We start from the raw sequence: 51,050 nt of genomic DNA, 5'->3' as shown, positions 1-51,050 counted from the left end.
ATGGCCAAGCTTGCCGGCGGCGTCCACCGTCTCGACGGCCAGCTCATGGTCGTCCTCGACGTCGATCGCGTCCTCGAACTCGCGCCCGAGATGATGGCTGCCTGAGACGACGGTCGGCCCGCCGACCGACCTGCAATTGGAAGTGTCCCGCCGGGGACAGGAAGTAGAGGCTCACATGAGAACTTGTCTCGTCGTTGATGACTCCAGTGTCATCCGCAAGGTTGCGCGCCGCATCCTGGAAGGCCTCGACTTCCAGATTCTCGAAGCCGAGGATGGCGAGAAGGCGCTGGAAGCTTGCAAGCGCGGGCTGCCCGATGCCGTGCTGCTCGACTGGAACATGCCGGTCATGGACGGCTACGAATTCCTCGGCCATCTGCGCCGCATGCCCGGCGGCGACCAGCCCAAGGTGGTGTTCTGCACCACCGAGAACGACGTCGCGCATATCGCGCGCGCGCTGCACGCCGGTGCCAACGAGTACATCATGAAGCCATTCGACAAGGACATCGTGACGGCGAAGTTCCAGGAAGTCGGCCTGATCTGACCGTGCTGCCCGGGGGCTGAACGGATCCTTCGGCGTTTGTTTCAACTGAACCGTTCCAGTCTGCGTTGGTGAGTAATGAGTGTTGCGTTCGCTGGAAATTCGGCCGTCAGTCCGTCGCGGGAAGGGCCACTGCGCGTGATGATCGTCGACGATTCCGTCGTCATCCGCGGTCTGATCTCGCGCTGGATCGGCGCCGAGCACGACATGGAGGTGGCGGCCTCCTTGCGCACCGGACTTGAGGCGGTCAACCAGCTCGAACGCATCAACCCCGATGTCGCCGTGCTCGACATCGAAATGCCCGAACTCGACGGCCTCACGGCGCTGCCGCAGCTTCTGGCCAAGAAGCGCGATCTCGTCATCATCATGGCCTCCACGCTGACCCGCCGTAACGCGGAGATCAGCTTCAAGGCGCTGTCGCTGGGCGCGGCCGACTACATTCCGAAGCCGGAATCGACCCGCGAGGCCTCCGCCGCCGATATATTCCATCACGATCTGATCCAGAAGATCCGTCATCTCGGCGCGCGGCTGCGCAGGAAGGCGGCGGTCGCAAGCCCGTCGCTCGCGCCCGCGAGCCCGGCTCCGCTTGCGCGTGAGCCCGCCGCGCGTCCTGCAGCACCGGCGCCGGCCGCACCGACGGCCTCAGCCGCTTCGCTCGTCAAACGCTCGTTTTCGACGCAGGCCCCGAAGGTGCTGTTGATCGGCTCCTCGACCGGCGGGCCGCAGGCGCTGATGTCGCTGGTGACCGATCTCGGTCCAGTGATCGATCGCTTCCCGGTGCTGATCACCCAGCACATGCCGCCGACCTTCACCACCATTCTCGCCGAGCATCTGGCGCGCTCGAGCCGCAGGCCCGCGCATGAGGCGATCGATGGCGAGGCGGTGAAGCCGGGCCAGATCTATCTCGCGCCGGGCGGCAAGCACATGCGCGTGGTGCGGAGCGGCGCTGAGGCCGCGATCGCGCTCGACGACGGACCTGCGGTGAACTTCTGCAAGCCTGCGGTTGATCCGCTCTTCTCTTCCGCCATCGACCTCTGGCACGGCGGTATTCTGGCGGTGATCCTGACCGGCATGGGCTCGGACGGCATGCGCGGCGGCAAGGACATCGTCGCCGCCGGCGGCAGCGTGATCGCGCAGGACGAAGCCACCAGCGTGGTATGGGGCATGCCGGGTGCGGCCGCGAATGCCGGCATCTGCGCCGCGATCCTGCCGCTCAATCAGATTGCACCGAAGGTCAATCGGCTGTTTTCGGGAGACCGGTCGTGACGCCGATGGATTATGAATACCTGCGCAAGTTCCTGAAGGAACGTTCGGGCCTCGATCTCTCCGCCGACAAGACCTACCTGGTCGAGAGCCGGCTCATGCCGCTCGCGCGCAAGGCAGGCCTCGCCGCCATTCCTGATCTCGTGCAGAAGATCAAGAACGGCGATGCCAGGCTCGCGACCGACGTGGTCGAGGCGATGACCACCAACGAGACCTTCTTCTTCCGCGACAAGATCCCGTTCGATCATCTGCGCGACACCATCCTGCCGGGCCTGATCCAGGCGCGCGCGGCGCGCAAGAGCCTGCGCATCTGGTCGGCGGCATCGTCGACCGGGCAGGAGCCCTATTCGATCGCGATGTGCCTGAAGGAGAAGGGCGCGGCGCTCGCCGGCTGGCGCATCGAGATCGTCGCGACCGATCTGTCGCAGGAGGTGTTGGAGAAATCCAAGGCCGGCGTCTACAGCCAGTTCGAGGTGCAGCGCGGCCTGCCGATCCAGTTGCTGGTGAAATACTTCACCCAGTCCGGCGACATCTGGCAGCTCAATGCCGACGTCCGCTCCATGGTGCAGTTCCGCCAGCTCAACCTGCTCCAGGACTTCTCGCATCTCGGCACGTTCGACGTCATCTTCTGCCGCAACGTGCTGATCTATTTCGACCAAGACACCAAGGCGGTGATCTTCGAACGCATGGCAAAGAGCCTCGAGGCGGATGGCACGTTGCTGCTTGGCGCCGCCGAGTCCGTCGTCGGCATCACCGACGCCTTTCGTCCCGTCGCCGACCGCCGCGGTCTCTACCAGATCAATCCGGCGCGCGGCGCGCGTCCGGCGGGTGCGCCGATGCTCGCAGGCATGAGGATCGCCGCGGCGCGGTGAGGTGCCTTCTTCCCTTCTCCCCTTGTGGGAGAAGGTGGCGCGAAGCGCCGGATGAGGGGTTGCTTCCGCGAACTCAAATGCGAGAGGTCAATCGCGGAGAGAGACCCCTCACCCGCCTTCGCTTCGCGAAGGCACCCTCTCCCGCAAGGGGAGAGGGTAAGAATGCCCGCCTCACAAGATCGCGTGCGGCAAGAATCGCGAGCTGTTGCCGGTGATCGGGCTTTCGTCCTCACGGATCGACAGGCCGCAGGGCTCGTGATTCACGAGCCAGCTTCCGACCACGGGATAGAAGCCGGAGAAATTCGGGAGCGGCGAGAGTGCCTGGCGGACAAAGCCTTCGGCGCCGTAGGGGCCCGTGTGCTCCTCGAGCGGCGCGCCGCCAGAGACCAGCGTGACGTTGGCGCCTTCGCGCGACAGCAACGGCTTGCGCACGTAGGAGCTGCCGAGTTCGGCGGCTCGCGGATCATCCTCGAAGAAGGCCGGCAGCAAATTGGGATGGTTCGGAAACATCTCCCACAGCAGCGGCAGGATGCCCTTGTTGGAGAGCACCGCCTTCCACGGTGGCTCGATCCAGCGTGTCGGCGCCTCCTTCAGCTTGGCGCCGAAGGCGTCGTGGAACATCCATTCCCAGGGGTAGAGCTTGAAGGCGAGCGTGATGTCGCGATCGTCGAGATCGACGAAGCCGCCGCCAGCCTCGCGCCAGCCGATCTCCTCGATGTCGAGCAGCGTCGTCGATAGCCCTGCCTGGCGCGCGGTGTCTTCGAGATAGGCGAGCGTGCCGGCGTCCTCTTCGTTGCCGGTCGTGCCGGTGAGATGCAGATGCTGGCCTGCCGCAATCGCCTTCCAGGCCTCGATCAGCCGCTCATGGATGGAGTTGAACTGGTCGGCGCGCGCCGGGATGATGCGCCGCTCGATCGCCTGTTCGAGCCAGGTCCATTGAAACACCGCGGCCTCGAAGATCGAGGTTGGCGTATCAGCGTTGTATTCGAGCAGCTTGGCCGGCGACGTGCCGTCGAACTTCAGGTCGAGCCGGCCGTAGAGGCTGCGGTCGTCGCGCTCCCAGCTCTCGGAGATCAGGTCCCAGAAGGCCTCCGGGATCTTCAACCGCTCCAGCAGCCGCTCATCGATGATGATGCGGCCGGCGAGCTCGATGCACATCGCGTCGATCTCGCCGGTCGGCGTTTCGACCCCGCGTTCGATCTCGTCGAGCGGGAAGGCGTAATAGGCGCGCTCATCCCAATAGCGCTCACCGTCGATGGTATGGAAATCGAAGCCGCATTGCTGCGCGGTTTGCTTCCAGTCGTCGCGCTCGGGACAGACGATCCGCTGCATGCGCTAGCCGCCACCGTGGCCATGGCCGCCATGGCCGTGCCCGTGGACGACATGCAGCGTGCCGCCGAAGCCGCCATAGGTGGCGGGCCCGCAATAGGGTTGTCCGTCGATGCCGGGAACGGCCGTCATTCCGGGTCCGCAGTCATAGGGCCGCCGCACAAATCCCATCGAGACCGCGCTGACCGCGGCACTCCCCATCAGGGTCAGCACGACCCGTCGCGAACGTTTCATGTTGCTTCCTCCCGACGCCAATCGAGCAGACCGGCCAAAGGCGGTGAATTCAAAACGTGGCTCGGCTCAACCGCCTCCCGAGAAGCCGAAGGCATGCGCGGACGAGCCGAAGCCGCCCCGCGTCACACCGCCGGAGCCGCTGCTGTAGAAGCTCGATCGCGACGACCAATGGCCACCGCCGCCGCCGCCGCTCGACGAGCAGGCCGCCATGCCGGGCTGGTCGCAGTTCTGCCGCGGTATCAGTGTGTAGGCGGCGGTGCCGACAGCGATCGCGCCCATCACCAGCAATGCGACCTCGCCGGAGCGCTTGACCGGCTCCTTCGGCGGCAGCGGCAAGGGCTGAGGATGGCGCTTGCCGAAATCCTTGTTGGGGCGCTTCTCGGCCATGGTCAGTAGATCATGCAGGCGGCGTTGAGCAGGCCTGCGGCGAGCGAGGAAAGGCCGAGCCAGATCGCAGGCGCCATGTCGCCCGCGGCGATCCGCGCCGACAGGTTCGGCACCGGCACCTTCACGACGTAGAACACCACGACCTGGACGATCAGCGCGATGAACGCCCAGATCAGGCAGTCCAGCACGTTGGCCGAATGTGCGATGGCACTGACCAGCGGTGCAACGAAGCCGAGCAGGCTCAGCCCCAGCGCAATCGCGGCGGCCGGATCATTGTCGCGGATGAGCTGGAATTCGTTGTGCGGGGTGATGCGGGTGTAGACGAACAGATAGGCCACGATCGCCACCAGCCCGGTGCAGAAATAGACCAGAAAGGCTGGCAGGCCAGCAAGCGATTGCAGGATCATCGTTCCCCCGGTGTCAGGCCAGTATTCGTCGGCAGGCCGAGGATACCGGTTCAACGGTTAGAGGGGGATGAAGCTCTGTTCGTATCCTCCAAAAACGAAAACCCCGCCATTTGCGGCGGGGTCCAGTCGGGGAGGAGCGAGCCACCTGGGGCTCACGACGGAAGGAAGATCAGGCGGGGATCCGCTCGTCGGCCTCGTGCGGCTCGCGCAGCACGTAGCCGCGGCCCCACACGGTCTCGATGAAGTTGCGGCCTTCGGAGGCGTTGGCGAGTTTCTTGCGGAGCTTGCAGATGAAGACGTCGATGATCTTCAGCTCCGGCTCGTCCATGCCGCCATAGAGGTGGTTGAGGAACATTTCCTTGGTGAGGGTCGTGCCTTTGCGGAGCGAGAGCAGCTCCAGCATCTGGTATTCCTTGCCGGTCAGATGCACGCGCTGGCCGCCGACTTCCACCGTCTTGGTGTCGAGGTTGACGACGAGGTCGCCGGTCTGGATGACCGACTGGGCGTGGCCCTTGGAGCGGCGCACGATCGCGTGGATGCGGGCCACCAGCTCGTCCTTGTGGAAGGGCTTGGTCATGTAGTCGTCGGCGCCGACGCCGAGACCCTTGACCTTGTCCTCGATGCCGGCGAGGCCGGAGAGGATCAGAATCGGTGTCTTGATCTTGGAGACCCGGAGCTGCTTGAGCACGTCGTAGCCGGACATGTCGGGCAGGTTGAGGTCGAGAAGAATAATGTCGTAATCGTATAGCTTACCGAGATCGACGCCCTCTTCCCCCAGGTCGGTCGTATAGACGTTGAAGCTTTCAGACTTCAGCATCAGCTCGATCGACTGCGCGACGGCGCTGTCATCTTCTATCAGCAAAACGCGCATGCCAGTTCCCCATAGTCGCCGCTCCGGGCGTCAGGTCGGCCGCATTCGCGGCACTCAACAAAACGCCTTTGAACAACTGATTCGGATCCTGACGTCACATGGTTAACAAAGTCTGATTCTGGAACGCAAGACCTCACGGTGCAATTTTTGTCGAATCGCCCTAAGATGTTGCGCAGAAGCAGTTTTCGTCACCCGGTTCCGTTCAAGTTCCACTTTAAGAGACGGGCCTAACCGACTCTCGCGACTCCCCTTCTTCTGCCGGGCAGGCGCTCAGTCACAAAGACAGTGACGCAATGATTAATGATGCGGGTAAACACGAAGTTAAGCGCCGTTCAGAAATGTGGCGAAATTTAAGGGTTTCGTCATGAAGGGCATGAAAGCCGGATCATGAAGGCGCTTGCGGAGCAGATCGGGGACATCGACGGCGTCAATATATACGGCCGCGTCGTCGGCGTGCGCGGCCTGATGGTCGAGGTCGCTGGTCCCATTCACGCGATGTCGGTCGGCGCGCGGCTGGTGATCGAGACCGGCGCGAACCGCTTCATTCCCTGCGAAGTGATCGGCTTTTCCGGCAACAACGCTGTCGTGATGCCGTTCGCGGGACTCGAGGGCGTGCGGCGCGGCTGCAAGGCTGTCATCGCGAATGCCGCCAACCAGGTGCGGCCGTCGGCGGCCTGGCTCGGCCGCGTCGTCAATGCGCTGGGCGAGCCGATCGACGGCAAGGGGCCGCTGCTGCAGGGCACCTCGCCGATGCCGTTCCGCAATTCGCCGCCACCTGCGCATTCGAGGAAGCGTGTCGGCGCGCCGCTCGATCTCGGCGTCCGCGCGCTCAACACGTTTCTGACCTGCTGCCGTGGCCAGCGGATGGGCATTTTTGCCGGCTCCGGCGTCGGCAAATCCGTGCTGCTGTCGATGCTCGCGCGCAATGTCGACGCCGATGTCAGCGTCATCGGCCTGATCGGGGAACGCGGCCGCGAGGTGCAGGAGTTCTTGCAGGACGACCTTGGCGAGGAGGGCCTGGCGCGCTCCGTCGTCGTGGTCGCGACATCGGACGAGCCGGCGCTGATGCGGCGGCAGGCGGCGTATCTGACGCTTGCGATCGCCGAATATTTTCGCGACGAGGATCAGGACGTGCTGTGCCTGATGGACTCGGTGACGCGCTTTGCCATGGCCCAGCGCGAGATCGGCCTCTCCGCGGGCGAGCCGCCGACCGCCAAGGGCTATACGCCGACAGTCTTCACGGAGCTGCCGAAGCTCCTGGAGCGCGCAGGTCCCGGCATGGGGGTCGGTGCCATCACCGCGATCTTCACGGTGCTGGTCGACGGCGACGACCATAACGAGCCGATCGCGGACGCCGTCCGCGGCATCCTCGATGGTCACATCGTGATGCAGCGTTCGATCGCCGAGCGCGGGCGCTACCCCGCCATCAACATCCTCAAATCGGTCTCCCGCACGATGCCGAAATCGGCCGACCCGCAGTTCTGGCCGACCATTCAGAAGGCCCGCCAGGTCATGGCGACCTATGCCGACATGGAGGAACTGATCCGGCTTGGCGCCTACCGGGCGGGGTCCAGCCCCGAGGTCGACGAGGCGATCCGGCTCCATGAGCCGCTGGAGGCCTTCCTGCGCCAGCGCAAGGACGAAAGTGCCGGTTTGGCGGACGGCTACCGCCAGTTGGCGCAAATCCTCCAGAATTTGGAAACGGAACGCTAACTTTGTCAGGCCATCATCCGCTCCACAGAGTAGCAGAGCCGGTCGGGGCCCAATTTCGGGATCGGGGAGACCGGTGTTGTCCCACGTGCAGCTAGGGGACTTCTGGGGAGTACGAGTCGATGAAGTCACGTGAAACGCTCATTCGCCTGAAGAAATTTCAGGTCGACGAGAAGCGCCGCAGGGTCACCCAAATCGAGAGCATGATCGCGGACTTCCAGCGCATGTCTGTCGATCTCGAGCGCGAGATCCTGACCGAGCAGGAGCGCGCCGGGATCAACGATCCCTCTCATTTCGCCTATCCGACCTATGCCAAGGCCGCGATCCAGCGCCGCGAGAACCTGACCCGCTCGGCCGACGAGCTGAAGGGCCAGCTCGAAGAGGCCAAGGGCGCGCTGGCCGAGGCTTTTGAGGAATTGAAGAAGGTCGAGCTCCTGGACGAGCGCGACCAGGCGCGCGAGCGCGCCGAGGAGAGCGCCCGCGAGCAGGCCGACCTCGACAGCATCGGCCTGATGCGCGCCCGCATGGGCGCCATCGCCTAAGGCTCTCAAAGCCCCACAGCCAGGGAATTGCGTGAGCCCGGATCCCGAAAGGGTCCGGGTTTTTCGCGTGCGATGTCCACAGTGTGGCGCCCGGCCCCTTGGTGGCGGGCTTTGCTGCGCGCTATGGTGGTGGAGTTTGCAGGGGCCTCGCGGGAAAGCGACGGGGCGGTGCGCGTTGGGGGACTGAATGCTGACGCCAGCAGATCTGGTCTGGCTGATCGCAGCGGTGGCGAAGGGCGACGAGGCGGCTTTCGAGCGCCTCTACGGCGCCACGCGCGCGAAACTCTATGGCGTCGTGCTCCGTATCTTGCGCCGACAGGATCTCGCAGAGGAGGTCATTCAGGAAACCTACGTCAAGATCTGGAACAGTGCGGGCCAGTTCAATCCGGCGCTGTCCTCGCCGATCACGTGGATGGCGTCGATCGCGCGCAACCGCGCCATCGACCTGGTGCGCAAGAAGACCGAAGCCTCGATCGAGGAGGAGCCTCAGGCGATGGAGGTTGCCGCCGACAGCCCCGATCCGCTCGCGCGGCGCGAGATGACGGAGGAGTTGAAGCGGCTCCTGGAATGTGTCGGCCGGCTCGAGCCGGATCGCCAGAAGCTCGTGCTTCTCGCCTATTACAACGGCTGGAGCCGCGAGCAGTTGGCGGAGAAGTTTTCCGCGCCCGTCAACACGGTGAAGACGTGGCTGAGGCGCAGCATGATGGATATCCGGGAGTGCCTTGGATTGTGAGTCTTGGGTTGTAATTGATGGCCTACTCTGAGGACCATATTGCGCTCGCCGCGGAATACACGCTCGGCACACTCGATGCCGACGAGCGCGCGCAGGTCGAGACCATGATGGCGGTGGACAAGGAGTTCGCCGGCCTCGTGCAGGCCTGGCAATTGCGGCTGGGAGTGTTGAACCAGATGGTCGGCTCGGTTGAGCCGCGGCCGATCGTGTGGGAAAACATCAAGGCTGCGATCGGACCGATCCGGGCAACAGAGGAGCCGCAGGCGCCGCCTGAGGCGCCGACCTCTCCACCGCCCGAGGTGCCAGAGCCGCCGGCGGAGCCGGAAGCTGCGTCCGACATCGCTCCGCAATTCGTGCCGCAAGTCCATGCGCCTGATTTCACCGTCTCGCAGGTGCCGATCGTTGACGACACCAACGTCATCTATCTCGAAGGCCGCGTGAAGCGCTGGCGCAGCATCGCTTCCGGCCTCAGTGCGCTTGCCGCTGCGCTCTTTGTGGTGCTGTCGCTTCAGATCCTGCGGCCCGATGCGCTGCCTGGCGCGCTCCGTCCAGCGCCGCAGGTTCAGACCGTCGTTGTGAAGACGCCTGCCGCGCCGCTTGCGCCGTCATCGCAATATGTCGCGCTGTTGCAGGGACAGGGTGGCGGCCCCGCCTTCATCCTCACCATCGACGGCGCGACCAAGAATTTCACGGTGCGTAAAGTGGGCGCCACTCCGGAGCCGGGCAAGAGCTTTGAGCTCTGGCTGATCTCCGACAAGCTGCCGCGCCCGCGCTCGCTCGGCGTGATCAATAATGGCGACTTCACCGCGCGCCCGGTGCTCGCCGGCTACGATGCCGACGTCATCAATGCTGCCACCTACGCCGTCACCGTCGAGCCGGCCGGCGGCTCGCCCAGCGGCCAGCCGACATCCGCGCCGGTGTTTTCTGGCAAGCTGATCGAGACCGTGCCGCCGTCCCAGCCGCAAGCTCCCGCGAAGAAGTAGTTTGCCGCGCATGTAGCCCGGGCGCGCGAAGCGATCCGAGGACATTCGATCCCGCACATTGCTTCGCTCATGCTGGCTACGCGCCGAACTCCGTAGTTCTCCGGTGCGCAATGTCGCCATGGTCCGTCTTGCCGTCGTATTCCGACAAGCTGAGTGGACTCCGACGCCCGATTTGAACCTCCTCCCGTTTCACCGCGTCAAATCCGCGCGATTGGGCAGTCCCGGCGTCGTTCGTGCCGGAGTGAAGGGGCGAGATATCGAGATGGATCCAGCGAAGCCGCCGGGCATCTTCATTCATCAGTATACGGGGCTGCCGAGCGGCCCTGCGTTCGAGCACTGGCGCGAGCGGGCTTTCGGATCGTGCGGGCTCGACGTCGCACCGAGCCGCGGCGACAGCATCGATTGCCGCCTCCAGGTCAGCCTGGTCGGCAACATCGTGCTCGGGATTCCCGAGGGCGCCTCCGCGCAGTTCTCGCGCACGCAGGGCGGCCTCGCCGACGGCTGCGACGATCTCGTGCTGATCTCGGCGCATTCGGGGCTCGTCCGCGTCCAGCAGAGCGGCCACACGCTCGAGCTCGAGCCGTCGCAGATGGTGCTCGCTGATCTCAGCGTCACCGGCGCGGTCGGCCATACTGAGCAGGATGGTTTCACCACCATCCGCATGCCGCGCCGCGCGCTGCTCGAGATCAATCCGCGCGCCGAAGACAAGATCTCGCAGGTCCTTTCGGACGGCGCCGTCGCCGAAACCATCACGCGCTATCATGCGCTCGCCGCCAATCACGCGCCGCATCTCGATGCGGTCGGCCAGCGCCTCACCGCGCAGCACATGGTCGATCTCGTCGGTCTCATGCTCGGCACCGATGCCGAGCACGCCGCGCTTGCCCGCGGCCGCGGCCACGCTGCCGCGCGTCTCGATCTGATGCGCGCTGACGTTATGTCGGCGCTCGGCCGCAATGATCTCAGCCTGTCGGAAGTCGCCGGACGCTCGGGGCTCAGCCCGCGCCAGGCGCAGCGCCTGTTCGAGCAGGCCGGTACCACCTTCACCGAATTCGTGCTCGAGCAGCGCCTGCTGCTTGCGCGAAAGCTGCTGCAGGATCCGCGATCGCGCGCACGCAAGATCAGCGACATCGCGCATTCCTCGGGCTTTGCGGATCTGTCCTATTTCAACCGCGCCTTCCGCAAGCGGTTCGGGTCGACTCCATCGGAGCTGCGCGAGGTGTGATCCTGTGCGACGGCGCCTGTGGCGGCGGCTGCTTCACTCGATCACCTCGTCGGCGCGGGCGAGTAGGGCTTGCGGCATCGCGACCCCGAGCGCCTTCGCGGTCTTGAGATTGGCCGCGAGCCAAAAGCCGGTGGGGAATTCGATCGGGAGATCGCCGGCGCGGGCGCCTTTCAGAATCTTGTCAATGAAGTATGACGCCCGGCGATAGCACCAGCGCAGATCGACGCCGTAGCTGACGAGGCCGCCGAGCGCGACGTGATCGCGATATCCGAACACCGTCGGTAGCCGCTTTTCCAGTGCGATGGCAGCGATGCGTTCGCTTGACGCCAGCAACAGGTTGGTCTGGAGCACCACGACGACGTCGGCTTTCTGGTCGACCAGCGCCGCGAGTGCCTGCGGGATTTCTACGGACGAGTTCGCGTCGGCCTCCGAGAGACTGAGCCCGAGGGTTTGGCAGGCCGCCTTGAGGTCGCCGATCTGGGGCGGCCCCTTCGGGTCTTTCATGTTCGTCAGCAGTCCGATGCGCTGTGCGCCGGGGACGATCTCGCGGGCAAGTTCGATCTGCTTGGTCGGCAGTCCGGCAACGTATGGCTCGATACCCGTGACGTTGCCGCCGGGATGAGCTTCGCTGGCGATCAGGCCGAGATGGACTGCATCCGCAAGTGCGGGACAAACGATCGGTATCGTTGATGTCGCCTTTCGGGCCGCAACCGCTTCCAGTGTCGCCGGCGCAACGAGGACGTCCGGCTTGAAACGCTCGATGACCTCCTCCACGCTCGCAACGTGGTCTGAAAAAACGTCAAGCCGTCTGACGATGTCGATGTCGCGGCCTTGCACATAGCCGATGTCCGTCATCCCCTGAACGAAATTGCCGTACGCCAGGGCGATCACGAACTGAGGGGGTGCGGGCATCCCGGCCGCCGGCGCGCCCACCCATGCGATCATGCGGCGCTTTGCTCCGGATTGGGCGCTTGCCCGTTGGCCGCGCAGGAGGGAGGTGGCCGCGCCAGCGCAGAGTATGCCGAGGCCTTTGATGAAATGGCGCCGTTTCATTCAATCACCCCGGCAGCAGGAAGGCGGTACATTTGTGCGCGATGGGGCGCCATGCGCTCGAACGCGCAGCTACACCATACGAGAAGGCTTCCCTTCCTCATGGTTCTGCCCCTTTTGAGCGAACCCCATCATCTGTAAGAGCTAGGGTAGTCCCAACATTCCGCTCCTGCAATCATGTCGTGAGCTTGCCGCCGGCGCACGCCGCGCGTGAAATTGAGACGTTTTGTCGCCGTCAAAAGCGGCAAAGCGCTTCATTGCGAAGCTGCTTTCACGCGCCCGCGAAACACGCCTGAAACATTCACCTCGCATCATCACCAGATTGACGAGAGCCGCGGCGGCGCTTTTCGCGCGCGATTGTGCCGAGCGCCGGCGAGCTTTGCCAGTGTTCGAAGCATGTTTTTGAAGAAGTCATTTTGAAGGTCACACTGACGTGACCGGGAGGGTCTCATGGGCGGGTTCATTGACCGGCCGTTTGCCCTGCTTGCATTGCTGATGTCTGGTCTTTCGGCGCCGCTTGCGTCGGCGCAAACCATTGAGCAGGCTCCGACCAGCCTGGCATTGGCGAGCACTGATGCGGCGATCCTGGACATGCGCCTGTCAAAGCCGCTCTCGCGCGGCGAGGAAGCGGCGCTCAGGCCGAAGGATCGCTTCAGGGAATGCGCGCATTGCCCCGAGATGGTGGTCGTCCCCGACGGCACCTTCATGATGGGTGCGAGCGCAGGCGAGATGGGCAGCACCGAGGACGAGCGGCCGCAGCACCGGGTGACGGTGCAGCGCTTCGCCGTGGGAAGCTGGCCCGTCAGCGTCGACGAATGGAGCGCCTGCGTGGCGGCCAAGGCGTGCAGTCCGCATCCGACCGAGCCGGAGCACGTGCGCGATCCGGTGACCGGGATCCTCTGGCAGGAGGCCAGCCACTATGTGCAGTGGCTGTCGCGTTTGACGGGCCGCCCGTACCGGCTCCTGAGCGAAGCCGAGCGCGAATACGTCGCACGCGCCGGCACGACCACCGCGTTCTGGTGGGGCGATGGCGCCGATCCGCATCTTGCCGACATCGCGGCGGCCAATCTGGTCGCCGATGTCGGCATCGTGACGATCGCGACCACGGCATTCACGCCGCCCCCGGCCAATCCCTTTGGCCTCTTCGAGGTCCATGGCGGCGTCTACGACTGGGTCGAGGACTGCTGGCACGACAACTACGTCGGCGCGCCGAATGACGGCTCGGCGTGGATCGCGGATGACTGCAAAGGCCACGTCCTGCGCGGCGGCGCCTTCAGCCGCGCGCTCCAGACCCGCCGCTCCGCTGCGCGCCTCTGGTTTGGCCCGCCGAACCGGATGAGCTATATGAGTGTGCGCGTGGCGCGGACGCTGGGGCCGTAGGCGGCGCGGACAGGACTTGCGCAGCAGGACTTGGAATGGCGCGTATCGTCGTGCTCGGTGCTGGGTTCGCGGGCCTGTGGGCCGCCATCGGCGCTGCCCGCAAGCGCGACGAGATCGGTGCGGCCGGCAGCGACATCGAAATCCTCGTCGTCGACCGCAATCCCTATCACAACATTCGCGTGCGCAACTACGAAGTGGATCTGAGCGAGGTCGCGCTTCCGCTGTCGCAGCTGCTCGATCTCGTCGGTGTTGATCAGAGGCTCGGTGACGTCGAAGCCATCGACGTCGCAAGAGGCAACGTCACCATCGCGGTGAACGGCGCGCGCGACGTGGTTGTCTATGATCGGCTGGTGCTGGCGCTCGGCAGCGGGGTGCCGCGGCCGGACATTCCCGGTCTCGCCGCGAATGCGTTCGATGTTGACACTTATGCCGCTGCCGCCAAGCTCGAGGCCCATCTCGCCGCGCTTGGCCGCAGCGCGCCGGCGCCGGGACGAACGACGGTCGTGGTGGTCGGCGCCGGCTTCACCGGCATCGAGGTCGCCGCCGAGATGCCGGACCGGCTCGCGCGCGCCGGCATCGCCGGCGGCCGCATCATCCTGGTCGATCCGAACCCGGTGGTCGGCGCGACCATCGGCGAGCGCGCCCGTCCCGTCATCAGCGAGGCACTCGCAGCGCTCAATGTCGAGACCCGTCTCGGCGTGCGGGTCGAGGCGATGGATGCGGCCGGCGTCCGCTTGAGCTCCGGCGAAGTCATTCGGACGCAGACGGTGATCTGGTGCGCCGGCATGCGTGCAAGCCCGCTCGCCGCGACGCTGCCGGTCGAACGGGACCGTCTGGGGCGTATTCTGGTCGATCCCTTCATGCGGGTTGCCGATCTCGCCCACGTCTTTGCGGCCGGTGACGTTGCGTCCAGTTTGGTCGACGGGCTGCATGCGACCGTGATGTCCTGCCAGTTCGCGCGCCCCATGGGCCGCTTCGCCGGCCACAATGTGATCGCCGATCTCGTCGGCCAGCCGCTGCTGCCGCTGCGGATCGACTGGTACGTGACCGTGCTCGATCTCGGTGGCTGGGGCGCGCTTTATACGGAAGGCTGGGACCGCGAGGTGCGCACGACCGGGGCCGCGGCGAAAGCGACGAAGCAGACCATCAATCACCAGCGCATCTACCCGCCGCTCACCGGCAGGAAAGAAGACTTGTTCGCCGCAGCTGCGCCAACGGTGCAGGTGCCGCCGGCGAGGAAGTAACCGCGCCCGGCGTGGACAGGCGCGCTGCATTTTCGGTGTCATCGTCCGCGAAAGCGGACGATCCAGTATTCCAGAGACAGCGCGAGGATACGGAGAAGCCGCGGCGTACTGGATTCCCCGCTTTCGCGGGGAATGACAAGCGATGGGTGGGGACAAGCGATGGGTGGGGAGATGTGGTGTGCTGTCTCGGCGGCGAACATCACCCGCAGAGAAATCGTCCCCCCAGAAATGAGAAAGCGCCCGTGGGGGGCGGGCGCTTTCTGTAGTCGACTTGGGGTTGGGGTCGTCTACATATCCACATGGCGACTTTGGGGGGCTGGTAAAGAGCCACGTGAATTCCTGAATTCCGTCAAATCTCCTCAGCGAACCAGTGAAGCGTTCGAACTGGTGATCACAACCGGCTTCCCGGCCTTGATGACGCGGGCGGTCTGGGTCATGCCGTCGTCGGAACCCGATCGCGCCGTAATGCTCAGGCCCGCCACTGCGACGCCAGCAACGAGGGCGACGACCACGATCTTAAGATGGGTCGATCGATCCGCGCTGTAGATCGAGTGGTTCATGGAAGCCTCCTGCCGCCATCTACCGAAGTAGTCGCCGGCTTCATCGGCGAGGTTCATGCCTTCGGTACCCAACAACCTAGTATTGCGGGGATTCGTTCCCAAGAGGCGATCACAAGGGCGTGAAAAGACGTGAACGGTCGCGATCGAAAGATCGTAACCGTGAATATTTATTCAGGTAACTCAGTCTGTTAGCTGGCTGTCGCGAGTTCCTGAGCCAAATCAGCGAGTTGCCCCAAAACTACAAAAACCATTTGCCTGTGGCGAAAAAACACAGACGAAATTCGGGCAAATCAGAAGCAAATCAGATGCTTCCAACCGTTTTCAGTCGTGCCCGCGGATGGATTTCCGCCTGCGACAGCACGGTGGTTTGGGCGCGGAACCGCTCCACCAGGGAACGCACGAAGGGACGAATTGCCGCAGAGGTGACCAGCACCGGCGCCTCTCCCTCGCGTGCCGCACGCTCGAACGCCTCGCGCACAGCGGTCATGAACTCGGAGAGTTTCGAGGGCTGCATCGCAAGGCTGCGCTCCTCGCCCTGGCCGATGATGGATTCGGCAAAGGCCTGCTCCCATCTCGCCGACAGCGCGATCAGCGGTAGGTAGCCGTTGTAGGAGGTGTTCTGCGCGCAGATCTGCCGGGCGAGGCGGGCGCGGACATGCTCGACCATGGTCGAGGGATTGCGCGAGAAGGCGAGCGAGTCGGCGATGCCTTCCAGAATGGTCGAGAGATCGCGGATCGAGATGCGCTCGGCGAGCAGGAGTTGCAGCACGCGCTGGATGCCGGAGATGGTGACCTGGCCCGGCACGATGTCCTTGACCAGCTCGCTCTGCTCCTTCGGCAGCTCCTTGAGCAGCTTCTGCACCTCACCATAGGACAGTAGATCAGACATATTCGTCTTGAGCAGTTCGGTGAGGTGGGTGGAGAGCACGGTTGCGGCGTCGACGACGGTGTAGCCCTTCAACGACGCCTCCTCCTTGAGGCTGGCATCGATCCAGGTCGCGGGCAGGCCGAACGTCGGTTCGGTGGTGTGGATGCCCGGCACCTGCACCTGGTTGCCCGCGGGGTCCATCACCATGAACTGGTTAGGCCAGATCTTGCCGGTGCCGGCGTCGACCTCCTTGATCTTGATGATGTAGGTGTTGGCCTCGAGCTGGACGTTGTCGAGGATGCGGACGGCCGGCATCACAAAGCCCATCTCGATGGCGAGCGAGCGGCGCAGCGCCTTGATCTGCTCGGTGAGGCGGTCGGTGCCGTCGGGTCCGTTGACGAGCGGCAGCAGCGCGTAGCCGAGCTCGATCTTGAGATCGTCGATCTTGAGCGCTGCGGAGATGGGCTCCTCCGCCGCTGCGGCGCCAGGCGCGCCAGGCGTTCCCTGGGCGGGCGCGGCCTTGGCGGCTTCCTCGGCCCTGGCCGTAGTCCGCTTGTGGTTGCGCGCCGACCAGGCGAGCGCGCCGGCGCCGGCGCCAAGCGCAAGGAAGGGGATGGTCGGGATGCCCGGCAGGATCGCCAGCACGATCATCACCGCCGACGACATCGCGAGCGCCTGCGGATAGCCAGAGAACTGTTTCATCAGCGCCTTGTCGGCGGCACCGGAGACGCCGGCCTTGGAGACGAGCAGGCCCGCCGCGGTCGAGACGATCAGCGCCGGCACCTGCGTGACGAGGCCGTCGCCGACCGTCAGCAGCGTGTAGCTGCGCCCGGCGTCGGCGAAGGAGAGGCCCTGCTGCGCGACGCCGATGATCATGCCGCCGACGACGTTGATGAAGACGATCAAAAGGCCGGCAATGGCGTCGCCGCGGACGAATTTCGAGGCACCGTCCATGGCGCCGAAGAAGCCGCTCTCGTCCTCAAGCGCCTTGCGTCGCTCCTTGGCGACCTTCTCGTCGATCAGTCCGGCGGAGAGATCAGCGTCGATCGCCATCTGCTTGCCGGGCATGGCGTCGAGGTGGAAGCGCGCCGCGACCTCGGCGATGCGGCCCGAACCCTTGGTGATGACGACGAAGTTGACGATGATCAGGATGGCAAAGACGATGATGCCGATGACGAAATTGCCGCCCATCACGAAGCTGCCGAAAGCTTCGATGACGTGGCCTGCGGCGTCCGTGCCCTCGTGTCCGTGCGACAGGATCAGGCGGGTGGAGGCCATGTTGAGCGACAGCCTGAGCATCGTCGAGATCAGCAGGATGGTCGGGAAGGCCGAAAATTCCAGCGGCGCCTGAATGAACAGCGACGTCATCAGGATCAGGATCGAGAGCGTGATCGAGATCGCCAGGAAGAGGTCCAGCACGATCGAGGGCAGCGGCAGGATCAGCACCACCAGGATGGTGAGGATGCCGAGCGCGAGCGCGATGTCGCCGCGCTTGAGGATGTTGCCGATCTCGGTGAGCGAGGGCAGACCGGGCTTGGGGGCGCCTACACCTTGACCCGCGGTGACGTCGACCATGGTTGCTGCCTCCCCCCGCGATTGGCGCCCACGCGCGCCAAACGTCTGCGCGGCGGCCGATGGGCCGCCGTTTCGAAAGTGAGGCACCGCACTGGCGTCCACGGGAGCTCCCGTTTTACGCGGCCGACGACACTCGACTTCACCCGGCAATTTTTGCCCGGTGTATGGTTAGCAAAGGGTTAACGAGGAGGGTGGGAGAGACGCGAAATGGGGCCTTACGGCCGTCATTCCGGGGCGATGCGAAGCATCGAACCCGGAATCTCGCGATTCCGGGTTCGGCTCTTCGAGCCGCCCCGGAATGACGGTGGCGGAGGGTGTGCCTACTTCGCCTTCTGCATCTTCGTCACCGTATACCCCGACGCCGCCTCCTCGGCCTCGAAGGTGACCCTGTCGCCGACCTTGACCTGTCTCAGCACCGCCGAGTCCTTGACGCGGTAGACCATGGTCATCGGCTCATCCATGCCGAGGCTTTTCGCTGGTCCGTGCTTGAGCGTGATCTTGCCCGCGCTCTCGTCGATCTTCTTGACCTCGCCGCTGATCGCGGCGCCCTCGGCCGCGAGGGCGCCGCGAGACAGGCCGATGCTCAGCGCCAGCGCAGCGGCGATGCGGATGATGCGGTTCATGGGAGTCTCCATAGCTCACTTCACGGTGACGTGGCCGACCATGCCGTAGTCGCGGTGGTCGGGGATCAGGCAGGAAAATTCGAACGTGCCGGCCTTGGTGAATTTCCAGACGATCTCGGTCGTCTTGCCCGGCGCGAGCCGCACGCCGTTGGGGTCGTCGTGCTCCATGTGCGGATGCATCTTCATCACCTCGGCATGCGCGAGATTCTCTCTGGTGGTGGCGAGCAGGAATTCATGGTCCTCCTTGCCGACGTTGCGCAGCACGAAGCGGATCTGCTCGCCGCGCTTGACGGTGATGCGCGAGGGCTCGTAGGCCATCTCGCTCAGCGCGATCTCGATGATGCGCGCCGGCTTGTTGGGATCGCCCGGTTCGCCGGCGGAAAAGGTCTCATGGGCGTGATGCTCGTGTGCGAGTGCAGGCGCGGCGAAAAGCGAAAGTGCCGCAAGTAGGATCATCGTCGTCTTCTTCATCTTGTTCTCCAGTTGGTGGTCGTCAAAACATTCGTTCACATCTTCATTTTCTTCATCGGTGCGTTTTGCTGCCGTGCCGGCTCCGCGGCAGGTGAGGCGACCTCATAGGCGACGGTGCCTTGCGGGAATTGATAGGGGCCGGGGTCGCTGTAATCGTCGCGCGCGAGGTTCTCGCGGATCTTCATCACCGTGAACATGCCGCCCATCTCGATCGGTCCGAACTGGCCTGAGCCCGTCATCATCGGCAGCGTGTTGTCGGGCGCGGGCATCTCCATGTTGCCCATCGCCATGCCCGACTGGCCCATCACCATGGCGTCGGGCGCGAGCTTGCCGACCGCACGCGCGAGATCCTTCTTCGAGACGCCGATGAGATTGCGCATGTCGTGGCCCATCGCATTCATGGTGTGATGCGACTTGTGGCAGTGGAACGCCCAGTCGCCGGGATTGTCGGCGAGAACGTCGAACACGCGCACCGCGCCGACCGGAACGTCGGTCGTCGTCTCCGGATATTGCGCGCTCTCGGGAATCCAGCCGCCGTCGGTGCAGGTCACCGCAAAGCTGTGTCCGTGCAGATGGATCGGATGGTTGGTCATGCTGAGATTGCCGATGCGCACGCGCACCTTGTCGCCGAGCCGCACCGGCAAGGGATCGATGCCGGGAAACGCCCGCGAATTCCAGGTCCACATGTTGAAATCGGTCATCTCGTTGACCTTCGGCAGGTAGGTGCCGGGGTCGACGCGATAGGTGCTCATCACGAAGACGAAGTCGCGGTCGACCGGACGGAAATCCTGATCGCGCGGATGCACGACGACCATGCCCATCATGCCCATCGCCATCTGCACCATCTCGTCGGAATGCGGGTGGTACATGAAGGTCCCGCTCTTCTTCATCTCGAACTCGTAGACGAAGGTCTTGCCGGGTGGGATGTGCGGCTGATTGAGCCCACCGACGCCGTCCATGCCGCTCGGCACGATCATGCCGTGCCAGTGCACGGTGGTGTATTCGGGCAATTTGTTGGTGACGAAGATGCGGACCTTGTCACCCTCGACCGCCTCGATCGTCGGCCCCGGCGACTGGCCGTTGTAGCCCCAGAGGTTGACCTTCATGCCTTCGGCGAATTCGCGCACGACGGGCTCGGCGACGAGATGGAATTCCTTCCAGTCGCCGTTCATGCGGAACGGCAATGTCCAGCCGTTCAGCGTGACGACGGGGCGATAATCCGGCCCACTGCTCGGATGCAGCGGCGGCTGCATCACCACCTTGTCCATATGCGGGGCTTCCGGAATCGATGCGGCCTGGACGCGGCCGCTGATTGCTGACGCGCTTGCGAGCGCGGCGGTGCTCAAAAATCCTCGGCGGGAAAACATGTCGGCCTCCATCTCAGTGCACGCCGTCGGCAGGCGCCGCCGCGGCGATGGTCGTCGAATTATCCGTGCCGCCCGCAGGCAGACCGCCGCCGTTGACGGCGGTCTGCAACTCGGACTGCGCGAGGAAGAATTTCTGCTTCGCGTCGATCGCCCCGCGCAGCGAGGCGAGGCGCTGGCGCGCCTCGGTCAGCAGCGCGAAGATGTCGACCTGCATGCTGGAGAAGCGGAGCTGCATCTCCTCGGTGATGATCTCGCGCAGGGGCAGGATCTCGCGCTGGTAGTGGCTGGCGATGTCGTAGGTCGAGCGATAGGCACGGTAGGCGTCGCGCGCCTCCGATCGCACATTGACCGCCCGCTCCGTGAGCCGATTGAAGGCGAGATTGTAGGTTTCGGTCACCTGCAGCACGCGCACCTCGCCGCCGTCGAAGATCGGGATCTGGAACTGCACGTCGAAGCCGCGCTCGCGGAACGGCGCGCCTTCCGGATCCTGGGTGCGGCGGGAGATGCCGGCGAGATCGAGCAGCGTGACGAAGCGCGTCGCTTCGGTGAGATTGAGCGACTTTGCCAGCGCCGTGAGCTCGAGCCGCGCGATCTGCAGGTCGATGCGATGGGCGACCGCATCGGTCTCGATCGAGGGCAGTGCGAGCGGCCGGCGCGGCAGCGGCAGCAACGCGTTGGGCAGGCGGAAGTCGAGCCCGTCGTCCCACAGACCCATCAGCCGCGCGAGCCGCTCCCGCGCACTCGTTGCGGCCTGGCGGGCGGTGGCGAGATCGGCGGTGGTCTCGGCATAAAACACCTGCTCGCGGGCCTGATCGAGCTTGTTGATCGATCCGGTCTCGCCCAGCTTCACGGCGAGCTGCGCGGTGGACTCGGCCGTCGACTTCGCATCGATCAGCAGCGCCACCATCTCGTTGGCGGCAACGGCGCGAACATAGGCGCGCCGCACGTCAGTTGCGAGCCGCAGCGTTGCCAGTGCCGCGCGCAGCTGCGCCTGGCGGAAACGGTCGCGGGCGACCTCGGAGCGGAACGGCAGCGTCGCGAGCGCCAGGATATCGCCGACGACCTGGCGCTCGACTTCGCTGGCGCCATTGCCTGAAATCCGCAAGACCGAAAAGACCGGATTGGGCGGCAGGCTTTGCTCGACGAGATCGGTCTCGGCCAGCGCCAGCTCGTTATAGGCAGCTTGCAGCCCCTTGTTGTTGAGCAGCGCGATCTGCACGGCGGCATCCGCGCTCAACGTCCGCGACAGCAGGCGGCGAACGCCCTCGTTGACCGCGTCGGCGCCTTCGACCGTCCGCACGAAGGCGACATCCTTGTTGATGGTCCGGCTGGTCAGGTCCGCAACAGCTATCATGCCGCTGTCCGGCGAGAACGCAGCGCAGCCGGAAAGGCCAAGCGCTGCGAATGCGAGCAGGCCGCGCGCGAATGGGTGTGCCATGGCCGCTCCTACTGGTCCGATTTCGCTGGAGGCGCGACGCTGTCGTTGCGCTCGCGCCATGGTGCCGGCATCGCCGGTCGCAGGCTGCTGTAGGGCGCGACCGTCGAGCGATAGCCGACGTGCGCGACCCTGGCCGCGGGATCCGCAGGATCGGCGCTCGCCAGCGGCGCGGTGGTCGCGGGCATGCAGCCGGACAACGCGAGCGCCGTTACGGCCAGGATCGGCCAGATGAATCCTAAGTGCCGTTCGCGCGCCGCAGATGCGGCGGCAAACTTCGCTCCGAGAAGCGTAACCATGGGTATTCCCTGAACTGTCTGATGACCACGAGTCCGCGCGCGCAAAAATGCGCGAGGCCTCAAATCGTGACGTCAGGTCAGGCGATGGGAGGACGGTAGAGCAGGGGTGGCGCCTCGCTGTGCAAGCTCACCGCGATCTCGGGCGCACAGGCGGAGATCGGCTGCACCGGCTTGGCGACGTCGGGCAGGGCGGCCGGCAGCGCGCTCGCGCACATCATCGCGCAGCAGGGGCCGGGTGTGCCCTTGCCGTCATGATGATGTTGTGTAGGTGCATCCTGCGCAGCGGTCTGGTGATGCGCATGCCCACCCGCGTAATCATGGCCGCCGTCGGCGTGCATCTGGCTCGCACCGTGATGGTGCTCCGGCGCGAGCACGACCGTCTGCAAGTCATCGCCAAGGCACGGTGCGGGACCGCTGCCCCAGGCAAGGGCTGCTGCCGGCGCGAGGACGCAGAACAGATAGGCGAGAGCGACGAACCGCCCCACCTTGATCCGCATTGATCGCGTCAATTGCAACAACATCCCGTCGACATGCCCATTGCGCGGCAACGATGCACACGCAGATTGCAAACTAATGGCAAAGCGCGGTTCCGCCAAGCTCTTCTTACCGCAGTGCACCGCGCATGCCCAATATCGCAGCATGATGCTTGACCGCAAGGCGGCCAGCGAAGAAGGTCGCGCCGTGCACGCGCCAAATCACCCGCAGCGACCGGCCGGCTTCACCCCTGATTCGCGTCAGGCCTGGGTGCGGCTCGTGCTCGCGCTCGTGATCGGATCGATCGGCGCGGTCGGCATGTGGGCGGTCGTGGTCGTGATTCCCGTGGTGCAGGCCGAATTCGCAGCCACGCGCGGCGCGGTGTCGTTGGCCTTCACGCTCATGATGTTCGGCTTCGGCCTTGGCGGCGTGATCGCGGGCAAGATCACAGATCGCTTCGGCATCGTGCCGGCGATGGCGATCAGCATCGCCTTTCTCGGCGTCGCCAACGTGCTGGCCGGGCTGTCGACCCAGCTCTGGCAGTTCGTAGCGGTGTATTTCCTGATCGGGCTCGGCACGTCCGCGACCTTCGCGCCGCTGATGGCGGAAGCCTCGCACTGGTTCGAACGCTATCGCGGGCTCGCCGTGACGATCGTGGCAAGCGGCAATTATGTCGCGGGCGCGATGTGGCCGCCGATCGTGAATTGGGGCGTGCAGACCGTCGGCTGGCGCATGACTCACATTGGAATTGGCATCGTCTGCGCGAGCACGATGACGATGCTGGTAATGGTCCTGCGCGCCCGGATCGGCGACGACAAGGTTCGCAATCACGCCAACGCGCCGCCGCCGCGCGTCGATCTCGGGCTGTCGACCAATACGCTGACGGTGCTGCTGTCGATCGCCTCGATCTCCTGCTGCGTGGCGATGGCGATGCCGCAGGTCCATATCGTGGCCTATTGCGGCGACCTCGGCTACGGCGTGGCGCGCGGCGCGGAGATGCTCTCGCTGATGATGGGCTGCGGCATCGTCAGCCGGATCGGCTCCGGCTACCTCGCCGACAAGATTGGCGGCGTCCGCACGCTCCTGATCGGCTCGCTCGCGCAGGCCTTTGCGCTCGTGTTCTATTTGTTCTTCGACAGCCTCTCCTCGCTCTATCTGATCTCCGCGATGTTCGGTCTGTTCCAGGGCGGCATCGTGCCGAGCTACGCCATCATCGTGCGCGAGGCGATGCCGGCGAGCGAAGCGGCGACCCGCGTCGGCATCGTGATCTTCGCCTCTGTGTTCGGTATGTCCTTCGGCGGCTGGGTGTCGGGCCTGATCTTCGATGCCACCGGCTCCTATGCTGCCGCCTTCGCCAATGGCGTGGCGTGGAACGCGGTCAACATCGCGATCGTGGCGACGCTCCTGATCCGCTCGCGGATGAATGCGGCGAAGGCCGGGCCTGGGTTTGCCACTTGACGCCGGGAGCAATCTCGACGGCGCTCGCCAATAGAAACTCGAAAAACAACCCCATGCAAAGTAGAGGCGGCCGTCAGAGAGGATTGCTGATTTACAGAAATTAGCTTGACGCGTCGGGCAAATCAGGGGTTAAAAAAGGATCATCGCGCAATCTGCAAAACGACGGAAGGGGCACGGCTGACGCCTATCAGCGCGCATGGCTTCAGCCGTCATTTCAAGGCGGGAGCCCGTTGGCGAATGTGATCGGCTCGATATCCACCACCGTTGACGCGTGAGCGTCGGCTTTTTGAGGCCAAGCAGAAGTTTTTCGCTCAACTCTATCGGCCATCGATCGTTCGCAGGAGCTGGTAAGTGACCGTTACCGTCCGTCTAATGACTCTGCAAGAAACTGCGCAGATCATTGAGTATTTCCACTCTGCCACACCGGAGCATTTGGAAATGCTCGGGGTTGATCCGACGCGCCTGCCTCCGGCATCACAATGGTGCCGGCTCTATGAGCAGATGTTCGACCAGCCTGTCGAGCAAAGAAGCAGCCTTTTGGTGAGTTGGTTTCACGACGTTCAGTTCGTGGGATTCTCAACCGCTGACAAAATCAGCATTGGCCAGCACGCAAATATGCACCTCCACATCGCGGTTCCCTCACTGCGTAAGCGGGGGATCGGCGCGGAATGCGTTAGACAGAGCGCCGAACTCTATTTTCAGTTTCTAAGGCTAAAGCAGCTCTTCTGTGAGCCCAATGCGTTCAATGTAGCGCCGAACCGCACCCTTCAAAGGGCAGGCTTCAAGTACGTCAAGACGCACATGACCGTTCCAGGTCCTCTTAATTTTCACCAAGCGGTAAATCGATGGGTGCTGGACAGGAGTTGAAGGGAGGTTTGGCGTAAAGGTGCAGGGGCGGCTACTTTCGATTCCCTGTGCCGGTCACGCAGTCATGCTCAAGTGCGCCGAATTCCGCTGGTGGCCCTTCTCGGACCTCATGCAATGGCGGCATCTGCGACGTTGTGAGGGCTAAACGGACATCGCAGACACGAGAGTCCACGCCCTAAACCGCCTGTCCCGCCTTCAACAGCGAACACCCCGTGATCTTGTAGCTGCCGTCGCTCTGCTGCTCCAGCGTATAAAGCGCGTCCCAAGCTTCGTTATTGGCATCGATGATGTCGACGTGCTGGCCGATCCAGTCGCCATCGACCTTGGTCTCGCCGAACTCAAAACTCTTGTGCCTATAGATCGGTGCGTAGGCATTCTCCACCATCGCCATGAAGATGTCGGCAGCCGGGAAGATCTTCTTGATCTCGGGTGCGGCATAGGAATAGGCGGCCGCGGCATCGTTGCGGGCAAAAGCCTGCTCCTGGGCGCGGATCACACTCTTGGCTGCTGCGATGTCGTCGGCCTGCGCGGCCGTAAAACTCAGGAGGAACGTGATCAGCAACACCGCAATGCGCATCACTGGCTCCGTATTATCGTTTTCGTTTCGCCGCCGGTTTCGTCGTCTTGACGGTCGCGCGCGGTGATGGTTTGGGCTGCACGCGAAGCCCGTCGACGAACACGTCGAGCAGCCTGAGCGCGGTCGATTGCCAGCCGGGCTGGTCGTGCATGTAGCACATGCCGAAGAATGCACGCAGCAGGTCCTCGGGACTGATGTCGGCCCGCATCTGGCCGGCTGCAACTGCGCGATCGAGCAGTGAGCCGATGGCTTTGGTCAGGCGCTCGAACGAAAAGGCATGCAGCTCGGAGCCGCTCTGCACCGCGAGCGCCAACGCTGCCGACATGCCTTTCTTGGTCGCGACGAATTCGACGTTGGAGCGCAACCAGCGCCGCAAGGCGTCGACCGGATCCTTGGCGCTTCTGAGTTGCTCGGCAAGCTCGCCGAGCTGCTCGACCTCGCGGCGATACACTGCCTCGAACAGCGCCTCGCGCGTCGGAAAATGACGATAGAGCGTGCCGATGCCGACACCGGCGCGTTTTGCAACGGCTTCCAGGCTCGCCTCCGGCCCGCCCGCGCTGAACACGGCTTTCGCGGCCTCCAGCACGCGCTCGCGATTGCGCACGGCGTCGGCGCGGGGTTTTCGGATGTTGTCGACCTGGTCGTCCATGCCGACCAATCTAGATCACGATCTGGTTAGATTGAACCCTTTGCGCGAGGCATCGCGTTGTTTGCGCACGGGGTTTTGACCAATTCCAAATATTTTTCGGCTGCTCTTGTTAAACGGAGGGTGCCTCCGTATCTTCGCTGACACGTCGGCTCGGATCATGTGCGAGCGGCGCGGTATCGACGGCGGCCACGGCGGTGGCGCGCTGAGCGATCACTGATGTCCATATCTGATCGGAGCCCTGTATGACCCACTCCATCAGCCTCACCGTGAACGGTGCGCGGCGCGATTTCCAACTCGACGATCCCAGAGTCACGCTGCTCGATCTCTTGCGTGAGCGTCTGCAACTGACCGGAACCAAGAAGGGATGCGACCGCGGCCAGTGCGGCGCCTGCACCATCCTGGTCGACGGCAAGCGGATCAACTCCTGTCTCGCGCTCGCCATCAGCCATGACGGCGCCGACATCCTCACTATCGAGGGCGTCGCGCGCGGCGACCAGCTTCATCCCGTGCAGGCCGCCTTCATCGCCTATGACGGCTTTCAATGCGGCTTCTGCACGCCCGGCCAGATCATGAGCGCGATCGGGATGATGCGGGAAGCGCAGGCGGGCGATGATCCCGAACGTATCAGGGAATGCATGAGCGGCAATCTCTGCCGCTGCGGCGCCTATGCCGGCATCGTCGATGCGGTGCTCGAGGTGCAGACCAGTGAAGCCAACCAGAGGCGCTCCGCATGAAGCCGTTCGACTACGTCAGGCCCGCGACCATCGCCGAGGCCGTCACTGCTGCCGCGCAGCCCGGCGCGAGCTATCTTGCCGCCGGCACCAATCTGCTCGACCTGATGAAGGGCGGCGTCAGCCGCCCGGATCGTCTGGTCGATGTCACGCATCTTCAGGGGCTCGATAAGATCGAGCACCTCGCCGACGGCAGCATGCGCATCGGAACGCTGGTGCGCAATGCCGATCTCGCGCATGACGCGGCCTTCGCAAAGGCCTGTCCGGCGATCGCCGAAGCGCTGCTGTCGGGCGCCTCCGCGCAGCTCCGCAATGCCGCGACCGTTGGCGGCAATCTCCTGCAACGGACGCGCTGTGCGTATTTCTATGACCCTTCCAGCCGCTGCAACCGGCGCGAGGCCGGCAGCGGCTGCGACGCGCGCGGCGGTGAGAACCGGCTGCATGCCGTGCTCGGCTGGAGCGAGAACTGCATCGCGACCCATCCCTCCGATTTCTGTGTGCCGTTGGTTGCGCTCGACGCCATCGTCGAGATCGAAGGCAAAAGCGGCCGGCGCGAGCTGCCGCTCGATGAACTGCATCGCCTGCCGGGTGCTGCGCCCGAGCGCGAGACCGCGCTCGAGCCGGGTGATCTGATCGTGGCGGTGCGCTTGCCGGCTACGGCGCGCGATTTCGCAGGCCATGCGCGCTATCTCAAGGTTCGCGAGCGCACGTCGTATGCTTTTGCCGTGGTGTCCGCCGCGGCAGCGCTAAGGATCGAGAATGGCAAGATCCGCGAGGCCCGGCTTGCGCTCGGCGGTGTCGCGGCAAAGCCCTGGCGTGCCCGCGCTGCGGAAGCGGTGCTGAAAGGTGCCGCGCCTGAGCCGTCCGTTTTCAGCGAAGCCGCGCAAGCCGCGCTCGCCGATGCAAAGCCGTCCGGCGACAACGCCTTCAAGCTCGAGCTCGCGCGCCGCATTGTCGTGCGCGCGCTGACCCTTGCCGCCGCCGGGACGCCCGCGCGCATTCCGGCGCTGCCGGCCTCTCCCTTTGCTTCCGGAGCCCTGCATGCCTGAGATCAGCCTCACCTCCGCACCCGCTCACATCCGCCACGGCTCGAACATGGGCCAGCCGCTGACCCGCCGTGACGGCGTTCTGAAGGTCAAGGGGCAGGCCGCCTACGCCGCGGACCACCATCCGCCGGGCATGCTGTTTGCCGTGATCGCAGTGTCGAGCATCGCGCGCGGCCGCGTGGCGGCACTGGATGTGGCGGCGGCCAAGGGCCACAAGGGCGTGGTCGACGTCATGACGTCGAAGCACAAGCCTGAGCTCGCGATCGACCCCGACATCAAGACCAACCCGTTCGTGTTCCGGATGGAGGTCCTGCAGAGCGACGAGATCCGCTACGCCAATCAGCCGATCGCCGTCGTGATCGCCGAGACGCTGGAGGCGGCGACCGAAGGCGCGGCGCTGCTCGCGCCGCGTTATGACGCGCTTGCACCGCGGGTCGGTCTCGATGCCGGCGAAACCTTTGCGCCGCCCGTCGTCGGCGTCGGCAATCCTGCGCAAGTGCAGCATGGCGATATCGATGCCGGGCTCACTGCTGCCGCAAAGCGGATCGAAGCGACCTACGAGACGCCGCCGCAATATCACAACGCCATGGAGCCGCACGCGATCGTCGCTAGCTGGGACGGCGACACGCTCTCGATCGATACGCCGAGCCAGGCCATGGTGATGGCGCGCGCCCGCGTCGCCGAGCTGTTCGGCCTGGTGCCGGAAAAGATCAGGATTTGCAGCCCCTTCCTCGGCGGCGGTTTTGGTTCGAAAGGATTTTTGACGGGACCGCAGATCCTCGGCGTCATGGCGGCGAAGCTGGTCGGCAAGCCGGTGAAGCTCGTGCTGCGCCGTGAGCAAATGTATGGCCCGGTTGGCCATCGCGCGCCGACGCGGCAGCGCTTGCGGATGGGCATCGACGCGGAAGGGCGCTTCACCGCGATCGATCACCATGCGAAGACCGTGTCGAGCAGCTACGACGATTTCTACGAGCCCGCCGCGGACGCTTCGCATACGCTCTACGCGAGCCCCGCGATCAGGAGCTCGCACGAGGCGGCGCGCGTCGACACGGGCACGCCACTGTTCATGCGCGCGCCCGGTGAGGCAACCGGATCGATTGCGCTCGAAAGTGCGATCGACGAGATGGCGCTCGCCTGCGGCATGGACCCGCTGGCGTTTCGCCTGACAAACTATGCCGAGGTCGAGCCGACCACCGGCAAGCCATTTTCGTCCAAGGCACTGCGTGCCTGCTACGAGCAGGGCGCGGCGCGCTTCGGCTGGGCGAAGCGGCCGCTTGCGCCGCGGCAGATGCGTGATGATTCCGGCCTCCTTGTCGGCTGGGGCATGGGCACCGCGACCTTCCCGGCGCTGATGTTCCAGGCGGAGGCGCGCGCGGCGATCCGGCGCGATGGTACCGGCGTGATGGAGATCGGCGCGCATGACATGGGGCAGGGCGCCTGGACCGCGCTTGCCCAGATCGCCGCCGATGGCCTTGGCCTCGACGTCGATCGCGTCGCGTTTCGCTCCGGCACCTCGGACCTGCCCGATGGCGGCATTGCCGGCGGCTCGGCTCACACCGCGACCGCGGGCAATGCGATCCACAACGCCGGCGCTGCGGTGATCGCCAAGCTCGCTGATCTAGCGACCCGCGACGAGCGTTCGCCGCTGTTCGGCGCCGGCAATGCCGGCGTGGTTGCGCGCGACGGAAAGCTGTTCCGGCGCGACGACGAGAGCCGTGGCGAAAGCTATGCCGATATCCTCGCGCGGGCCGGCCTAGCCGAGATCGATGCGCGCGGCACCGGCGCACCGAACCCGACGGCGCAAACCGACTATGCCATGCATGCGCATGGCGCCGTGTTTGCCGAGGTGAAGGTCGATCCCGAGCTCGGCCAGATCCGGGTCTCGCGCATGGTCGGCGCATTCGCCGCGGGCCGCATCATCAATCCGCATCTGGTGCGCAGCCAGCTCCTCGGCGGCATGATCTGGGGCCTGTCCTTTGCGCTGCACGAGGAAGCCATCACCGACCGGCGAACGGGGCGGATCATGAATGCTGATCTCGGCGAGTACCACATCCCCGTGAATGCCGACGTGCCGCCGATGGACGTGCTGACGGTCGAGGAGCACGATCCGCACGTCAACTCGCTCGGCATCAAGGGCGTCGGCGAGATCGGCATCACCGGCAGCGCCGGCGCGGTGGCGAATGCCGTTTGGCATGCGACGGGCGTGCGCGTGCGCCGTTTCCCGATCCGGATCGAGGAGCTGCTGACGCCGCTCTAGAGCCGTTTCCGTTCCGATTGAATCGGAACGGAGCTCTAGATTCTTGTTTTGACGCGTTTTCTTCATGCGAACCGGTGTCCACTTCGCTGGAAAACGCTCCGAGGCGGCGGGCGGGCAGGAATAGTTTCGGCCCGCTCAACGGATCTCGCCCGGCATATTGTCGATGTCTGGGGAGGACAGGGCAGGAAACAGCCGTGCGGTCGAGGAGATGTCGAGCCGCCGCTTGCATTTCTGTTCGTCGGTGTCGTTCGCTCCGGTGCGCTTTCTTGCAAAATCGTCGTCGAGCCGGTTGACGATCAGCATGGCGTGGTCGCGCTCCAGCGTGTCCGGATTTTTGCGCTTCTCATCCGACCGGAATGTCCCGTCACTGACGGCGCCGCTCATCTCATAGTCGCAGCCGGCTTTCCAGTCGCCCTGGTCCCATTTCCAGCCTTTGGCCTTCAACTGGCCGTCTTTGTCGACGGTGACCTTGATGACCGCATTGTAGGCGAGCCAGACGCCGGCAAGACCCGTGCGCTTGTCGTCAAAGCCTTCGAGCAGCGCGATCCGCTCGCGTTGCAGGGCGTCGACATGATCGCGCGCGTTCGCCGTGAAATGCATCTCCGAGGTCTGCTTCTCCCAGGCGGGGTGCAGGAATTCAGGATATTCTTCGGCCTGGGCGTGCACCCAATTGCGCTGGTCGTCCGTCAGTGCATGCCGTGTCGCGTCGTCGAGCCGCGGCAGCAACGCCTTCCAGGCCCGGTTCAGTCGCTGGTCGTTCTCGGCGAGATCCGGATCGGAGCAGATCTCCTCCTCCGTCGCGGTGTCCGGGCGCGTGCAGTCGAACGTCGGGACGACGAATGACGTATCGATCTTGTCTGTCGTGCCTGATTTGCCACTCGCGAAATAAGTGCCGGTAATCTGCCAGAGGCTGCCGTCGCCATTCACCGCGCCGCACAGCACGATTCCCGTGGGCACGCTGCTGCTGGCGCGGAGATAGTCGTCAATCGCCTGGCAGGTGGCCGGGGCAAGCGAAACCATCGCGGCGAAGAGGGCGAAACGGAAGGGCGCGGGCATGGGGTGCGGCTCTTGGGTCCAAAGGGGATCATACCTGTCCCGTTGGTCGCCAGCCTTGTGTGACGGGTTCAGCCTCAGAACGTCGGCGGCGTGCAGGCCGAGATCACCTCGCACGGCTTGCCGCCTACGCAGCGGAAGCGGTGCGGCCTGCGGCTTTCGAAATAATAGGCATCGCCGGGATTGAGGATGCGCCGCTCGTCCTCGACGGTGACCTCGAGCTTGCCGGAGATCACCACGCCGCCCTCCTCGCCGTCATGCACGAGCGGCACGCGGCCGGTGTCGCTGCCGGGCTCGTAGCGTTCTTTCAGGATCTGCAAGCTCCGGCCGAACAGATTGTCGCCTACCTGGCGGTAGGAGATCGGCTTCTTGCCGACCTCGGTCAGCTCCTCCGTGCGGTAGAAGATCTTGCGCCGCTTTTCCGGCTCCAGCGCGAAGAACTCGGCGAGCCCCATCGGAATGCCGTCGAGGATGCGCTTGAGCGCGCCGACGGAGGGGTTCATCTGGTTGGATTCGATCAGCGAGATCGTCGAGTTGGTGACGCCGGAGCGTTTGGCGAGCTCGCGCTGCGACAGCTTGTGGCGGGCCCGGATGAATCGCAGCCGTCCACCGATGTCGACGCTCATGGTGCAAATCCCTGTTGCAGGTGTTGCGGATCGCGCAAATATGGACCGGCAGCCCCAGCTAGATCAATGGGTTGCTGGCGCACAGAAAAGGACTTGTTGCGCTTTTAAAGCCGTGGCTCTGCTAGAGGGTCAGCAGAGGAGCGGCCCGTGACCCTTCACCAGATTCCGAACACCATCAAGACCGATTCGCACTGGATGCCGTTCACGGCCAACCGGCAGTTCAAGAAGGCGCCGCGCCTGTTCTCCTCGGCTGAGGGCATGCATTACACCAGCGTCGACGGCCGCAAGGTGATCGACGGTTCGGCGGGCCTGTGGTGCGTCAACGCCGGCCACGGCCGCAAGCAGATTGCGGCTGCGGTCGAGAAGCAGCTCATGACGCTCGACTTCGCGCCGTCATTCAATATGGGTCATCCGCTTTCGTTCGACTTCGCCGAGCGGCTCGCGGAGATCGCGCCTAAGGGCCTCGATCGTATCTTCTTCACCAATTCCGGCTCCGAGTCGGTCGACACTGCGCTCAAGATCGCGCTCGCCTATCATCGCGCTACCGGCCAGTCGAGCCGCACCCGTCTGATCGGTCGCGAGCGCGGCTATCACGGCGTCGGCTTCGGCGGCATGTCGGTCGGCGGCATGGTGGCGAACCGCCGCGCCTTTGCAACGCATCTGCCCGGCGTAGATCACATCCGCCACACCCATGATCTTGCCCGCAACGCCTTTGCCAAGGACCAGCCGGCGCATGGCGCCGAGCTCGCCGACGATCTCGAGCGCCTCGTCGCGCTGCACGGCGCCGAGACGATCGCCGCCGTGATCGTCGAGCCGGTGCCGGGCTCGACCGCGGTGCTGCCGCCGCCGGTAGGTTATCTCAAGCGCCTGCGCGAGATCTGCGACAAGCACGGCATTCTCCTGATCTTCGACGAGGTCATCACCGGCTTCGGTCGCCTCGGTACGCCGTTCGCCGCCAATTTCTTCGGCGTCACGCCGGACCTGATGACGACGGCCAAGGGCATCACCAACGGCACCGTGCCCTGCGGCGCCGTGTTCGCGAGCCGCAAGGTTCACGATGGTCTGATGATCGGCCCGGAGGGCCAGATCGAGCTGTTCCACGGCTACACCTATTCGGCACATCCTGTCGCCTGCGCCGCCGGCATCGCGACGCTCGACATCTACAAGGATGAGGGCCTGCTCACCCGCGGCGCTGACATCGCCGACTACTGGCGCGATGCGCTGCATTCGCTCAAAGGCCTGCCGAACGTCGTCGACATCCGCAATTGCGGCCTGATGGGCGCGGTCGAGGTCTCGCCCCGTGATGGTGCGGTTGGTGCGCGCGGCTATGACATCATGGTCGACTGCTTCAACACTGGCCTCTATCTGCGCATGAGCGGCGACTCCTTCGCGATGTCGCCGCCCCTGATCGTCGAGAAGAGCCACATCGACCAGATGGTCTCGATTCTCGGCGACGCCATCAAGCGCGTGGCCTGATAATTGCTCTCGCGGATCTCGACCCCTTGTTCTTGCTAGCGGCGCGACAAACGCCGCGGGAGTGGTGCGAAACGTGAAAGTCCTGATCCTCGGCAGCGGTGTCATCGGTGTCACCTCTGCCTACTACCTCGCGCGGGCCGGCCATGAGGTGACGGTCGTCGACCGTCAGGGCGAGCCGGCGCTCGAGACGTCCTTTGCCAATGCCGGCGAGGTCTCGCCCGGCTATTCCTCGCCCTGGGCCGGCCCCGGCGTGCCGGTGAAGGCGATCAAATGGCTCTTGATGAAGCACGGCCCTCTGGTGATCCGGCCGAAGATCGATCCCGTGATGTGGGTCTGGCTGCTCAAGATGCTGCGCAACTGCACGTCCGCGCGCTACGCCGTCAACAAGAGCCGGATGATCCCGATCGCGGAATATAGCCGCGATTGCCTGCGCGCTTTGCGCAAGGACATCGGCATTCAATATGACGAGCGCTCCAAGGGCACGCTCCAGCTCTTCCGCTACCAGGCGCAGCTCGACGGCACGGCTGAGGACATCGCCGTGCTGAAGCAGTATGGCGTGCCCTATGAAGTGCTCAATCGCGAGGGCTGCATCGCGGCCGAGCCGGCGCTCGCCGGCGTGAAGGAAAAGATCGTCGGCGGCCTGCGGCTGCCGGAGGACGAGACCGGCGACTGCCACATGTTCACGCAGGCGCTGGCCGCGGAGGCCGAAAAGCTCGGCGTCCGCTTCATGTTCAACACGTCCATCGACGGCATCGTCACGGACGCCTCGCGCGTCACCTGCGTTGCGACCGGCGCCGGCCTGTTGCAGGCGGATGCCTACGTCGTCGCGCTCGGGAGCTGGTCGTCGCGGCTCGTTGCTCCCCTCGGGATTTCGCTGCCGGTCTTTCCGGTGAAGGGCTATTCGATCACGGTGCCGATCAAGGACGCCTCCGGCGCGCCGGAATCGACCGTGATGGACGAGAGCTACAAGGTCGCGATCACGCGGCTGGGCAATCGCATTCGCGTCGGCGGCACCGCGGAAATCTCCGGCTATTCCGACAAGCTCTATGCCGCGCGCCGCGCCACGCTCGATCACTCGGTGACGGATCTCTTCCCGCGCGGTGGTGATCTCTCCAGGGCGACCTTCTGGAGCGGTCTGCGGCCAATGACTCCGGACGGCCCGCCCGTGATCGGCGCGACGCGCTATCCGAATCTTCATCTCAACACCGGCCACGGCACGCTTGGCTGGACCATGTCCTGTGGCTCCGGCCGCGTCCTCGCGGACATGCTCTCGGGCAAGAAGCCGGAGATCGACACCAGCGAGCTGACGGTGGATCGCTACGCGCACCGGTTTGGGTGATTTGCACTGTCATTCCGGGGCGCCTCGAAGAGGCGATCCCGGAATCTCGAGATTCCGGGTTCGATGCTTCGCATCGCCCCGGAATGACTCAGATTAACTCGCTCCCGTCACGCAGTTCACCCACAGCACGACTGCCTTCGCATCATCAGCCGGATTGGAAAACCGGTGCGGCCTGCGGCTCGCAAAGCGAAAACTGTCGCCCGTCTTCAGCGACCACGTCTCCGTGTCCACCGTGAGCATCATTTCGCCTTCGAGCACGAGGCCGGCCTCTTCGCCATCATGGGTGTAGAGTTCATCGCCGGTCGAGCCGCCGGGCTCGAGATGCACCAGGAACAGGTTGAGCCGGTTCTCGGCGCCTGCGGCGCTGAGGAGCTGTTTTGATATGCCGGTGCGCCAGAGCTTCAGCTCCGGCCGTTGCATTCCGCGCGTCACCACGGAATCGGATGCGCCGTCCGTGCTCGGACTCGCGCCGAACAGCGCGGCGATGCCGACGCCGAGCACGTCGGCAAGTGTCGCGAGCACGCGCAGCGATGGCGAGGACAGGCCGCGCTCAATCTGGCTGAGGAAGCCGATCGACAGCGACGTGCGCTCGGCGACCGTTTCGAGCGAGAGTTGCCGCGTGCGCCTGAGATCGCGGATGCGGCGTCCGACCGCGACGTCCATCGCCGGCTCGACCGGCTTGGCGGCCGGTTTGGCGACGGCCTTTGCCTTCTTCACCGCCTTGGCGGCGGCCGGTTTGCGCATTCTTTTGCCACCGCTCACGTCAAACCGCTTCCTTCATGTGCATGAAAACCGCTTGCATCGTCCGCGAAAGTGTGACCAAATTTTCATATTGGTGAAAATAAGCCGAAACGGCTCGACCCGCAATATCCGTCACAAGCGGGCGCGCCGTCATCGGCCGAACCCAACAGGGGGATTGCGATGAAGCGTTTCGTTCAAGCCGCGGTCGCGGCGCTCGCCCTTGCAGCCAGCGTGCCGGCATCCGCGCAGCAGGTGCTGAAGGTTGGCTCGACCCCGACTGGTATCCCCTTCACTTTCCTCGACACCAAGACCAACACCATCCAGGGCGTCATGGTCGATCTCATCACCGAGGTCGGCAAGGACGCCGGCCTCAACGTCCAGATCGAGCCGATGCAGTTCTCGGCGCTGATCCCCTCGCTGACCTCGAACAAGATCGACATCATTGCCGCCGCGATGTTCATCACCGCGCCGCGCAAGGAGGTGATCGATTTCTCCGATCCGATCTATACCTATGGCGAAGGTCTCGTGGTGCCGAAGAGCGATACCAAGGCCTATGCGTCGCAGGAAGATCTGAAGGGTGAGGTGGTCGGCGCCCAGGTCGGCACCGCCTTCGTCGATGCGCTGAACAAATCGGGCCTGTTCAGTGACGTGAAGGCCTATGACACCATTCCCGACATTTTGCGCGACGTGAACGCCGCCCGTCTCAAGGCCGGCTTCGCCGACTATCCGATCCTCGCCTACAACCTCAAGCAGGGCGGCTTCCCCGAGGTGCGCCTCGTTACGAGCTACAAGCCCGTGACCGTCGGCTCGGTCGGGATCGGCGTGCGCAAGACCGACACCGAGCTGCTCGGGAAGATCAACGCCTCGCTCGGCCGGCTGAAGGCCAACGGCACCGTGGACAAGATCCTGGACAAATGGGGCCTGAAGGGCTGACCGCCGATGCAGGGCTTTTGGCGCGACACCATTGAGTTCTTCCCGATCCTCCTGAACGGCGTCGCGCTTACGATCGTCGTTACCATCGGCTCGCTGATCCTGTCGACGCTGCTCGGGCTGGTCTGGGCCCTGATGCGGGTCTCCGGCATCGGCTTTCTGTCCGGCCTGAGCGCCAGCGTGATCAACGTGATCCGCGGCATCCCGATCATCGTGCTCTTGTTCTATCTCTACTTCGTGATGCCCGATCTCGGCGTCACGCTCACGGCTTTGCAGGCCGCGATCCTCGGCCTCGGCATCGCCTATTCGGCCTATCAGGCGGAAAACTTCCGCGCCGGCATCGAGGCGATCGACAAGGGGCAGATCGAGGCGGCGCAGACCATCGGCATGGGCTGGTGGCTCACCATGCGCCGCGTGGTGCTGCCGCAGGCGGTGCGCATCGTGCTGCCGCCCTACGGCAACGTCATGATCATGATGCTGAAGGATTCGTCGCAGGCCTCAACCATCACGGTCGCCGAACTCGCGCTCCAGGGCAAGTTGATCGCGTCCTCGACCTTCAAGAACACCAGCGTGTTCACGCTCGTGGCGCTGATGTATCTCACCATGAGCATCCCGCTGATCCTGCTCGTCCGTCATTTCGAGAAGCGGGCCGGCAAGCGATGATAGAGCTCGACGACGTCCACAAGAGCTTTGGCAAGGTCGAGGTGCTCAAGGGCATCACGGCGTCCGTCGAGAAGGGCGAGGTGGTCTGCATCATCGGCCCGTCCGGCTCCGGCAAGTCGACCATCCTGCGCTGTATCAACGGGCTCGAAAGCTACGACCGCGGCGACATCAGCGTCGAGGGCACGCGCGTCGATCGCAATGCATCGTCGATCGTCTCGATCCGCACACAGGTGTCGATGGTGTTCCAGCGCTTCAACCTGTTCCCGCATCGCACGGCGCTGGAGAACGTCGTTGAAGGACCACTCTATGTGAAGAAAGAGCCGCGCGCCGCGGCGCTGGAGCGTGGCCGCGCGCTGCTCGCACAGGTGGGGCTGGCCGAAAAGGCCGACATGCATCCGCCGCAGCTCTCCGGTGGCCAGCAGCAGCGCGTCGCGATCGCGCGCGCGCTCGCGATGCAGCCCAAGGCGATCCTGTTCGACGAGCCGACCTCGGCGCTCGATCCCGAGCTCGTCGGCGAGGTGCTTTCCGTGATGCGCAAGCTCGCCGATGACGGCATGACGATGGTCGTCGTCACCCACGAGATGGGCTTTGCCCGCGACGTCGCGGACCGTGTGCTGTTCATCGACGGCGGCGTCATCGTCGAGCAGGGGCCGGCGAAAACGGTGCTCAATCAACCGCAGCATGCGCGGACGCAGGATTTCCTGCGCCGCGTGCTGCATCCGCTCTGATCCGGTATCCGACATGACCGCGCCCGTGCGCCTGCCTCTGCCGCCCTCGCTCTATGCCGACACCGCCGTTGCGACAGTGGCCACGCCGCCGCTCGATGCGGACAAGAGTGTCTCTGTCGCGATCGTCGGCGGCGGCTACACCGGCCTGTCCACTGCGCTGCATCTGGCCGAGCAGGGTGTCGAGGCACTGGTGCTGGAGGCGCAGGAGCCGGGCTGGGGCGCGTCCGGTAACAATGGCGGCCACACCAATCCGGGGCTGAAGCTCGATCCCGATCAGATCGAGGCCGATTTCGGCGCCGATCTCGGCCGCCGCATGATCGAATTTTCCTACGGCACAACGAATTTTACCCACGACCTGATCCGTCGTTACCAGATTCCCTGCGAGGCGCGGCAGAACGGCACGCTGCGCGCGGCCTATAACGAAGCAAGCGCTGCGGCGATCGAAAGCACGGCAAAGCAGTGCATTCGCCGCGGCATGCCGGTGACGCTGCTTAATCGCGAGCAATTGCGCGAGATCACTGGCACCGATCGCTACCTGTGCGCGATGCTGGATGCACGCGGCGGCGATTTGCATCCGCTGAGCTACGCCCGTGGCCTGGCACGCGCCGCGATCTCGGCCGGTGCGAGTGTGCACGGCGAAACCCCGGCGCTCGCCTTGCGCCGCGAGGGCACGCATTGGCGCATCGAGACGCCGCGCGCGGTCGTGCGCGCCGAAAAGGTGCTGCTCGCCACCAACGGGTTTACGGATGATCTCTGGCCTTCGCTTCGCCGCACCATCGTGCCGGTGTTTTCGTCGATCGCTGCGACCGCGCCGCTGTCGGACGAGGTCGCCCGCTCGATCATGCCGACACGCTCCGTGCTCTACGAAAGCGGACACATCACGGTCTACTACCGCATCGATCAGCAGAACCGCCTGCTGATGGGCGGCCGCGGCCCGATGCGCTGGATCAGCTCGCCGTCCGATGTGACCTATCTCATGCGCTATGCCGAGCGGCTATGGCCGCAGCTCAGGGGCGTCGCCTGGACCCATGGCTGGAACAGCCGCCTTGCCATCACCAAGGATCATTATCCGCATGTGCACGAGCCGGCGGACGACATCCTGATCTCGCTCGGCTGCAACGGCCGCGGCGTGGCGCTCTCCACCGCAATGGGCGCGCAGCTCGCACGCCGCCTGATCGGTGGCAGGAGCGCGGAGATCGACATGCCCATCACCGGCATCAAGCCGATCCCGCTGCATGCGTTCTGGCCGGTCGGGGTGACGAGCGCAGTGATTGCCGGTCGCGTGCGGGACAGGTTGGGGATCTAGAAAAGCGCCGCCCGATGTCGAGCGGCGCCTGGCAGGTTGTCTGCGATTTCAGCAGCGGCCCTGCTTCCACAGGCCGGGCGGGCAGCCCATGCCGCGCCAGCCGACTTTGCGCCCGTGATACCAGCCCGGCGGCGTGCCATGGTGATGTCCATGGAATCCGCCGTGGCCGTGTCCATGGCCATGACCGCCTTTGGCGGATGCCGCGTTTGGCATGGCGAAGCCAGCCGCGATGATCAATGTTGCGGCGAGCGCAAGCTTCCTCATTAGAATGGTCTCCTCTTGGACGTACGCTTCTGTCCGTTCGATGAACTGACATCGGACTGGAAGTCGCCTGCAAATGTGGAGGAGTCGTGACGCTCAGCTCTCTGCTACCGCATCGGCCCAGGGCTGGAAGATATCGACCGCGCCGGAGTTGGTGTCGCCCTCGCGCATCACCATGCTCGGGCAGGCGAACTTCATCGGCACGGACTGCACCTGCGTCTCCTCATAGTCGAAGCGCGCCGCGAGCGCCCTGCGTGCGTCCGCGGGCAACCGGCGGTCGCCGGTCACGACGGCGCCTTCGCTGGCGTCGATGCGCGGCTGGTGGATTGCGGCATCGAGGTCCATGCCATAGTCCATCGCGAAGGAGAGGAGCTGCGTCACTGCGGGCAGGATGCGGCGGCCACCGGAGGCGCCGACTGCGAGGCGCTTGCCGTCTCTGGTTTCTGCGATAACCGGCGTGATGTTGGTGAGGCAGCGTTTGCCGGGCGCCAGCGAGTTGGTCGTGCCGGGTGTCGGATCAAACCACATGATGCCGTTGTTCATGGGAATGCCGGAATGCGGCGTCACGTATTTCGAGCCGAAGGTCGACAGCAGCGTCTGCGTCACCGCGGCCATGTTGCCGTGGCGGTCAACCACGGAGAAATGCGTGGTGCAGCCGGGCGCGAGATATTCGGCGCCGAGCGACCGGTTGCCGTCGGCATCGCCCATGTCCCTGAGACGCTCGCGATAGGCCGCTTGCAGGGCAGCGGCGTATTCAGCGTAGGCCGTTGCATCGGGCGCGCCGTCCGGCCTCAGGTTCTGCTGCAAGAGGCGCAGCGTATGCGCAAGCGTAGGGCCGGCGGTGAGCTCGGGCGTCGCAAACACCTTGCCGCCGCGATAGGGAATTTTCAGCGGCTCGCGAAGATGCGCACGGAAGGCGGCGAGGTCCTCGACCGAGAGGGCGCCGCCGTCGGCCCGGATGTCGGAGGCGATGCTTTTGGCGAGATCGCCCTGATAGAAATCGCGTGGGCCGGCCGCGGCGAGGTGCGCCAGCGTTGCCTGCAATTTCCGCTGCGGCAGCCGCATCTCTGCCTTGATGCCCCACGGTGCATTCGGCGGCAGGCCGTCGACAAGATACGCCTCGGCGCTGGCGGGATAGCGCCGCAGGTCGAGCGCGCTGCTCGCGATCATAAGCGTCGTCCACCAGTCGACGAGCAGGCCTTCGCCGGCGAGTTTCGCGCTTGGTGCGAGAAGGTCCTTCCAGGGCAGTTTGGCGTGGCGGCGATGAGCTTCCTCCATGCCGGCAACGACGCCGGGCACAGCGATCGCGCCGGGGCCGTGGATATTGCGGTCGTCCTTCACTCGCGCCCAGGGGAAGAGATCGGAGGCAGCCCCCTGGCCCGTGATCGGATAATCCTCGACCCGCAGGCTTTGCGGCGCACGCATGTTGTAGTCGATCACTTCGTAACGGTCTTCGCTCGCGCGGTAGAGCACCATGATGCCGCCGCCGCCGATGCCGCTCATCCAGGGCTCCAGCACGTTGAGCGCGAAGGTTGTAGCGACCACCGCGTCAACGCAGTCACCGCCCGCGGCCAGCACCTCCGCCCCGATCTCGGCCGCCCGGCGCGACTGCGCCGCGACGATGCCGCCCTTGGCGTGGCGGGCGGGTTTGCGGGGCTGCTGGGCATAGCTGAACTGGTGAGACATGGGCCGATCTTGTTGCGTGGGATGGAATTGCGCCGGAGTGGCACGGGAGCCAACAATGGCAGATCGCGGCCGACGATCCAGACCGAAGCGCAACATGGCAGGTGTGAAGCAGGCGCGGGATCGTCCTTGTTCATTCTCCCCTTGCGGGAGAAGGTGGCGCGAAGCGCCGGATGAGAGGTTGTATCCGCGAACACAACCATCAGAGCGACTCGCGGAGAGAGACCCTTCACCTGTCTCGCAAGGGGAGAGGGGACGCCAGCGCGCTATCCCCCAATCCTCGCAAACACCTCCTCGAGCGGCACCGGGGGCTCGACGTTGAACGTCTCATCCAGCACCAGCCCCAGCTCGTCGGCGCTGTCGATCGTGCGCTCGCCTTTCACCTCGCCGTCGCGTCCTTCGATGGTCAGCCGGCGGTTGGCCAGCTTGTAGCGCGTATCGGCTGCGACGCGCTCCATGATCAGGGTGCTGGTGAAGGGTGGGATGGAGCTCGTCGAGGTGAAATAGTTGCCGAGCTCGTAGTCGGATTGAAGCTGCGGGACCTGGTCGAAGACGTACATGGTCCGCCAACCGCTGGGCTGTTTCGCGCTGATTGAGAACAGGCCATTGGTCTCGTCGATCCGATAAGTTCCCATCGCGGTGCGCTGCTCGATCTCCGTCCGGAACTGCAAGGGGCTATCCATCACGCAGGCGCCGAATCCGACATCGGCGATGTAGAGACCCTCGGGCAGGTCGACCTTGAGCAGCATATGGACCTTCGGCCCGAGCGGGCTGTCGGGTGCGGCCATCCACCGCACGCGCGCGCCAAGGCCCGTCACGGTGAAGCCGATGCGCTCGAGCGCCGCCGTGAACAGCGCGTTCTGCTCGAAGCAATAACCACCGCGCCGGGAGTCGACGAGCTTGGCCTGCACGGACGGCAGATCGAGGTGGACCGGCCGGCGCAACAGCGGATTGAGCCCCTCGAACGGGATCGCGTCGACGTGAGCGCTGTGAAGCGCGGTGAGCGTGGCCAGATCCGGCTTCACCGCCGCGCCATGACCGATGCGCGTCAGGTAGTTGTCCAAATGGAATTCATTCGGCATGAAATGGCCCCTGCTGCCTGAAAGGGCGGCAAGGTAGACAAGGCTGTTCCCTGATGAAAGGCTTAAATCGGCGTCGTGGTGATGGGGAGGATTGTGCGTTTCGGCCCGGCGAGGTCGCGCTCAGAGCCGGCCATCCCTGCGGCGGTTGCCGTGCTTGGCGTGCCATTTCGGCCCCGGGCCGCGCATGTAGTGCAGCTCGGGGCGGTAGGGATTGCCCGCGAGCTTCACCAGCGTCTGCCATCGCGTGGCGATCGCGGAGACGTGGTGGCGAAGCAGCGTGAGCGAAGCGATCAGCATGGCAATGTCCTCAGTGCGGCTTGCCGAGCACGGAGCTGAACGGCACGTCGAAGATCTCCTCGCCGTCGTCGTCGCTGACGTGCAGGATCCAGTCGCGCCAGTCTTCGTCGCCGGGCACCATGATCATCGAGTGCATGATTTGCGCGGCACGGTCGCGGGCCTCGGTCAGGTTCGACACGGCGGTGCCGTGCCGGTCGATCAACATGCCGTCAGTATTCGAACAATGAAAATAAACTTGGACCATAGCCGTCTCCTCCAGGGAGCGAATCGGACGCAATCAACCCATAACACTCTGACGTTGTCGGAAATATTCGGGTTCAACCCGGTAAGGGAATTTACGGATGTTCCGATTCACGGGACGGTGAGCGCGTTACTGATTCTTAACCTTCGGCTGGACGGCGCGGCGGAGGCATGGAACTCTCGATTTTGCCGGGGGCGAGGGGAGGGGGAAACTTGCAATTCACCAGAGAAACCTGGGGCCGGCCGGGGACGTTCGCATGCATTCTGCTGGCCGCGGGGCTTGGCCTTGCGCCGCCGGCGTCGTCCGACCCGATCCGGAGAAGCGGCTATGCGATCGGCACGGATACCTGCGGCAGCGGCGATCTCGCCTTCCCGAGGCTCAAGATCGACCTCCGCCAAGGGTTTTGCGCAGGTCTCGTCGCCAGCGAAGAGGATCATCTCAAATTCCCGCGATCGATCATCCAGATTCCCGGCCACGAGCTGTTCGTGGTGACCGACATGGGCGGCTGGGGCCACACCGATGGCCGGCTGCTGCTGCTCGATCCCCGTGCAGCCGAGGGCAAGCGGATCAAGGAGCTGCTCACGGGGATCGAATATCCCTTTGGTCTGGTGATAGGTCCCGACAAAAAACTCTATGCGTCCACCGACGAGACGATTTTCCGCGTCGATCCGCTTGCCGACAATCCGCACAGCACGGTCGAGACCATCCTTCATCATCTGCCGGGCCGCCGGCTCACCTTGCCTGACGGCACCAAGGTCGAGGAGAGCGCGCATCCGCTCAAGCAGTTCGCGTTCGACCGCACCGGGCGGCTGTTCGTCAATGTCGGCTCGCATAGCGATGACTGCATCACCCAGCCGCCGATCACGCGGCCATGCGCGCCGGCGGAAGGCGCCTCGGCGCTCGCCGCGATCTGGATGTTCACGCCGCCTTCAGGCGGCGTCTTCCCTGCATTGAAGCCCAGCGATCCCAATCCGCCGCACGAGGTCTATGCGCGCGGCCTGCGCAACTCGATGGCGCTGGCGCTGCACCGGCAATTTCCCGATCCCGGCTACGCCTTCCTGCAGGGCGAGAACGGCCGCGACCTGCCCGACATCTTCAAGCCGAACGAGGAGATCAACGCGATCGAGCAGGGCAAGCACTACGGCTGGCCCTATTGCTACGACCTCTCGACGGCGAGTCCGGAATTCAGGCTGGTGCTTCAATCGGGGCCTTACAAGAACCTCTGCGCCGGCAATGCCCTCTACAAGCAGCCGTTTTCGCTGCTGCCCCCGCACGGCGCGCCGCTCGGCATGCTCTACTATCACGGCGCAAAATTTCCGGAGCTGGAGGGCAAGCTGCTGATCGCCCTCCACGGCTATCGCCCGACCGGCAGCCGCCTCCTGGTCTACGATGTCGACGATCACGGCTTCCCCAAAATCAGTCCGCCGCCGGTCCGCTACCATGTAAGCTGCGCCGCCGAGCCGACGCGCAGCTTCCAGACCGACGCGGGCGAGGTCGCCGCGGCGCCTTTCGAGGAACTGGTCTCCGGCTGGCACCGCGTGAACGGCGCGCGGCCGCAGGGCGCGCCCGTCGGCATCACCGTTGCGGAGGATGGCGCGATCTGGCTGGTGGAGGACAAGAACCAGACCGTGATCCGGATCGATCGCACTGATGGCACTGGTCCGGAGCCGCTCCCCTGCGACATGCGAAGCCCTGCGCAGATCGACCAGCTCGCCGCCTTCGTTGCCAAGGACGCACAGAACAGGGACCGGCTCTCTGCACTGCGCAAGGGGGTCGTGGAGAAGCACTGCGTCGGCTGCCATTCTGATTTCGGACTGAAGCAGGGCCAGTCCGAAACCGAGAAGGACCAGACCGTGCTGCGCTTCATGCTGACACAGGACGGCTGGATCTATCCCGGTGATCCCGGGTCCGGAAAGCTGCGCACGCGCCTGCGCGGGATCGGCGCCGAGAAGCTGATGCCGCCGGGCGGCGAAGCGCTGGCGAAGACCGAGCCCGGCTACGCCCGCTTGCTCGACTATGCGGACTCGCTGGTTGCAAACACGGTTCCGGGAACACGCATGCGCATCAAGCCCGGCCCGCCGACGCGCAAATTCGTCGCGCGCAGCGGCAAGGAATGCGGCGAAATCCCGGCCGCCAAGGTCGTCGTCGTGACACAAAGGACCGCTGTAGACAAAGCCGGCTTCAGCCGGTTCTACCGGCCGGCCGATCCCTATCTCAACGGCGAATGCACCGACGACGATGGCTACTACATCCAGCAGAACGATCTGGTGCCTTTGCAGTAGCATTCTCATCATGTTGGCGACGCAGCCGGCCGGCGCGCAGACCAAGCTGTTCGAAAGCGCGCAGGTGACGCCGGCTGGCGAGTACACCTTCGGCATCGAAGGGCCGGCCGTCGATCTCGACGGCAACCTGTTCGTGGTCAATCTCGGCAAGCCCGGCACGATCGGCAGGTTGCCGGCGGGAGGTGCGGCCTCCGAGACTTTTGCGGAGCTTCCGCAAGGCAGCGTCGGCAACTCCATCCGCTTCGATCGCGACGGCACCATGTTCGTCGCCGACTACAAGGGCCACAACATCTTTGCGCTTCCCAAGGGCAATGCGGAGCCGCGACTCTGGTTTCACTCCGACGAGATGAAGCAGCCCAATGACATGACGATGGCGCGCGACGGCACCATCTATGCGAGCGATCCGAACTGGAAGGGGCGCGAGGGCCACGTCTGGCGCATCGCCAAGGCCGCTGGCGGATCGGTGCAGGGCCAGGTCATGACGGCGCCGCGCGCGATGGGCACCACCAACGGCATCGATCTCAGCCCCGACGGCAAGACGCTTTATGTCGGCGAATCCAACAGCGGCGAGATCTGGTCTTACACCATCCACGGCACAGAGCTCACTGACGCCAAGCTGATCAAGACGTTCCAGCCCGACACCATCGACGGTCTGCGCACCGACGTCAGCGGCAGGCTCTATGTTGCGCGCATTCTCAAGGGTACGATCGCGGTCATGAAGCCCAATGGCGCGATCCAGCGCGAGGTCGCCCTGAAAGGCAAGGAGCCGACTAACCTCGCGTTCGGCGGCGACGACGGCAAGACCGTCTTCGTTACGCAGCGCCAAGGCGGCTTCATCGAGGCCTTCCGCACCGATCAGCAGGGCCGCGAGCATTGCCTGCAACGCGGTCGTTGCTGAGCCGCGATCCGCGCTCCACGTAGGGCACGCAAGATGCGGCACTGTTCTTGCTTGCATCGTAGCGCCGCCGGGATCAAGACGTCATCCGATCCCAAGGCAATGGAGCCGCCCACGTGAAAGCCGTCTATACCGAACTGCATCGCAGCCACGATCCGCAATTCTTCCTGGTGCGCGGGGTCGTCAAGCGCACGACCGAGCAGCCCGAGCGCGCGGACCGGCTGCTCAGGGGTTTGAAGGACGGCAAGCATCAACTGGTCGAGCCGACCACATTCGGGCAGGGACCGCGGGCTCGGATTCACAGTCCGGAATATCTTGCTTTTCTCTCTGAGGCCTGGGACGCCTGGAGCGCGCTCGGCGATTCCGGACCGGAGATGATCGGCAACATCCATCCCGTGCGCCATGCCGCGACCTATCCGACGCATATCGTCGGCAAGCTAGGCTGGCACACCGCCGATACCGCCGCGCCGATCGGGCCTGGCACCTGGGCGGCGGCCTGCGCGGCGACGGATGTTGCGACCACCGCGGCGCAGCTCGTGATGGACGGAGATGATGCGACCTACGCGCTCTGCCGTCCGCCCGGCCATCACGCCTATCGCGACATGGCCGGCGGCTTCTGCTTCCTCAACAACAGCGCCGTCGCGGCCGCGCATCTGCGGCTCAGGCATGAGCGCGTCGTGATCCTCGACGTCGACGTGCATCACGGCAACGGCACGCAAGGCATCTTCTATGCGCGGCCCGACGTCTACACCATCTCGATCCATGCCGATCCGGTCGCGTACTATCCGTTCGTGTGGGGCTATGCGCATGAGCGCGGCGAGGGCGAGGGGCTTGGCACCAATCTCAACATCCCGCTGCCGATCGGCACGGGCGATGACGGTTACATGCAGGCGCTCGCGCACGCCAGGACCGCGATCGAAGCATTCGCGCCCGGCGCGCTCGTCGTGGCGCTTGGTCTGGACGCCTCCGAGCACGATCCGCTGAGAGGGCTTGCCGTCACCACGCCCGGCTTCCGCCGCATCGGCCAGGCGATCGCGCGCATGGGACTGCCGACCGTGTTCGTGCAGGAGGGCGGTTATCTCTCCGATATCCTCGGCGCGAACCTGACGTCGGTGCTGGCGGGCTTTCAAGAGGTGCGGTGATCCGGCGTCGCCTCTCCCGCGCGTGGGGAGAGGCCGGATTTTGCGAGAGCAGAGTCCGAGTGAGTGACGCCGTGCCTTTTCGATCCAGTTGAGCTATTATTCAAAAAACTGTGAAACGCGTCCGGTCCGAGATGGAGTTTTGGCTCTCAAACTTTGTGGTTGAGGGCATATTCTCCTGGATGGAGTGTGCAGTCGAACGGAAGCAGCATGCTGGAGCCGGGCGCGGCGACGGAAACGGATTTGAAAGGCTGGCTTGAGGGCGCGGGGCTCGGCCAATACACCGAACTTTTTACACAGCATCGCCTCGGCCTCGACGTCATGCCCGACCTGACCGAGGCCGATCTCGCAGAACTCGGCCTGCCGCTCGGTGATCGCAAGCGGCTGCGCCGGGCGATGGCGACGCTGCTTTCGCCCGAACCGGCCCAGCCGCCACCCGCCCCGCAGACTACGGCGCGCGCGGAGGTCGGCGCCGAGCGGCGGCAGCTCACCACCATGTTCTGCGACATGGTGGATTCGACCCCGCTCTCGACCCAGTTCGACCCCGAAGACGTGCGCGACATGATCGCGAGCTTTCGCGAGACCTGCGTCCGCGTGGTCAAGCATTATGAGGGTTTTGCTGCCCGCTTCGTCGGCGACGGCATCCTGGTCTATTTCGGCTATCCGACCGCGCATGAGGACGACGCCGAGCGCGCGGTGCGCGCCGGGCTCGAGATCGTGCGGGTGCTGTCGACGGCACGCGCGGTCGAGCCGCGCGGCGCGCCGAGCCATGCACCGGCGGTCCGCATCGGCATCGCCACCGGTCTTGTCGTGGTCGGCGATCTCGTCGGCCAGGGCACCGAGGAGCGCGATTCCGCGGTCGGCGAAACCGTCAATCTCGCCGCGCGGCTCCAGGGACTGGCGCCGCCGAACGGCGTGGTCATCTCCGCCTCCACCCAGTCGCTGCTGAAGGGCAAGTTCGACTACCGCAATCTCGGCCTCCAGGCGCTCAAGGGTCTTTCCGGGAAGGTCCAGGCCTGGCACGTGGTGCGGCCCTCGCGCGTAGAGACTCGCTTCGCCGCGGCCATGGGCACGCGGCTGACGCCGCGCGTCAATCGCGAGGAGGAGGTCTCGCTGCTGACGGGGCGCTGGCAGCAGGCGAGGCGGGGCGACGGACAGGTCGTGGTGCTGTTCGGCGAGCCCGGGATCGGCAAGTCCCGCATCGTCCAGGAGATATTCGCGGCCATCGCGGGTGAGCGGCACGGGCAGATCTCGTTGCAGTGCTCTCCGTACTACACCTCGACCGCGTTCTATCCGTTCAGCGCGCAGCTCAAATTCGCGCTCGGGCTCGATCGCGAGGATGCGAGCGCGATGTCGCTCTCCAATCTCGAGGCCGCCGTGGCGGCTACGGGAAACGACGTCGCGCAGGTGACCCCGCTGTTCGCTGCGCTGCTGTCGATCCCGACGGGCGACCGCTACCCGCCGCTCGACCTGTCGCCGCAGCAGCAGAAGGACGCGACGGTGTCGGCCATCGTCAACCATCTGCTCGGGCTTGCGCGCGAGCAGCCGCTGGTGATTGCCTTCGAGGACCTGCACTGGATCGATCCGACCTCGCGCGAGGTCATCGATCTCCTGGTCGACAAGGTGCAGGGCCAGCCGATCCTCGTCGTCATCACCGCGCGGTCGGAGTTTCAGCCGAGCTGGAATGCGCATTCGCACATCACGACGCTGGTCTTGAACCGGTTGAGCCGGCAATTGCGCACGACTCTGGTCGAGCGCGTTGCCGGGCGGGAGCTGCCCAAGGAGGTCGTCGAGGAGATCATCGTCAAGACCGACGGGGTGCCGCTGTTCCTGGAGGAATTGACCAAGACCGTCCTCGAATCCAACCTCTTGACCGAACGGCACGGCCGCTACGTGCTGTCCGGCGAGTGGCGGCAGCTCGCGATCCCGGCGACGCTGACGGACTCGCTGATGGCGCGCCTCGACCGCATGGGCCCGTTCAAGAAGATCGCGCAGATCGGCGCCACCATCGGCCGCGAGTTCTCCTACGAGACGCTTCACGCCGTCGCCAACACGCCCGCCGACCAGATCGAGGCGGCTCTCGATCATCTGGAGGAGGCCGGCCTGATCGTGCGCGGCGGCCATCCGCCGGATGCGCTCTACGCGTTCAAGCACGTGATGATCCAGAACGCGGCACATGCCAGCCTGTTGCACAGCGAGCGGCGCAAGCTGCATTCGCGGATCGCCCAGGTGCTCGCCGAGATGTATCCGGAGAAGACGGCGCGCGAGCCCGAGCTTCTCGCACATCATCTGACCGAATCCGGCCAGAGCGAAGGCGCCGCGAGCTTCTGGCTCAAGGCCGGCAAGCAGGCCGCGAAGACCGGCGGCAATCTGGAGGCGATCGGGCACTTGCGTCGGGGTTTGAGCGTCGTCCAGGCCAATGCCCGTATGCAGGGCGCGGGCGAAATGGAGCTCGAGCTGCGAATTGCGCTGGGCAACGCGTTGATCGCCGCCAAGGGCTATGCGGTGCATGAGGTCGAGGAAAACTATATCCGCGCCCTCGAACTCGGCCATGAGCTCGACGACGAGGAGAAGACGTTCGCGGCGACGCGCGGGCTCTGGGTCTGCCATTTCATCCGCGCGGATCTGACGCGCGCGCACGATCTCAGCGTCGAACTGTTGAAGTTTGCCAAGCGCGTGCGGCAGAGCGAGCGGGCGCGGCCCGCGCAGCAGACCGGCTATCTCATGGAGGCCCATCGCGCCATCGCGATGACCATGCTCTATCGCGGGCGTTTTTCGGCTGCCCAGCATCATCTGCACCGTTGCATCAATCTCTATAGCGCGGATCTGCACGCCGACCTGATGGTGCGGCACGGCACCGATCCCGGCGTCGTGTCGCTGTCCTATCTCGGCTATCTCCTGTGGTTCCTCGGCCGCTCCGATGCGGCACGCCAGCATAGCGAACAGGCGATCGCGAACGCCGAGAAGATCCGCCATCCCTTCACGCTTGCCTTCGCGCTGGTGTTCGGCGCCTATCTCTGCCAGCACCTGCGCGACGTCGAAGGCACCCGCGATCATGCCAACCGCGCGATGATCCTCGCCACCGAGCACAACTTCCTGCACTGGAAGCAGCAGGCTGCGATCCTGCGCGGCTGGGCGCTGACGCAGCTCGGCGACGTCGACGATGGATTGAGCCAGATGCGCGTCGGCCTCGACGAGTACGAGGCGATGGACTCCTGGCTCGCGGGCTGCTGGTTCAGATGCCTGTTGGCCGAGGCCTATGCGAAGGCCGGCTTCCGCGAGGCAGCCTTGCGCGCGCTCGATGGCGCACTCGCGACCGCACGGCGCACCGGCGATCACTCCTACCTCGCCGAAGTCTATCGGTTGCAGGGCGAGATCACGCTCGCCGAGGGCGGGCCGAGTTCGGCCCATGACGCCGAAGATCTCTATGAGCTCTCGCTCGACGTCGCCCGCAAGCAGGGTGCACAGTCCTGGGAGCTCAGGACAGCGATCAGCCTTGCGCGGCTCTGGCAGGACGCGGGCAAGGCCGGGCAGGCCGAACGGCTGCTCGGCCCCATCATCGGCAAGTTCAGCGAAGGCTTCCTGACGCCGGACCTGACGCAGGCGGCGCAACTGCTGAAGCAGCTCGGCAGGCAGCAGGTCGACGTGGAGCGGTAAGCGTCGCCCTTGGCTGGGAACGCGCCTCCGCGCTCGCGCTGCTAAAGCGGGATGGGGTTAGGTTGAATCGATTTGGGATTCCCAAATCAGGCTGTTTCTGATTCACCATGCTGGCTGGGCGGAGGCCAGCATGGATGGGCAAGCCTTATTCTCTGGATCTTCGCAAGCGTGTCGTGGCCGCGATCGAGGGCGGGATGTCCCGCAATCAGGCAGCCAAGCAGTTTGGGGTCGCGATCAGCACGGCAATTGGCTGGATGAAGCGGGTCGATGAGACCGGCAGCGTTGCTCCGGGCCAGATGGGCGGTCACAAGCCGAAGGCGGTTTCGGGAGACCACGCGGTCTGGCTGTCGCAACGGATCAAGGACGGCGATTTCACCATACGCGGGCTCGTTGCCGAGCTTGCCGGACGCGGTCTGAAGATCGACTACCACTCGGTGTGGGACTTCGTGCATGCCGAGAAGCTCAGCTTCAAAAAAAAGCGTGGCGGCTGGCGAACGCGATCGTCCCGAGGTCGCGCGGCGGCGAGCCCAGTGGGCAAAGTATCAAGGTCGCGTCGAAGCTGAGCGGCTGGTCTTTATCGACGAGACCTGGACCAGGACCGACATGGCTCCGCTGCGGGGATGGGCCCC

General features: G+C 64.9%; 49 protein-coding genes and 2 pseudogenes. 27 read left to right on the top strand and 24 right to left on the bottom strand.

Features of this window, described 5'->3' with window-relative positions:
• From Q2941_RS31285 to Q2941_RS31270, 4 genes and pseudogenes are all read left to right on the top strand, one after another.
• Positions 1 to 105 (top strand): annotated as a pseudogene (locus Q2941_RS31285) (chemotaxis protein CheW); the annotation flags it as partial.
• 70 nt (positions 106 to 175) lie between these two features.
• The gene (locus Q2941_RS31280; RefSeq protein ID WP_007600538.1) at positions 176 to 541 is read left to right on the top strand and encodes a response regulator; all 366 of its coding nucleotides are present in this window, start codon (positions 176 to 178) and stop codon (positions 539 to 541) included.
• A gap of 75 nt (positions 542 to 616) precedes the next feature.
• On the top strand, positions 617 to 1,804 hold the full coding sequence (locus Q2941_RS31275) for a protein-glutamate methylesterase/protein-glutamine glutaminase (protein WP_458194811.1): 1,188 nt from the start codon (positions 617 to 619) through the stop codon (positions 1,802 to 1,804).
• A complete protein-coding gene (locus tag Q2941_RS31270; RefSeq protein ID WP_027527625.1) occupies positions 1,801 to 2,673 on the top strand; it encodes a CheR family methyltransferase in 873 nt (290 codons plus the stop codon). The genes Q2941_RS31275 and Q2941_RS31270 overlap by 4 nt, the downstream gene beginning before the upstream one ends.
• Before the next feature lie 171 nt (positions 2,674 to 2,844).
• Here Q2941_RS31270 and Q2941_RS31265 read toward each other — a convergent pair whose 3' ends face one another.
• From Q2941_RS31265 to ctrA, 5 genes are all read right to left on the bottom strand, one after another.
• Positions 2,845 to 4,005 carry a glutathionylspermidine synthase family protein gene (locus Q2941_RS31265; protein ID WP_458194810.1) on the bottom strand — a complete coding sequence of 387 codons (1,161 nt, stop codon included), beginning with the start codon at positions 4,003 to 4,005 and terminating at the stop codon, positions 2,845 to 2,847.
• A gap of 3 nt (positions 4,006 to 4,008) precedes the next feature.
• On the bottom strand, positions 4,009 to 4,236 hold the full coding sequence (locus tag Q2941_RS31260) for a hypothetical protein (RefSeq protein ID WP_254108276.1): 228 nt from the start codon (positions 4,234 to 4,236) through the stop codon (positions 4,009 to 4,011).
• A gap of 66 nt (positions 4,237 to 4,302) precedes the next feature.
• Positions 4,303 to 4,623 (bottom strand): hypothetical protein, encoded by a 321-nt coding sequence (locus Q2941_RS31255; protein WP_027527628.1) that lies wholly within the window; start codon positions 4,621 to 4,623, stop codon positions 4,303 to 4,305.
• 2 nt (positions 4,624 to 4,625) lie between these two features.
• On the bottom strand, positions 4,626 to 5,030 hold the full coding sequence (locus Q2941_RS31250; RefSeq protein WP_027527629.1) for a DUF350 domain-containing protein: 405 nt from the start codon (positions 5,028 to 5,030) through the stop codon (positions 4,626 to 4,628).
• Between the two features lie 169 nt (positions 5,031 to 5,199).
• Entirely contained in the window at positions 5,200 to 5,901 is a 702-nt protein-coding gene (ctrA, locus tag Q2941_RS31245; protein ID WP_016848562.1) for a response regulator transcription factor CtrA, read from the bottom strand.
• 387 nt (positions 5,902 to 6,288) lie between these two features.
• Here ctrA and fliI point away from each other — a divergent pair, with 387 nt between their 5' ends.
• From fliI to Q2941_RS31220, 5 genes are all read left to right on the top strand, one after another.
• Positions 6,289 to 7,614 (top strand): flagellar protein export ATPase FliI, encoded by a 1,326-nt coding sequence (gene fliI, locus Q2941_RS31240; RefSeq protein WP_027527630.1) that lies wholly within the window; start codon positions 6,289 to 6,291, stop codon positions 7,612 to 7,614.
• A gap of 119 nt (positions 7,615 to 7,733) precedes the next feature.
• Positions 7,734 to 8,153: a flagellar export protein FliJ gene (gene fliJ / locus Q2941_RS31235; protein WP_027527631.1), complete on the top strand. Its 420-nt coding sequence runs from the start codon at positions 7,734 to 7,736 to the stop codon at positions 8,151 to 8,153.
• A gap of 187 nt (positions 8,154 to 8,340) precedes the next feature.
• Positions 8,341 to 8,886, top strand: coding sequence for a sigma-70 family RNA polymerase sigma factor (locus Q2941_RS31230; protein WP_027527632.1), 546 nt, complete (start codon positions 8,341 to 8,343; stop codon positions 8,884 to 8,886).
• Positions 8,887 to 8,903: 17 nt separating this feature from the next.
• A complete protein-coding gene (locus Q2941_RS31225) occupies positions 8,904 to 9,869 on the top strand; it encodes an anti-sigma factor (RefSeq protein WP_458194809.1) in 966 nt (321 codons plus the stop codon).
• A 262-nt stretch (positions 9,870 to 10,131) separates the two neighbouring features.
• On the top strand, positions 10,132 to 11,091 hold the full coding sequence (locus Q2941_RS31220) for a helix-turn-helix transcriptional regulator (protein ID WP_458194808.1): 960 nt from the start codon (positions 10,132 to 10,134) through the stop codon (positions 11,089 to 11,091).
• Positions 11,092 to 11,124: 33 nt separating this feature from the next.
• Here Q2941_RS31220 and Q2941_RS31215 read toward each other — a convergent pair whose 3' ends face one another.
• Positions 11,125 to 12,036 (bottom strand): ABC transporter substrate-binding protein, encoded by a 912-nt coding sequence (locus Q2941_RS31215; RefSeq protein WP_458194807.1) that lies wholly within the window; start codon positions 12,034 to 12,036, stop codon positions 11,125 to 11,127.
• Positions 12,037 to 12,591: 555 nt separating this feature from the next.
• On the opposite strand from Q2941_RS31215, the gene Q2941_RS31210 reads away from it, so the two are divergent.
• Together Q2941_RS31210 and Q2941_RS31205 are read left to right on the top strand one after the other, a co-directional pair.
• On the top strand, positions 12,592 to 13,521 hold the full coding sequence (locus tag Q2941_RS31210) for a formylglycine-generating enzyme family protein (RefSeq protein ID WP_458194806.1): 930 nt from the start codon (positions 12,592 to 12,594) through the stop codon (positions 13,519 to 13,521).
• A 35-nt stretch (positions 13,522 to 13,556) separates the two neighbouring features.
• Positions 13,557 to 14,765 (top strand): NAD(P)/FAD-dependent oxidoreductase, encoded by a 1,209-nt coding sequence (locus Q2941_RS31205; protein ID WP_458194805.1) that lies wholly within the window; start codon positions 13,557 to 13,559, stop codon positions 14,763 to 14,765.
• 359 nt (positions 14,766 to 15,124) lie between these two features.
• On the opposite strand, the gene Q2941_RS31200 is transcribed toward Q2941_RS31205, so the two are convergent.
• The 8 genes from Q2941_RS31200 to Q2941_RS31165 all read right to left on the bottom strand — a co-directional run bounded on the left by Q2941_RS31200 (position 15,125) and on the right by Q2941_RS31165 (position 22,460).
• Entirely contained in the window at positions 15,125 to 15,325 is a 201-nt protein-coding gene (locus Q2941_RS31200; protein WP_027527637.1) for a hypothetical protein, read from the bottom strand.
• Between the two features lie 301 nt (positions 15,326 to 15,626).
• On the bottom strand, positions 15,627 to 17,768 hold the full coding sequence (gene flhA / locus Q2941_RS31195) for a flagellar biosynthesis protein FlhA (protein ID WP_027527638.1): 2,142 nt from the start codon (positions 17,766 to 17,768) through the stop codon (positions 15,627 to 15,629).
• Positions 17,769 to 18,088: 320 nt separating this feature from the next.
• The gene (locus Q2941_RS31190) at positions 18,089 to 18,391 is read right to left on the bottom strand and encodes a copper-binding protein (RefSeq protein ID WP_458194804.1); all 303 of its coding nucleotides are present in this window, start codon (positions 18,389 to 18,391) and stop codon (positions 18,089 to 18,091) included.
• Between the two features lie 15 nt (positions 18,392 to 18,406).
• A complete protein-coding gene (locus Q2941_RS31185; RefSeq protein WP_458194803.1) occupies positions 18,407 to 18,862 on the bottom strand; it encodes a cupredoxin domain-containing protein in 456 nt (151 codons plus the stop codon).
• Positions 18,863 to 18,897: 35 nt separating this feature from the next.
• Positions 18,898 to 20,229 (bottom strand): copper oxidase, encoded by a 1,332-nt coding sequence (locus Q2941_RS31180; protein WP_458194802.1) that lies wholly within the window; start codon positions 20,227 to 20,229, stop codon positions 18,898 to 18,900.
• A 13-nt stretch (positions 20,230 to 20,242) separates the two neighbouring features.
• Positions 20,243 to 21,667, bottom strand: coding sequence for a TolC family protein (locus tag Q2941_RS31175; protein WP_458194801.1), 1,425 nt, complete (start codon positions 21,665 to 21,667; stop codon positions 20,243 to 20,245).
• 8 nt (positions 21,668 to 21,675) lie between these two features.
• On the bottom strand, positions 21,676 to 21,963 hold the full coding sequence (locus tag Q2941_RS31170; protein ID WP_254108268.1) for a hypothetical protein: 288 nt from the start codon (positions 21,961 to 21,963) through the stop codon (positions 21,676 to 21,678).
• A 77-nt stretch (positions 21,964 to 22,040) separates the two neighbouring features.
• Positions 22,041 to 22,460, bottom strand: coding sequence for a hypothetical protein (locus Q2941_RS31165; RefSeq protein ID WP_458194800.1), 420 nt, complete (start codon positions 22,458 to 22,460; stop codon positions 22,041 to 22,043).
• 247 nt (positions 22,461 to 22,707) lie between these two features.
• Here Q2941_RS31165 and Q2941_RS31160 point away from each other — a divergent pair, with 247 nt between their 5' ends.
• Positions 22,708 to 23,895 (top strand): MFS transporter, encoded by a 1,188-nt coding sequence (locus Q2941_RS31160; protein ID WP_254113367.1) that lies wholly within the window; start codon positions 22,708 to 22,710, stop codon positions 23,893 to 23,895.
• A gap of 351 nt (positions 23,896 to 24,246) precedes the next feature.
• A complete protein-coding gene (locus Q2941_RS31155; RefSeq protein ID WP_458194799.1) occupies positions 24,247 to 24,762 on the top strand; it encodes a GNAT family N-acetyltransferase in 516 nt (171 codons plus the stop codon).
• Between the two features lie 175 nt (positions 24,763 to 24,937).
• On the opposite strand, the gene Q2941_RS31150 is transcribed toward Q2941_RS31155, so the two are convergent.
• On the bottom strand, positions 24,938 to 25,339 hold the full coding sequence (locus Q2941_RS31150; protein ID WP_027526205.1) for a DUF4864 domain-containing protein: 402 nt from the start codon (positions 25,337 to 25,339) through the stop codon (positions 24,938 to 24,940).
• 13 nt (positions 25,340 to 25,352) lie between these two features.
• Complete coding sequence (locus Q2941_RS31145; protein WP_458194798.1) at positions 25,353 to 25,988, bottom strand: TetR/AcrR family transcriptional regulator; 636 nt, start codon at positions 25,986 to 25,988, stop codon at positions 25,353 to 25,355.
• A gap of 242 nt (positions 25,989 to 26,230) precedes the next feature.
• On the opposite strand from Q2941_RS31145, the gene Q2941_RS31140 reads away from it, so the two are divergent.
• Genes Q2941_RS31140 through Q2941_RS31130 form a run of 3 tightly spaced genes read left to right on the top strand, consistent with a single transcriptional unit; the run spans position 26,231 to position 30,022 of the window.
• On the top strand, positions 26,231 to 26,722 hold the full coding sequence (locus tag Q2941_RS31140; RefSeq protein ID WP_458194797.1) for a (2Fe-2S)-binding protein: 492 nt from the start codon (positions 26,231 to 26,233) through the stop codon (positions 26,720 to 26,722).
• Positions 26,719 to 27,768 (top strand): FAD binding domain-containing protein, encoded by a 1,050-nt coding sequence (locus tag Q2941_RS31135; protein WP_458194796.1) that lies wholly within the window; start codon positions 26,719 to 26,721, stop codon positions 27,766 to 27,768. The genes Q2941_RS31140 and Q2941_RS31135 overlap by 4 nt, the downstream gene beginning before the upstream one ends.
• Entirely contained in the window at positions 27,761 to 30,022 is a 2,262-nt protein-coding gene (locus Q2941_RS31130) for a xanthine dehydrogenase family protein molybdopterin-binding subunit (RefSeq protein WP_458194795.1), read from the top strand. The genes Q2941_RS31135 and Q2941_RS31130 overlap by 8 nt, the downstream gene beginning before the upstream one ends.
• A gap of 135 nt (positions 30,023 to 30,157) precedes the next feature.
• Here the strand turns inward: Q2941_RS31130 and Q2941_RS31125 are convergent, their stop codons facing one another.
• Together Q2941_RS31125 and Q2941_RS31120 are read right to left on the bottom strand one after the other, a co-directional pair.
• Positions 30,158 to 31,078: a lysozyme inhibitor LprI family protein gene (locus Q2941_RS31125; protein WP_458194793.1), complete on the bottom strand. Its 921-nt coding sequence runs from the start codon at positions 31,076 to 31,078 to the stop codon at positions 30,158 to 30,160.
• Between the two features lie 74 nt (positions 31,079 to 31,152).
• Positions 31,153 to 31,701, bottom strand: a complete 549-nt coding sequence (locus Q2941_RS31120) for a cupin domain-containing protein (RefSeq protein ID WP_027526212.1) — start codon at positions 31,699 to 31,701, stop codon at positions 31,153 to 31,155.
• Positions 31,702 to 31,848: 147 nt separating this feature from the next.
• Here Q2941_RS31120 and aptA point away from each other — a divergent pair, with 147 nt between their 5' ends.
• Together aptA and Q2941_RS31110 are read left to right on the top strand one after the other, a co-directional pair.
• Positions 31,849 to 33,177, top strand: coding sequence for an omega-aminotransferase AptA (aptA, locus tag Q2941_RS31115; protein WP_035664066.1), 1,329 nt, complete (start codon positions 31,849 to 31,851; stop codon positions 33,175 to 33,177).
• Between the two features lie 73 nt (positions 33,178 to 33,250).
• Entirely contained in the window at positions 33,251 to 34,516 is a 1,266-nt protein-coding gene (locus tag Q2941_RS31110; RefSeq protein WP_458194792.1) for a D-amino acid dehydrogenase, read from the top strand.
• A 93-nt stretch (positions 34,517 to 34,609) separates the two neighbouring features.
• Here Q2941_RS31110 and Q2941_RS31105 read toward each other — a convergent pair whose 3' ends face one another.
• The gene (locus Q2941_RS31105; protein WP_027526215.1) at positions 34,610 to 35,260 is read right to left on the bottom strand and encodes a helix-turn-helix domain-containing protein; all 651 of its coding nucleotides are present in this window, start codon (positions 35,258 to 35,260) and stop codon (positions 34,610 to 34,612) included.
• A gap of 177 nt (positions 35,261 to 35,437) precedes the next feature.
• Here Q2941_RS31105 and Q2941_RS31100 point away from each other — a divergent pair, with 177 nt between their 5' ends.
• The 4 genes from Q2941_RS31100 to Q2941_RS31085 are packed head-to-tail and all read left to right on the top strand — an operon-like array spanning position 35,438 to position 38,884.
• Positions 35,438 to 36,190 (top strand): ABC transporter substrate-binding protein, encoded by a 753-nt coding sequence (locus Q2941_RS31100; protein ID WP_458194791.1) that lies wholly within the window; start codon positions 35,438 to 35,440, stop codon positions 36,188 to 36,190.
• A 6-nt stretch (positions 36,191 to 36,196) separates the two neighbouring features.
• Positions 36,197 to 36,850 carry an amino acid ABC transporter permease gene (locus tag Q2941_RS31095; protein ID WP_027526217.1) on the top strand — a complete coding sequence of 218 codons (654 nt, stop codon included), beginning with the start codon at positions 36,197 to 36,199 and terminating at the stop codon, positions 36,848 to 36,850.
• Positions 36,847 to 37,578: an amino acid ABC transporter ATP-binding protein gene (locus Q2941_RS31090; protein ID WP_027526218.1), complete on the top strand. Its 732-nt coding sequence runs from the start codon at positions 36,847 to 36,849 to the stop codon at positions 37,576 to 37,578. Before Q2941_RS31095 ends, Q2941_RS31090 begins: the two co-directional genes overlap by 4 nt.
• Before the next feature lie 13 nt (positions 37,579 to 37,591).
• Positions 37,592 to 38,884, top strand: coding sequence for an NAD(P)/FAD-dependent oxidoreductase (locus tag Q2941_RS31085; RefSeq protein WP_458194790.1), 1,293 nt, complete (start codon positions 37,592 to 37,594; stop codon positions 38,882 to 38,884).
• Positions 38,885 to 38,932: 48 nt separating this feature from the next.
• Here the strand turns inward: Q2941_RS31085 and Q2941_RS31080 are convergent, their stop codons facing one another.
• The 5 genes from Q2941_RS31080 to Q2941_RS31060 all read right to left on the bottom strand — a co-directional run bounded on the left by Q2941_RS31080 (position 38,933) and on the right by Q2941_RS31060 (position 42,451).
• A complete protein-coding gene (locus tag Q2941_RS31080; protein WP_198031871.1) occupies positions 38,933 to 39,148 on the bottom strand; it encodes a hypothetical protein in 216 nt (71 codons plus the stop codon).
• Between the two features lie 93 nt (positions 39,149 to 39,241).
• Positions 39,242 to 40,831 carry a gamma-glutamyltransferase gene (locus tag Q2941_RS31075; protein WP_458194789.1) on the bottom strand — a complete coding sequence of 530 codons (1,590 nt, stop codon included), beginning with the start codon at positions 40,829 to 40,831 and terminating at the stop codon, positions 39,242 to 39,244.
• Between the two features lie 263 nt (positions 40,832 to 41,094).
• On the bottom strand, positions 41,095 to 41,910 hold the full coding sequence (locus tag Q2941_RS31070; protein WP_458194788.1) for an arylamine N-acetyltransferase family protein: 816 nt from the start codon (positions 41,908 to 41,910) through the stop codon (positions 41,095 to 41,097).
• Between the two features lie 120 nt (positions 41,911 to 42,030).
• On the bottom strand, positions 42,031 to 42,207 hold the full coding sequence (locus Q2941_RS31065; protein WP_254108234.1) for a hypothetical protein: 177 nt from the start codon (positions 42,205 to 42,207) through the stop codon (positions 42,031 to 42,033).
• 10 nt (positions 42,208 to 42,217) lie between these two features.
• Positions 42,218 to 42,451 (bottom strand): DUF6894 family protein, encoded by a 234-nt coding sequence (locus Q2941_RS31060; protein ID WP_027526222.1) that lies wholly within the window; start codon positions 42,449 to 42,451, stop codon positions 42,218 to 42,220.
• 260 nt (positions 42,452 to 42,711) lie between these two features.
• Between Q2941_RS31060 and Q2941_RS31055 the strand changes: the two genes are divergently transcribed.
• The 5 genes and pseudogenes from Q2941_RS31055 to Q2941_RS31035 form a co-directional block, all read left to right on the top strand.
• Complete coding sequence (locus Q2941_RS31055; RefSeq protein WP_458194812.1) at positions 42,712 to 44,730, top strand: PQQ-dependent sugar dehydrogenase; 2,019 nt, start codon at positions 42,712 to 42,714, stop codon at positions 44,728 to 44,730.
• A gap of 10 nt (positions 44,731 to 44,740) precedes the next feature.
• Positions 44,741 to 45,628, top strand: a complete 888-nt coding sequence (locus Q2941_RS31050) for an SMP-30/gluconolactonase/LRE family protein (protein ID WP_458194787.1) — start codon at positions 44,741 to 44,743, stop codon at positions 45,626 to 45,628.
• Between the two features lie 113 nt (positions 45,629 to 45,741).
• A complete protein-coding gene (locus tag Q2941_RS31045; RefSeq protein ID WP_458194786.1) occupies positions 45,742 to 46,767 on the top strand; it encodes a histone deacetylase family protein in 1,026 nt (341 codons plus the stop codon).
• Between the two features lie 207 nt (positions 46,768 to 46,974).
• On the top strand, positions 46,975 to 50,421 hold the full coding sequence (locus Q2941_RS31040; RefSeq protein WP_458194785.1) for an AAA family ATPase: 3,447 nt from the start codon (positions 46,975 to 46,977) through the stop codon (positions 50,419 to 50,421).
• Positions 50,422 to 50,555: 134 nt separating this feature from the next.
• Positions 50,556 to 51,050: pseudogene (locus Q2941_RS31035) on the top strand (IS630 transposase-related protein); the annotation flags it as partial.

It is taken from the genome of Bradyrhizobium sp. UFLA05-153 (assembly GCF_054185185.1).
Note: the sequence above shows the minus strand (reverse complement) of the source record. Positions and strands in the feature narration are given on the sequence as shown.

What these genes read in the sequence shown, in the direction of transcription:
- Q2941_RS31205 (WP_458194805.1), top strand. Translation starts at nt 13,557, where the DNA reads ATGGCGCGTATCGTCGTGCTCGGTGCTGGGTTCGCGGGCCTGTGGGCC.
- Q2941_RS31190 (WP_458194804.1), bottom strand. Translation starts at nt 18,391, where the DNA reads ATGAACCGCATCATCCGCATCGCCGCTGCGCTGGCGCTGAGCATCGGC.
- Q2941_RS31220 (WP_458194808.1), top strand. Translation starts at nt 10,132, where the DNA reads ATGGATCCAGCGAAGCCGCCGGGCATCTTCATTCATCAGTATACGGGG.
- Q2941_RS31080 (WP_198031871.1), bottom strand. Translation starts at nt 39,148, where the DNA reads ATGAGGAAGCTTGCGCTCGCCGCAACATTGATCATCGCGGCTGGCTTC.
- Q2941_RS31170 (WP_254108268.1), bottom strand. Translation starts at nt 21,963, where the DNA reads ATGGTTACGCTTCTCGGAGCGAAGTTTGCCGCCGCATCTGCGGCGCGC.
- Q2941_RS31185 (WP_458194803.1), bottom strand. Translation starts at nt 18,862, where the DNA reads ATGAAGAAGACGACGATGATCCTACTTGCGGCACTTTCGCTTTTCGCC.
- Q2941_RS31125 (WP_458194793.1), bottom strand. Translation starts at nt 31,078, where the DNA reads ATGCCCGCGCCCTTCCGTTTCGCCCTCTTCGCCGCGATGGTTTCGCTT.
- Q2941_RS31120 (WP_027526212.1), bottom strand. Translation starts at nt 31,701, where the DNA reads ATGAGCGTCGACATCGGTGGACGGCTGCGATTCATCCGGGCCCGCCAC.
- Q2941_RS31060 (WP_027526222.1), bottom strand. Translation starts at nt 42,451, where the DNA reads ATGGTCCAAGTTTATTTTCATTGTTCGAATACTGACGGCATGTTGATC.
- Q2941_RS31050 (WP_458194787.1), top strand. Translation starts at nt 44,741, where the DNA reads ATGTTGGCGACGCAGCCGGCCGGCGCGCAGACCAAGCTGTTCGAAAGC.
- fliJ (WP_027527631.1), top strand. Translation starts at nt 7,734, where the DNA reads ATGAAGTCACGTGAAACGCTCATTCGCCTGAAGAAATTTCAGGTCGAC.
- Q2941_RS31255 (WP_027527628.1), bottom strand. Translation starts at nt 4,623, where the DNA reads ATGGCCGAGAAGCGCCCCAACAAGGATTTCGGCAAGCGCCATCCTCAG.
- Q2941_RS31105 (WP_027526215.1), bottom strand. Translation starts at nt 35,260, where the DNA reads ATGCGCAAACCGGCCGCCGCCAAGGCGGTGAAGAAGGCAAAGGCCGTC.
- Q2941_RS31165 (WP_458194800.1), bottom strand. Translation starts at nt 22,460, where the DNA reads ATGCGGATCAAGGTGGGGCGGTTCGTCGCTCTCGCCTATCTGTTCTGC.
- Q2941_RS31150 (WP_027526205.1), bottom strand. Translation starts at nt 25,339, where the DNA reads ATGCGCATTGCGGTGTTGCTGATCACGTTCCTCCTGAGTTTTACGGCC.
- Q2941_RS31095 (WP_027526217.1), top strand. Translation starts at nt 36,197, where the DNA reads ATGCAGGGCTTTTGGCGCGACACCATTGAGTTCTTCCCGATCCTCCTG.
- Q2941_RS31215 (WP_458194807.1), bottom strand. Translation starts at nt 12,036, where the DNA reads ATGATCGCATGGGTGGGCGCGCCGGCGGCCGGGATGCCCGCACCCCCT.
- Q2941_RS31070 (WP_458194788.1), bottom strand. Translation starts at nt 41,910, where the DNA reads ATGCCGAATGAATTCCATTTGGACAACTACCTGACGCGCATCGGTCAT.
- Q2941_RS31180 (WP_458194802.1), bottom strand. Translation starts at nt 20,229, where the DNA reads ATGTTTTCCCGCCGAGGATTTTTGAGCACCGCCGCGCTCGCAAGCGCG.
- Q2941_RS31275 (WP_458194811.1), top strand. Translation starts at nt 617, where the DNA reads ATGAGTGTTGCGTTCGCTGGAAATTCGGCCGTCAGTCCGTCGCGGGAA.
- Q2941_RS31200 (WP_027527637.1), bottom strand. Translation starts at nt 15,325, where the DNA reads ATGAACCACTCGATCTACAGCGCGGATCGATCGACCCATCTTAAGATC.
- Q2941_RS31280 (WP_007600538.1), top strand. Translation starts at nt 176, where the DNA reads ATGAGAACTTGTCTCGTCGTTGATGACTCCAGTGTCATCCGCAAGGTT.
- Q2941_RS31075 (WP_458194789.1), bottom strand. Translation starts at nt 40,831, where the DNA reads ATGTCTCACCAGTTCAGCTATGCCCAGCAGCCCCGCAAACCCGCCCGC.
- Q2941_RS31130 (WP_458194795.1), top strand. Translation starts at nt 27,761, where the DNA reads ATGCCTGAGATCAGCCTCACCTCCGCACCCGCTCACATCCGCCACGGC.
- Q2941_RS31140 (WP_458194797.1), top strand. Translation starts at nt 26,231, where the DNA reads ATGACCCACTCCATCAGCCTCACCGTGAACGGTGCGCGGCGCGATTTC.
- Q2941_RS31260 (WP_254108276.1), bottom strand. Translation starts at nt 4,236, where the DNA reads ATGAAACGTTCGCGACGGGTCGTGCTGACCCTGATGGGGAGTGCCGCG.
- fliI (WP_027527630.1), top strand. Translation starts at nt 6,289, where the DNA reads ATGAAGGCGCTTGCGGAGCAGATCGGGGACATCGACGGCGTCAATATA.
- Q2941_RS31085 (WP_458194790.1), top strand. Translation starts at nt 37,592, where the DNA reads ATGACCGCGCCCGTGCGCCTGCCTCTGCCGCCCTCGCTCTATGCCGAC.
- Q2941_RS31065 (WP_254108234.1), bottom strand. Translation starts at nt 42,207, where the DNA reads ATGCTGATCGCTTCGCTCACGCTGCTTCGCCACCACGTCTCCGCGATC.
- Q2941_RS31225 (WP_458194809.1), top strand. Translation starts at nt 8,904, where the DNA reads ATGGCCTACTCTGAGGACCATATTGCGCTCGCCGCGGAATACACGCTC.
- Q2941_RS31230 (WP_027527632.1), top strand. Translation starts at nt 8,341, where the DNA reads ATGCTGACGCCAGCAGATCTGGTCTGGCTGATCGCAGCGGTGGCGAAG.
- Q2941_RS31040 (WP_458194785.1), top strand. Translation starts at nt 46,975, where the DNA reads ATGCTGGAGCCGGGCGCGGCGACGGAAACGGATTTGAAAGGCTGGCTT.
- Q2941_RS31145 (WP_458194798.1), bottom strand. Translation starts at nt 25,988, where the DNA reads ATGGACGACCAGGTCGACAACATCCGAAAACCCCGCGCCGACGCCGTG.
- Q2941_RS31175 (WP_458194801.1), bottom strand. Translation starts at nt 21,667, where the DNA reads ATGGCACACCCATTCGCGCGCGGCCTGCTCGCATTCGCAGCGCTTGGC.
- Q2941_RS31135 (WP_458194796.1), top strand. Translation starts at nt 26,719, where the DNA reads ATGAAGCCGTTCGACTACGTCAGGCCCGCGACCATCGCCGAGGCCGTC.
- flhA (WP_027527638.1), bottom strand. Translation starts at nt 17,768, where the DNA reads ATGGTCGACGTCACCGCGGGTCAAGGTGTAGGCGCCCCCAAGCCCGGT.
- Q2941_RS31250 (WP_027527629.1), bottom strand. Translation starts at nt 5,030, where the DNA reads ATGATCCTGCAATCGCTTGCTGGCCTGCCAGCCTTTCTGGTCTATTTC.
- Q2941_RS31210 (WP_458194806.1), top strand. Translation starts at nt 12,592, where the DNA reads ATGGGCGGGTTCATTGACCGGCCGTTTGCCCTGCTTGCATTGCTGATG.
- Q2941_RS31100 (WP_458194791.1), top strand. Translation starts at nt 35,438, where the DNA reads ATGAAGCGTTTCGTTCAAGCCGCGGTCGCGGCGCTCGCCCTTGCAGCC.
- ctrA (WP_016848562.1), bottom strand. Translation starts at nt 5,901, where the DNA reads ATGCGCGTTTTGCTGATAGAAGATGACAGCGCCGTCGCGCAGTCGATC.
- Q2941_RS31265 (WP_458194810.1), bottom strand. Translation starts at nt 4,005, where the DNA reads ATGCAGCGGATCGTCTGTCCCGAGCGCGACGACTGGAAGCAAACCGCG.
- Q2941_RS31090 (WP_027526218.1), top strand. Translation starts at nt 36,847, where the DNA reads ATGATAGAGCTCGACGACGTCCACAAGAGCTTTGGCAAGGTCGAGGTG.